This is a genomic window from Gelidibacter gilvus (assembly GCF_004115975.1).
Taxonomy (GTDB): domain Bacteria; phylum Bacteroidota; class Bacteroidia; order Flavobacteriales; family Flavobacteriaceae; genus Gelidibacter; species Gelidibacter gilvus.
This window is the reverse complement of the sequence record NZ_SDDZ01000005.1, coordinates 1-57,671: the sequence shown is the minus strand read 5'-3', so window position 1 is coordinate 57,671 and position 57,671 is coordinate 1. Positions and strand designations below refer to the sequence as shown.

The window sequence follows — 57,671 nt, the reverse complement described above, 5'->3', positions numbered from 1 at the left end:
TGTCTCTAAAATACTCTAAAACACCGTCAAAATTACTAAGACCGCCCATTAGTCCATGAAGAATTATAATGGGTTGACCTTCACCTACTTCAACATAGCTGTATTTTTTTTCTTTTTTTAAGAGATGTCTCATTAATGGTTGGTAGTTATCATAAAAAACAAATATAGTTATTTCATTCAAATTTTATTTCTTTTTAGCCAGTTTCGCCACAATACTTCTACAATATTTGTTTACAACGCCGAAATGTTTTTATCCCACTTTTTAATATTCTAAAAAACAGCCACTTATTTATTCTTCGTTTCTTCCGTTTATCGAAAATACACCTCAAAATCAAAAACTTATCAACAAAAGTGGTAAATTGTGGTAAATGGTGGTAATATTTTCAATATATTTGAATCTTAGTCGTTAGATAAACAAACAATAGCTTTTGAACTCATTAATAGGAACATACGAATGTAAAGTTGATGCCAAAGGTAGGCTTATGCTACCTGCTGCCATCAAAAAACAGTTGTTGCCTTCGCTTCAAAACGGATTTGTTTTAAAAAGAGCGGTTTTTCAACCTTGTTTAGAGCTGTACCCGATGACCGAATGGGAGTCTTTGATGCAAAAAATGAACAAACTTAACCGCTTCAAAAAGAAAAACAATGATTTCATCCGAAGGTTTACAGCAGGTGTGAAAGTGGTGGAAGTAGATGCTACTGGAAGATTGTTGATTCCGAAGGACTTGATGGTTTTTTCTGGGATTTCTAAGGACATCGTAGTGTCTTCAGCAATAAATATTGTTGAGATCTGGGATAAAGATAAATATGAACAAGCTATAGACGATGCGGCGGACGATTTTGCAGATTTAGCCGAGGAAGTCATGGGACAAGATGATGACGAAAATGGACTATCATAATCCGGTTTTACTTACTGAAGCGGTGGATGGATTGAATATCAAACCTGATGGCGTGTATGTAGATGTGACATTTGGTGGAGGAGGCCATAGTCGGGAGATTTTAAATCGCTTGGGGCCAAAAGGGAAGTTATTCGCCTTTGACCAAGATAAAGACGCTCTTTTAAATACCATTGACGATCCGCGTTTTACCTTGATCAATGAGAATTTCAGGTATTTGAAACGTTTTTTGCGATTTTATGGAGCTAAGGAAGCCGATGGGATCTTAGCAGATTTTGGAGTGTCTTCGCATCAGTTTGATGTTGCCGAGCGTGGGTTTTCAACACGTTTTGAAGCAGATTTAGATATGCGGATGAATCAGGACAGTAAGCTGTCTGCCTTTCATGTCATTAACAAGTACGACGAAGAGCAAATTAAAGAAGTGTTCTTTCAGTACGGTGAGTTGCGTCAGGCTCCGGCAATGGCAAGGGCTATTGTGGAAGAGCGTGCTACAAATGAAATCAAGTCCAGTGAACAATTGAAAGAGGTCTTAAAGAAATTTGTAAAACATAAAAATGAACATAAAGTATTGGCGCAAATTTATCAGGCCATTCGGATAGAGGTCAACCAAGAAATTGAAGCCTTAAAGGAATTGTTGCTTCAGTCGCCTGAAGTTTTAACAAAAGGAGGGCGTTTAAGTTGTATTTCATACCATTCGTTAGAAGATAGATTGGTGAAGCGTTTTATAAGAAACGGCATGTTTGAAGGAGAACCTGAACGTGATGTTTATGGGAATTTTGAAGTGCCCATGAAAAAAGTTGGCGGATTGATTGTGCCATCAAAAGCTGAAGTGAAAGAAAATAGCAGAGCACGAAGTGCAAAACTTCGAGTTGCGGAAAAATTATAAATAATCTGCCAGGTTAGATAAGTCAGCCTGCAAGTTGAGATTGATCAACCTGCAAGGTTTTCAAAACCTTGTAGGTTTAAAAAATAGTCTAATTAAAATTAAAATAGGAGATTCCTGCTTTAGCAGAAACGAATTCAGGTTAAATAAAAATAATTCTTCCTTTTGGGAAGATGTCCGAAGGACAGATGGGATTATGAAAAGCAATATTTATCACATATTAAGAGGTAAGTTTTTGGTCAGTGATGATTCCTTCAAGAATTGGAGAATCATCATTTTTATTTCTGTTTTGGCAATTGTCATGATTGCAAGTTCACACAGTGCTGATCAAAAAGTACATGATATAGCACGATTGAATAACGAAGTCAAAGAATGGCGTTCAGCTTTTGTAGATGGCAGATCAAAGTTGATGCGTCTTAAAATGGAATCTGGAATCGTTCAAAAAATGGCAGAAAAGGGGATTGCACCATCTCCAAACCCGCCAAAGAAAATAAAAGTTAAATCGCAAGAAAATTAAGTGGCAGTTACTGAAAAGCACATATTGAACCGATTGTATTTTGTAGCAAGCATCATGTTTGTCTTTGCATTGGCCGTGGTATTTAAGTTGTTTACCATTCAGATGGTGCATGGCGATAAATATCGTGACTTGGCTGAAAAGCGAACCGTTAAGAATGATACCATTCCTGCCAATCGCGGAAATGTGTATGCGTCTGATGGAAGTTTATTGGCAACCTCCATCCCAAAATATGACATTCGTTTTGATGCCTTAACGCCAACAAGTAAAACTTTTGAGAGCCTCATAAAGCCCTTGAGTGATTCTTTATCCAAATATTCCGGAAAATCTTCAGGGTATTATGAAAAGGAGTTACGAAAAGCAAGAGCTAACAGAAACAGGTATTTTATACTGGCAAGAAATATTAATTATACCGATTATGCGCGCATTCGGAATTTTCCATTATTAAATCTTGGCGCTATTAGAGGTGGGCTCATTGTGGAACAAACCACAAAACGTGAACATCCGATGGGTGGCATTGCGCAAAGATCCATTGGTTATGAGCGTAAAGATAAAGACGGCCATTATGTGAGAGCGGGTATTGACGGTGCTTTTGGCGAAATGTATTTAAGAGGAACGGATGGCCATCGCATGAAACAAAAAATTGGTAAAGGCCAATGGAAACCCATTACCGATTATAATGAAATTGAGCCAAGAGATGGTTATGATGTGTACACGACAATAGATGTCAATATCCAGGACATTGCGCATCATGCCTTATTGGAGCAACTAGAGAAATATAAAGCAGATCATGGTTCGGTCATTGTCATGGAGACCAAAACTGGTGAAATCAAAGCCATTTCCAATCTGGGTAGAAATTCTGATGGACATTATTATGAGCGTTTAAATTATGCCGTTGGCGAAAGCAGTGAACCTGGCTCTACGTTTAAAATCATGGCCATAACCGCAGCTTTAGAAGATAAGGTGATTGATACCAGTGATGTTGTCGATACGCAAAAAGGCGTATTGAGTTATTATGGTAAAAAAGTAAGAGATTCCAAGCATGGCGGCTATGGTAAAATAACCATTGCAAAAGCTATTGAGGTGTCCTCAAATACGGCAATCGTGGCGGCTATTGATAAGGCTTATAAAGATCAGCCTAGTAAGTTCATCGACCGGTTGTACGCCATGAATTTGAATACCCGTTTGGATTTGCCAATTGTTGGCGAGCCAGAACCTATTATTCCGGATCCAAGAATTAAGAACGGACGCTGGAGTGGTATTGCATTGCAATGGATGGCCTATGGTTATGGGGTTTCATTTACGCCTCTGCAAACTTTGACGTTTTATAACGCCATTGCCAATAACGGCGAGATGGTAAAACCACAATTTCTGCGTGAAGTCAGAGAATTTGATAAAACGATTGTGCCTTTCAAAAAAGAAGTCATCAATCCGAGAATCTGCTCACAGGAAACCGTTGATAAAGTTAAAAAACTATTGGAAAACGTTGTGGAGCGTGGCACGGGAAGCAAGTTGTATTCGCCTAATTTTTCTATGGCAGGAAAAACGGGAACCTGTCAAAAGGATTATGCCAATAAAGATAAATTGAGTTATATCTCATCATTTGCTGGATTTTTCCCTGCCGACAATCCAAAATACTCCTGTATTGTCGTCATCCATGAACCAGACAAGAGTGTTGGTTATTATGGTGCGGATGTTTCTGGACCTGTCTTTAAGAAAATTGCACAAAAAATATTTACCGATACACCTATTACCGATGAGGTCGAAACTTTGAATTTTCAAAACACGGTGGTCAATAAGGATTTTGAAAATTATTATAACGTCGCGCAAACGCACAAAACCATCATGCCAGATGTTAGAGGAATGCCAACTATGGATGCCCTGGCGCTTTTGGAAAATATGGGATTGAAAGTAAAGATTCAAGGTGTTGGCGTGGTTAAGAAGCAATCCATTGAACAAGGTGTAAAAATAACACGCGATCAAGAAGTCTATTTAAATATATAATGGCACAATTAAAAGACATATTATATAAGGTCACCATCAACTCTGTTGTTGGCAGTACGAGTGTGCCCGTCAATGCCATTGATTTCGATTCTCGAAACATTGTTCAAGATGATGTTTTTGTCGCCATAAAAGGCACGATTACAGATGGCCATCAATACATCGATTTGGCAGTTGAAAATGGAGCCGTTGCCATTATTTGCGAAGCCTTGCCAGATACTTTACATAATGGTATTACCTATATAGAAGTTGAAAGCGCAAGTAGAGCCTTGGCGTTTATGGCGGCCAATTTTTACGACAATCCGTCGCAGAATTTAAAGTTGATAGGCGTAACCGGAACTAATGGAAAGACCACTGTTGCCACTTTATTATATCATTTATTTAAGAAGGCCGGATTTAAAGTGGGTTTATTGTCCACGGTTAAAGTGATGGTAGATACCCAAGAGTATCCCGCCACACATACCACTCCAGATTCCTTGACCATCAATAAATACTTGAGTTTGATGAGTGTTGCCGGAGTTGAGTTTTGCTTTATGGAGGTCAGTTCGCATGGCATCCATCAGAACAGGACGGAAGGACTTCATTTTGAAGGTGGCATTTTTACTAATCTGTCGCACGATCACTTAGACTATCACAGCACTTTTGCAGAATATAGGGATGTTAAAAAATCATTTTTTGACAATTTATCCAAAGATGCTTTTGCTTTGGTCAATATTGATGATAGGAATGGTTTGGTCATGCTTCAAAATACCAAAGCAAAAAAATACACTTACGCTTTAAAAACTTACGCCGATTATAAGGCGCACATATTAGAAAATCAATTTACTGGTCTCTTGCTTAAAATCAATGAGAATGAGGTGTGGACGCGCTTGATAGGAAATTTCAATGCCTATAATATTTTAGCTATTTACGCTGCCGCAGATGTGTTAGGTCTTGAAAAGGTGGAAAATCTGCGATTGATAAGCGAATTGGAAAGCGTATCAGGACGATTTCAGTATTTAATTTCTGAAGATAAAATAACCGCTATTATTGATTATGCGCATACGCCCGATGCTTTGCAAAATGTATTGGAAACCATCAACAGCATTCGCACTAAAAACGAAGAATTGATTACCGTGGTTGGTTGCGGAGGTGATAGAGATAAAACGAAACGTCCTAAAATGGGGCATATCGCATCAGCTTTAAGCACAAAAGTGATTTTCACCAGTGATAATCCAAGAAGTGAAGTCCCTGAAAAAATCATAGAGGATATTGAAAAGGGCGTAGAGCCACAGAATTATAAAAAAACGGTTTCTATTGCCGATAGAAGACAAGCGATTAAAACCGCCTGTCAAATGGCACAACCCAATGATATCATTCTCATTGCGGGAAAAGGGCACGAAACCTATCAGGAAGTTAAAGGCGTCAAAAGCGATTTTGATGATTATAAAATAGTCAAAGAGTTTTTGAAACAGCTCGGGAAATAGAATGGAGTTTGAAGCACGAAGCGCGAAGAAAAGAAAATGATAAATAAAATAATTAAATAACGAATAACGAATAACGAAGTTCAGTTTAATCAACAATCAACAATCAACAATAATCTAGATGCTCTATTACCTCTTTGAATATTTAAAACAACACTTTGATTTTCCCGGATCTTCCCTCTTCGGATTCATCACGTTTAGGGCGGCTATGACGATTATTGTGTCGTTGTTGATATCAACAATATATGGTAAACGGATTATTAAGTTTTTGCAAAAACAGCAAGTAGGAGAAACCATTAGAGACTTGGGATTGGATGGTCAAGTAGAAAAAGCGGGAACACCAACAATGGGTGGGATCATCATCATTATTGCAACCTTGATTCCGGTGATTCTGTTTGCTAAAATCGATAATATCTATATCATTTTACTGGTGGTAACCACGCTTTGGATGGGAGCTATCGGATTTTTGGATGATTATATTAAAAAATTCAAGAATGATAAAGAAGGGCTCAAAGGGCGTTTTAAAGTTTTAGGACAAGTCGGATTGGGGATTATTGTGGGGACAACACTTTATTTTCATGATGATGTTACCATTCGGGAGAAGTTGCCAACGGTTCAACAAAAGGAAATCTTGGCTTCTAGCCCTAATGTAGAAGCAGCAAAGCTATTTAAAGCGGAAGAGAAATCAACAAAAACGACCATTCCATTTGTCAAGGAAAATGAATTTGATTATGCCCGATTAGTGACGTGGATTAGCCCAGGTCTTGAAAAGTACACATGGATTATTTTCATTTTAGCGACGATTTTTATTATTACCGCAGTGTCCAACGGAGCGAATTTAACCGATGGAATAGATGGGCTGGCAGCGGGGACATCGGCTATCATTGTGCTCACCCTCGGCATTTTTGCCTGGGTTTCTGGAAACATCATTTTTTCAGATTATCTCAACATCATGTATATCCCAAGGGTGGAAGAAATCACTATTTATATCGCTGCATTTGTAGGAGCGCTTATTGGTTTTCTGTGGTATAATGCTTATCCAGCGCAGGTATTTATGGGAGATACAGGAAGTTTGACCATAGGAGGCGTGATTGCCGTGATTGCGATTGCAGTGCGTAAAGAATGGTTGATTCCAGTGTTATGCGGAATATTTTTAGTTGAAAATTTATCGGTTGTGATGCAAGTGAGTTGGTTTAAGTATACTAAAAACAAATATGGCGAAGGACGACGGATTTTTAAGATGGCGCCTTTGCACCATCACTATCAGAAATCTGGTTACCATGAAAGTAAAATAGTCACGCGTTTTTGGATTGTCGGAATTTTGCTTGCTATTGTGTCGATTGTAACGTTAAAATTAAGATAAACAAAAATCCCATTTCTTAACCTCTTTCTAAAGGGAAGAGAAATGATTGTGAATATGATGGAAGATATAAGAAGTGAAGCTATGAAAAAGCCCTCCTTTGGAGGGTTTGGGAGGATTGTGATTTTGGGAGGTGGAGAAAGCGGTGTTGGAACAGCGCTTTTAGCAAAGGCAAAGGGTTACAAAGTATTCCTTTCAGATAAAGGAAAAATTAAAGAAAAGTACAAAGACGTTCTTATACATAATGAGATTGAATTTGAAGATGAACAGCATACAGAGTCCAAGATTCTTGATGCAGACATCGTGATGAAAAGTCCAGGAATACCTGATAAAGTGGCTTTGGTGAAGCAAATAAGAGCGCAAGGGATTCAAGTGGTTTCTGAAATTGAATTTGCATCAAAATTTACCAATGCAACAATCGTGGGTGTTACAGGGAGTAATGGTAAAACCACCACGGTAAGCTTAATCTACCATATTCTGAAACAAGAATTGGAGGTGGGCTTGTCCGGTAACATTGGTAAAAGTTTTGCACAGCAGATTTTGGAACATGATTATCCAAATTATGTACTGGAAATCAGCAGTTTTCAATTGGACGATATCGTCGATTTTAAACCGCATATCGCCGTTTTGCTGAACATCACACCAGATCATTTGGATCGGTATGATTATAAGTTTGAAAACTATATCGATTCAAAGTTCAGAATTGTCATGAATCAAACTAAAGATGATTACCTGATTTATGATGCCGATGATGAAGTAATTACTGAATGGCTTAAATCACATGAAATTCAATCCACATTAGTGCCGTTTTCACTGACGAAAATTATTGAAAATGGTGCGTATTTAAACAAAGAAGAGATAAAAATAACGATAGATAATAATCAAATAATTATGTCAACAAAAAATTTAGCTTTAGAAGGCAAACACAATATTAAAAACCAAATGGCTGCATCAACCGTAGCGCATTTGTTGAAAATAAGAAAACAGACCATTCGTGAAAGCTTAGAAAATTTTCAAGGTGTTGAACATCGTTTGGAGCACGTATTGAAAATCAATAAGGTCCGATACATCAATGATTCGAAAGCAACCAATGTCAATGCAACTTATTTTGCTTTAGACAGCATGGAATCGCCGACAATTTGGATTGTTGGAGGTGTCGATAAGGGAAATGATTACAGAGAATTGTTTCCGTTTATTAATGAAAAGGTAAAAGCAATCATCTGTCTTGGCGTAGACAATGAAAAACTGCTGAATACTTTCGGAAAAATGGTGGATACTATCGTAGAAACGCAACATATGAGCGAAGCGGTTAAAATCGCCTATAAACTAGCTGAAACAGGTGACTCAGTATTGTTATCGCCAGCGTGCGCAAGCTTTGATTTATTTGAGAATTACGAAGATAGAGGGCGACAATTTAAAGACGCCGTAAGAAATTTATAAACCCATCTTAAATCTTTGGAGTTTGGCTTTGGAGCATTAAAGTCTGAAAAAAACATAAAAGTTAAGATTTAGGATAGACAAATTAAAAGCACATAAAGTTTTCCAATAAGGAAAGTGTCAGAATGACCATGGACGCCATATATAAAAACATAAAAGGAGATCGATTGATTTGGGCAATTGTCGCATTGTTGGCAATTTTCTCATTCCTTCCTGTGTACAGTTCTTCCAGTAATTTGGCATATACTGCGAGTTCAGGGAGTACGTTTTCGTTTTTTGTAAAGCATTTTATGCATCTGTTCTTAGGCTTTGTCATTATGTATGGGGTTCATCGGGTGCCTTATCGTTATTTTAGGGGCTTATCCCTGGTTATGATGCCCATCGTATTGATTTTGTTGGTGTTGACCATGTTTCAAGGAAATACTATTGATGGTGCTAATGCGAGTAGGTGGATTCAAATCCCAATCGTGGGGATGTCATTTCAAACCTCCACATTTGCGGCAGTGGTGTTGATGGTATATGTGGCGCGCTATTTATCAAAAATCCAAGACAAGGACATAAAATTTAAAGAGACGATTTTACCGTTATGGATGCCCGTTTTTTTGGTGCTGATTTTGATACTTCCCGCTAACTTTTCAACGGCAGCAATTATGTTTGCCATGGTTATGATGTTGACATTTATCGGAGGCTATCCAATTCGTTATTTGGTGATTATTATTGGTACTGGTATCCTGGTTTTGGGATTGTTTGTTTTGACTGCGAAAGCATTTCCCGAGGCGATGCCAAATCGTATTGATACGTGGATGAGCCGAATTGAGAACTTTTCAAATGGTGAAGACACAGAAGCCGATTATCAAATTGAAAAAGCAAAGATTGCCATTGCAACAGGAGAAATAACGGGATTAGGGCCAGGGAAGAGTGTTCAAAAGAACTTTTTGCCACAATCGACATCCGATTTTATTTTCGCCATAATTGTAGAAGAATATGGGATGATAGGCGGTTTGGTTATTTTGGTGGTGTATTGTTGGCTGCTCTTTCGGATTGTGATCATCGCACAAAAATCAGATACTGTTTTCGGGAAATTAGTCGTCCTTGGTGTCGGTTTGCCTATCGTATTTCAGGCGTTTATCAATATGGCGGTGGCAGTAGAATTATTTCCGGTAACGGGACAAACCTTGCCGCTAATCAGTAGTGGTGGAACCTCCATTTGGATGACCTGTATGGCAATTGGCATTGTTTTAAGTGTCAGTGCAGAACGTGAGGAATTAAAAGAACAGGAAGAAGGATTGGATAATCCATTGGAAATATTGAGTGAAGCAATTTGATTAACCTGCAAGGTTTTAAAAACCTTGTAGGTTTAAAAAAGTGAAATAAATTATTATACTCCAGCATTTTAATTAAGCTGTTAGATTTTAAAAAAGAAGTGGCTAAAAAAGAAACATACAAAATCATTCTCTCAGGAGGCGGCACAGGAGGTCATATCTATCCTGCCATTGCCATTGCGAATGAGCTGAAATCTCGTTTTCCTGATGCTGAGTTTCTTTTTGTGGGCGCTTTGGATCGGATGGAGATGGAGAAAGTACCTCAGGCAGGTTATAAGATCGAGGGCCTTTGGATTTCAGGTTTAGAGCGTAAGTTGACTTTGAAAAACATGGCTTTTCCAGCAAAATTGATTGTCAGCTTGTTGCGAGCCCGAAAAATAATTAAAAGTTTCAAACCGGATGTCGCCATTGGAACAGGTGGTTTTGCAAGCGGACCACTTTTACAGGTCGCTGCTGCTAAAGGAATCCCTAGTTTGATCCAGGAACAAAATTCGTTTCCAGGAATTACCAATAAATTATTGGGAAAGAAAGTAGATAGAATATGTGTCGCCTACGATGGGTTGGAACGCTTTTTTCCGAAGGATAAATTGATAAAAACAGGAAACCCGATTCGTCAGGATCTGTTGCAGATTGATAATAAGTCGGTGGAAGCTAAGAGTTTTTTTAAGCAAAAGCACGGGAAACATACCTTGTTGGTTTTGGGAGGAAGTTTAGGTGCCAGACGGATTAATGAGTTGATCGAAAAAGAATTAGAGTTTTTTCAGACCCAAAACGTTCAAGTGATCTGGCAATGCGGAAAGTTGTATCATGAAGTTTATAAAAAGTATAATACTACTGAAAATGTGCAAGTTCATGCTTTTTTAAATACGATGGATATGGCTTATGCCGCTGCCGATTTTATAATCTCGAGAGCAGGAGCGAGTTCCGTTTCGGAGTTGTGTGTGGTTGGGAAACCAGTAATTTTCATTCCGTCACCTAACGTGGCTGAAGACCATCAAACTAAAAACGCCTTGGCTGTTGTTAATAGAGATGCGGCATTGTTAATTAAAGAAGCGGATTTGGATGTTGATTTTGAAAATCGATTTGCACAGTTGGTTGCATCTTTAGAAAAACAACAACTCCTAAGTGAAAATATAAAGAAACTCGCTTTGGTAAACGCGACAAAAGATATTGCGGATGAGGTTGAGAAACTCCTATCCCATATTCCGTCTTCCCAAAGGGAAGAAAATAAATAAGGATGAATAAAAAGGATCTAAATATAGAAAACAATGATAAAGCCCTTTCTTTCGGGAAGGGTTTGGGATGGGCTAATGTCTATTTCATCGGCATCGGAGGTATCGGAATGAGTGCGCTTGCGCGTTATTTTATTGCCGAAGGGAAATCTGTGGCTGGATATGACCGAACCAAAACGGACATCACCGTTGCTTTGGAAGAACTTGGTGCGGACATTCATTTTGAGGATGCCATTGAGAAAATACCATCGGCATTCTTGAGTCCGAGTGATACTTTAGTTGTTTATACACCTGCAATTCCTAAAGGGCATCAGGAGTTTAACTATTTCAAAGATCATAATTTTGAATTGTTAAAACGCTCGGTCGTCCTTGGAGAAATCACAAAAAATACCTTTTGTTTGGCGGTTGCCGGAACTCATGGTAAAACGACCACCACCAGTATTTTAGGACATTTACTCTATGAATGCAATGTACCTGTCACTGCATTTTTAGGTGGCGTGAGTGAGAATTACAATTCCAATTTCATCCTTAAAGGGACGGAGGTTACCGTAGTTGAAGCCGATGAATTTGACCGTTCGTTTCTGACCTTGTCTCCAGATATGGCTGGCTTGACCTCAATGGAGCCTGATCATCTTGACATTTATGGTGAACCGGAGGAACTTGAAAAATCATTCATTGAGTTCACGAAAAAATTAAAACCAAACGGCAAATTGTTCGTCAAGAATGGGTTGCCAGTTGAAGGCATTACTTACGGAGTAGAAGACGATTCGGATTATTCCGCTCAAAACGTAAAAATAATCAATGGCAGTTATGAGTTTGACGTGAAAACGCCAAATGGAATGCTACACAATTTTAAATTTGACCTACCTGGCAGACATAATCTGTCGAATGCACTAATGGCCTTGGCGATGTCTGTCGAATATGGTATCCCTCACCAGCAGCTCGCCAAAGCTTTAGCATCTTACAAAGGGGTAAAAAGACGTTTTACATATCAAATCAAAACGGATGATTTGGTTTTTATTGATGATTACGCACATCATCCTGGAGAAATTAATGCCGTACACCAAGCGGTTAGGGAAATGTATCCCGGGAAAAAGGTCTTGGCTATTTTTCAGCCACATTTGTTTAGTCGGACCCGTGATTTTGCAGACGATTTTGCAAAAAGCCTGTCGCAATTTGACGAGATTTTATTGCTCGATATTTATCCTGCAAGAGAATTGCCAATGGAAGGGATTACCTCAGAATGGTTATTAACAAAAATTGAAAATGACCATAAGAAATTAGTCCAAAAATCGGAGTTGATTTCAGAAGTATTAGCCTCCGATGCTCCGGTTATTTTAACCATTGGAGCTGGAGATATTGGAGAACAAGTAAAATATATAAAACAAGCTTTAGAACTTGAAAATAAATTATAATTATATAAAAATCATTGGATTGCTTTTTTTGGTAATCTTTCTTTTCGCGTTTTCCTCTGTTCGGAATTCGGCAAGAAAAGTGAGTGAACCGAATATTAAATTCTTGGGTGATGAGAATTTATTTGTAACGCATGAGGCTGTTAGTAAGTTGTTAATACAAAACCAAGAAAGTGTTTCCAATAAGCCTAAAGAAACTATAGCTTTGAACGACTTGGAATCTGCCCTGAACGCCAACGTCATGATCAAGCGCGCGCAAGTGTACATCAACGTTGATGGTACATTGACCGCTGAGATAGAACAAAAGAAACCTATAGCAAGAGTCAGTACAAATGCATCTTATTATATTGATGATGAAGGTTCTTATATGCCGTTATCAACAAATTACTCATCAAGAGTGCCTTTAGTGACTGGTTTTGTGACTAAAAATGACTTGTATAATGTGTTTGTTGTTGCTAAAAAAGTTCAAAGTGATGAGTTTTTAATAAACCATGTTACAGAGATTCACCAGAATGAAAATGGAAGTATTGATCTAAAATTTAGATTAAATGATTTTAGAATACAGTTAGGGTCATTGGACCGATTGGATAAAAAGATAAATAATCTTAAGGCTTTCTATCAAAAAGCCATGAAAGATGGTACTTTAAATAGTTATAGTGCCGTTAATCTCAGATTTGATAAACAGGTTATAGGTACCAAAAAGTAAAGGATGGAAAATAATAAAATTTCAGTAGGATTGGATGTAGGTACGACAAAGATCGTCGCTATGATCGGTCGTAAAAATGAATATGGCAAGGCCGAAATTTTAGGAATTGGAAGAGCTAAAAGTTTGGGTGTGCACAGAGGCGTGGTCAATAATATCACGCAAACCATTCAATCAATCCAACAGGCTGTTCAAGAAGCAGAAGCGGAAAGCGGTGTGAAAATTGAAGAAGTAACTGTGGGTATTGCGGGTCAGCATATCAGAAGTTTACAACACAGCGATTATATCACACGCGCCAATTCAGAACTGGTGATTGATGAAGAAGATATTGACCGATTGATTAATCAAGTTCACAAATTGGTCATGCTTCCTGGAGAAGAGATCATCCATGTATTGCCACAGGAATATAAAATTGATGGACAGGCTGAAATCAAGGAACCGATTGGAATGTATGGCGGCCGATTGGAAGCCAATTTCCACGTTGTTGTTGGGCAGGTATCATCCATCCGGAATATTGGGCGTTGTGTAAAGAGTTCAGGCCTCGAATTGGAGGGTATAACCCTGGAACCTTTGGCATCGGCAAACGCTGTTTTGAGTCAGGAAGAAAAAGAAGCTGGTGTAGCTTTGATTGATATAGGAGGTGGTACAACGGATTTGGCTGTTTTTAAAGATGGCATTATTCGTCATACCGCAGTTATTCCTTTTGGAGGTAATGTCATTACTGAAGATATCAAGGAAGGCTGCTCTATTATAGAAAAGCAAGCCGAATTATTAAAAATAAAGTTTGGTTCCGCGTGGCCAGGAGAGAATAAGGACAATGAGATTGTTTCCATTCCTGGATTAAGAGGAAGAGAGCCAAAGGAAATTACACTTAAAAATCTGTCAAAGATAATTCACGCACGTGTGGTGGAAATTGTTGAGCAGGTATATGTTGAAATAAAAAATTACGGACACGAAGAGCAAAAGAAGAAACTCATTGCAGGTATTGTGTTGACTGGTGGCGGCGCACAACTGAAACATTTAAAGCAGTTGGTGGAATATATCACAGGAATGGACACCAGAATTGGGTTTCCAAATGAGCATTTAGCTGGCGACAGTGATGAAGAGATTGCGAGTCCATTGTATGCTACGGCAGTTGGTTTGGTTATGGACGGATTAAAACGTCAGGAACGCAAACGGATTGAAAAAGCAGAAGCAGAAGAAATTAAAGAAGAATTAGAAGCCCCTCCTTTGAAAATAGAAGAAGAACCGATTGTTCCGCCAAGAAAGGAAAGACGATCATTTTTAGATAAATTGACAGAACGCGTCAAAGATTTTTTAGATAATGCCGAGTAGCGACAGGGCATGCCCTGTCGCAACGGCATGCCCTGCTGCAACGGCACGCCCTGTCGCAACGGCACGCCCTGTCGGTACCAATCAAATTTAAAGTAAAAATATTAATTAAGAATCCAGAAAAAACCCAAAACATTATGAGCAATAAAAATGAATTTGGAAACATCGCATTCGATTTGCCAAAAAACCAATCCAACGTCATAAAAGTGATAGGAGTAGGTGGCGGCGGCGGTAATGCCATTAACCATATGTTTCAACAAGGAATAAAAGGCGTTGACTTTGTCATCTGCAACACCGATTCCCAGGCCCTCCATAACAGTGGTGTCCCAAATAAAATTCAGCTAGGTGTTAATTTAACCGAAGGTCTCGGTGCAGGCGCAAACCCAGAAGTGGGCGAGCAAGCAGCCATCGAGAGTTTAGAAGATATCCGCAGAATGTTGGATACCAATACTAAAATGGTATTCATCACCGCAGGTATGGGTGGCGGAACAGGTACCGGAGCAGCTCCTGTGATTGCCAAAATGGCCAAGGAATTGGAAATACTTACCGTAGGTATCGTGACGATGCCATTCCTTTTTGAAGGTAAAATAAGAAATGAACAAGCCCAAAAAGGAATTGAGACTTTAAGAAGTCATTGTGATTCTTTAGTGGTCATCAACAATAATAAACTTCGTGAAGTTTACGGAAACTTAGGCTTTAAAGCAGGTTTCTCAAAGGCTGATGAGGTATTGTCAACCGCTTCCAGAGGTATCGCTGAAGTGATCACGCATCACTACACACAAAATATCGATTTACGGGATGCTAAAACCGTTTTATCCAATAGCGGAACTGCCATTATGGGTTCTGCAACCGCATCTGGTAAAACACGTGCGCAAGATGCTATTATGAGAGCTCTTGATTCGCCACTATTAAATGACAATAAAATTACTGGAGCCAAAAACGTATTGTTGCTCATCGTTTCAGGTGTTCAAGAAATTACTATTGATGAAATAGGAGAGATCAACGACCATATTCAAAATGAAGCTGGTCATGGTGCAAACATCATCATGGGTGTTGGTGAAGATGAAAATCTAGAAGAATCTATTTCAGTGACGATTATCGCCACGGGTTTTGATATTGAACAACAGGATGAGATCTCAAACACAGAGACCAAAAAGGTTATTCACGCTTTAGAAGATGAGAATGATGTTAAAGTTAAAGATCGCGGTCCAGCAATTATCACACCTGATATCGTTCTTGAAAAAGAAGTAGAAAAAGTTGTAGTGCATACCTTAGTGGAAGAGGAAGAGAAAAAACAGGATAACAAGATGGGTTTGATTCCAACCACAGAATTCATCAAAAATCTTAGTGTTGTTTATGATGAAGTTTTGGACAGTGTTGACGAAGATGATTTTATCATAACTCCAATTGAACCATTTAAGGCCGAAGCTCCAAAAGAGATTTTTGAGGAAGATGAACAGATCACACTCACTTTTGATTTGCCATTATTCAATCAAAAAACTGAAGAAGCTCCAAAAAAGCAAAACCGCATTATGTTTGAGCTGGATGACGATACAAAGAATATGAAGGTTCATGATCATGTTGAAATCATTTCAGTGACTCAAGCAGATGAAACAGGTGAAAAGCGCTACGCTCTTGATGATTTTATGACTTATGAATCATCAATCAACAAGACAAAAGCCAAGCAGCAACCTGCAGTTGAAGAGGATATTGTATTTGAAAGGAAATCGATTCCAGTGCAACAAGAAACTGCTGCACCAGAAGAGGTTGATCCAATGACCAGTCCAATTTCAGACATGTTAAAAGAACGTGCAGATGAAAGACGACGTAAAATGAAAGATTTTAATTATAAGTTCAGTTCGGCGAAAGTTGACGAAATTGAAAAAGAACCAGCGTATAAGCGACAAGGCGTAAATTTGGAAGATAATAGATATTCTTCTGATTTGAAGTCTTCAAGAACCTCGGTGGGTCTAGATGATAACGACGATATTCAGTTGCGAAGTAATAATTCGTTTTTACACGATAACGTAGATTAATAGCAAATTTAAGTTCGGTGTTTCACACTTTTAAAAACCCAGATAGTTTAACTGCTTTCTGGGTTTTTTAATTCCTGCGTCATACATTGAGCTTGTCGAAATGAAGTCAGGAATCTAAGAATTGAATTATGAATTGATGGAATTATAAACCTGTTCAAAATAATTTGCAATTATCCTATGATTCCCTCATCGAACACTCCCTTCTTTTTATTATCTTCGCAGCATCAAAAAAATAAACGATGAGTTTACAAGAAGATTTGATGACTGCCTTAAAAGCAGCAATGAAGAATAAAGATCAAGAAGCTTTGGCGGCCTTAAGAGCCATTAAAGCCGAAATCCTTCTTGCTCAGACAGAAACTGGCTCCAAAGAAGAAATTACTGAGGAACAAGAGATAAAAATCTTGTCAAAGTTGGTGAAACAGCGTAAGGACAGTGCAGCAATTTATGCCGAACAAAATAGAAATGATTTGGCAGAACCAGAGTTGGCGCAAGCCGAAATCATCAGTCAGTTTTTGCCAGCACAGTTAAGCGAAGCAGAAATAGAGAAAGTGGTTGTTGAAACGATCCAAACTACGGGTGCAGAAGGCATGAAAGATATGGGTAAGGTGATGGGGATTGTCAATCAACAATTGGCAGGACAGGCAGATGGGAAAACGATTTCCAATATTGTGAAGAGTAAATTAGCTTAAAAATATTGGTTCTTTTAAATGGCATTTTAAGGAATGTGTATTATAAAGAAAAATAACTAATTATAGTACAGGTTAGATTAACCTAAAAAGAGATCCCTGCTTTCGCAGGGATGAAATGGCCACGTAGCTCAGCTGAATAGAGCACTGGATTTCGGCTCCAGCGGTCGGGGGTTTGAATCCCTTCGTGGTCACTTTTAGCATCTTCAAAGGATGTCAAAACCAAGCAATCTGTAGGATTCGCTTGGTTTTTAGGTTTCTATGGGTTCATTTAATTTGATATGATTTGATTTAAAATGGTAGCTAAAAGGAGACCTTTTATTTAAAAGAGACCTGAGGTCTCTTTTAAATAAAATTCCCTAAATTGTATTGATGTAGTTGATTTGACTTTCGTCTTAAAAGATTGTTTCATTTAAAGACGACAACTATGCGTACTTCAAAAACATTTTCCATCCGCTTTTGGGTAAATCCCAAGAAATCACAAAACAACAGTGCCTTACTTTATGCTAGGATAACTGTCAATCAGCAAAGAATTGAAATCAGCTTAAAAAGAAAAGTGCCCCTCGACTTGTGGGACAATAAGAACAAAAAGGTTTTAGGTAACTCTTCTGAAGCAAAACAAATTAATCAATATTTGGAGGAATCACGAGTATTACTCTTTCAAATATTTCAGGATTTAAAATTTCAAGGAGAACTTATTACGGCTAAAAGAATTAAGACTATTTTTCTTGGCGAGGATGAAAGTTCCAAAACCTTACTGGAACTTATTGATTACCATTCAAAGAAAATAGAGAACACACATGCAACTGGTTCGATTAGAAATTATGGGGTCACTGAAGACTACATTAAGAAGTTTCTTCTAAAGGATAGAAAAATTAAGGATATTGTGCTAAAACAATTGGATTATAAATTTATTTGTGATTTTGAGCGGTTTCTTAACGCATACTATCCAAATGGACACGATAGGGAGATGGGGCATAATACGGTCATGAAACACATTCAGAGGCTTCGTAAAATGGTGACGCTTTCCTATCATTTGGAATGGTTGGACAAAGATCCATTCATGCGCTGGAAAATGAGTTATGAAAAGAAGGAACGTGATTTTTTGACTGCAAATGAATTGTCTAATCTTGAAACTTATGATTTTCCAATTGGACGACTAGAAAGAGTACGGGATGTTTTTCTTTTCAGCTGCTATACCGGGATCAGTTATGCTGATATTAAAACTCTCAAGCCAAAACATGTTTTAGAAGGAATGGATGGTAATAATTGGATCATTACACATCGTCAAAAAACTAAAACAAAAGTAAAAGTGCCTTTACTAGATAAGGCGAAATTTCTCTTGGAAAAATATGATAATCATCCTATGGCTGTCATCTCAGAAACCTTGTTTCCCGTAGTAAGCAATGTGAAAGTCAATTTGTATCTTAAAGAAATTGCATCAGTGGTTGGTATTAGAAAAAATCTCACCTTTCATATGGCTCGCCATACCTTCGCCACAACCGTTACCCTGAGCAACGGTGTGCCTATAGAGACGGTGTCTAAATTATTAGGTCATTTGAAAGTATCAACAACCCAAATTTATGCTCGTGTTTTGGAGGAGAAGTTGAGTAAGGATATGATTGATTTGCAGAAGATGTTGAATGTTAAAGATGAGTTGAAAAAGGATTGAATTGGGTTTTTGATTTATATTTAATTTAAAAGATCGTTTGTCCGTTTTATCCAATCTAATTCTTTGAATTTTGGTGTATTTTCTAACAATAATGCAACACCTTCTTTTGTGCTTTCGTTGGCGTTGTTACCAATCCATCTGGATATAAACTCGTCCTTGGTATAAGTTATCAAGCCATAAGCAAGATCCGACATGAAGACCATATCATTTTTTATCTTATAAACTGTTATGAAATGATTGTTATTAAAATGTACAATTAAAGGTAAAGGTGCTTCTTTAAGTTTTTTGAAAATCAATTTTAACTCCTATGGTTTTAAAACCTATACTTTCAGCAGCATCACTTAACTTTAACAAACTACCTTCTCTGGTTGTTTCAGATAGATCTCTAATTTCTTGTAAAGTAATAAGTTTGCCAAAGTACTTTGCAGCGATGCGCAAACAGGTGGGGCGCATTCTTTGGAGTCAGGTTGTTTGTAAAATGGAAATTTTGACATCTATTCTTTTAAAAGCTTATCAAGCAACTTCCTTATTTCATCGCCTCCTGGGCCTGGCGCATTTCGGTAAATCAATTTACCTTCTTTATCATATAATAAGTATCGCGGAATTGTTTCTAGTGCCAAATTGCTGTAAAAATCGGCTTTTGGATAGTTCGCAGCTAAAAGATTGTTCTCTAAAGAAAGTAAACCATCTTCTTGTGAGGCCTTTTCCCATTTTTCAAAATCTTTATCTATAGAAACATACATAAAAACCACATTTTTATTTTCATAATCTTTTTTTAACTTTTCGGAAAATGGCATCGCTATGCGGCAAGGTCCACACCAACTCGCCCAGAAATCAAGATAGATCACTTTCCCGTAATTATCACTTATTATGCCTTTCAACGTTTTACTTGTTTTGTTATTTGTTATAAAATGGACATCTTCTATATTTTCTATTGACTCAGAGAGGTTTGTTAAAAACTTACTATTAAGAGAAGAAATTAAAATTGAATCAGTTACCATATCTTGAAATTTTTTAAAATAGGCGTTAAAGTCTTCTTCGGAGAAATTAGAGCCTATTTCGACGAGATTATGATATAATAAATAGGTCTTTACATTTGAAGAGAATTGATTAGACTGGGCTATTGAATCAAAATTTGTCTTAAAATCTAAAATGGATTTATTGGATTGCCTAATAAGTTTGGAATTAAATTTATATCTAGAGTAATTTTGAAGAAACGTTTTGTAAAATGAAAATTTGATCAAATCATCTTTATTTAAATAATTACTTAGTGTGTCGGCTATGGCATAATTCTTAAAATCATTAGGATGAACTGAATTATATAGACTAAATTTTAATCTGTTTTTCTGCAATTGGTATCTAGATTCCGTAATTTGATGTAACGCATACAACGAATCCAACAAAATCGCTTCTTTTTTATTGAGATGGCGTAATTCTTGGAGATAATTTTCTCTCAATTTCTTAAAATCAGTTATGGCATGTCTATTAGATAAATAATAAGAATAAGAGTCGGAAGGTGATGAGGTATTTAAATACGTCATTCTCTTATAATCATAAAGATTACTTTCGTTTAGTTTTTTATCATTCCCAACATAAAATGGAAAACCATCTTTTTCATGGTACCTCACCGAATCTCCTTTTTTCATCTCAAAATAGAGATCATCACTGCGATAGGTATGTTTTATAAAAAAGAAATCTTTTTCTGGAGCATATTCAAATTTATCTCCATCGTGATTAACAATCAACTCTTTTCGAAATCCATTCTCGTTTAAAATTTCAACTACAGAAGGAAACTTAATCTCTCTATTCTGAAAATGAAGCGTATCCTTAGGTTTTGAATGAAAATATATTGAAGTACTGTTGATAGTTTCTGTATCTGTTTTATCAAGCTCCGTTTTCTCGTGAGAAGGGTCATTCTTACAGGAGACAATTAATAAGACGAGCAATAGAATTTTCTTCATGAGTGTTTATTTAAAATTAGGTAGCAGTGAGATTAATTCATCTCACTGCTTTTGTTAAATTATTGAAATTAAATCTACAAGATATTAACAGCCTGCGCAACAATATCCACAATCACTATGGCCGTTTTCTATACAAATAGCATAATCACCTTGAGCATCGCTTAGTGAGTTCCATTTACCCATGATTGGCAGGAACCGCCACCATATCCACCAAATACAGTTTTAAGTTGACTACGCTGAAGCATATCATCTGCTCCTAATTTCAAATTTTTCAAACTTAATTTCGTGATTTTATTTAATGTATAAAATAATGTTGTACCAAGTACGGAAACTTGAATGATACATGGTGTAGGTAACTCATCAAATTTAACTTCTGAAATCCTAATGGCTACATTTTCAATGTCATATTTTGTTAACGTGTCAGCTATAGTTAATAAACTTGGGTGGTCTGGATGAGACAGTACACTATCTTTTATATAAGTGTTAGTGTGCTTTATCTTATGTAATTTAAGAAGTTGCTTCGTTGAGGAGTAACAATTATCCATAGTTTAATCATTATATTTCAAACTGTTTCCATTTTATAAAATTGACAGTTTTAGTTTTGATTAAATCTATAAAGAATTAATTAAAGATCGTTACGGTTCGCCCGTAGAAATAGTAAGGGTGAGCCTTACTAATGTAACTCAAGATTATCAGCAATTAAAAAAAATCAAAAAGAAGCCGTCTCAATAATCATATTGGGACGGTTTTTTTTATTTTCACTACTAATATTTATTTGGCAGTGATTTATTTTTTAGTTTGAAAGTTGCCTTCTCAGGCACTTTTCTTCCTTAGATTATGTGCCAGTGCATGCAATCCGAACTCTAACTCTACCTTTTCTATCCCTCTGTGGGTGAATCGATTGAAGTTCCTATTTGATTTGATCTGGGCAAATACAGGTTCCACATCAGCGGTGCGCTGTCTGCGTTTTATTATTCCCATTTCGCTGAGCAGGTTTTCCCTCACTTTTTCCTTGTACCCTTCCAGAGCGTGGTTACGTTCGACGATTCTATTGCCCTTTGCCTTAAAACAGCCTGTGCGCAGTGGACAGCCCTGACAGTTCTGGGCTTGGTACATACTGCTTTTCTGCAAGTAGCCAGATTTGGTCTTTCCCTTTCGCTCCCCGATGTTCTCCATGGGTTGACCCATCGGGCATATGTAATGGTCCTGTTCTTGGCTGTAGTATAGTTTATCTCTGTGGAAGCCCTCGTTTTTCTTTTTTCGTTTTGATTTTAAGATGCCCTGTTCTTTGTCAAAGGTGCTATACTTAACATAGGTCCCTATCCCTTTTTCTTCCAAAAATTCATAGTTCTCTTCGCTTCCATAGCCCGCATCTGCGGTGAGCTGCTCTGGCAAGAACTCATACAAGGATTCAAAGGTGTCCAGATGTGGCTTTAATGTATTGAGGTCGTTGGTGGTCTGGTGCAGGGTGTAGTGGATGACAAACTGGGATTCAGAACTCAACTGCACGTTATAGCCCGGCTTGAGCTGCCCGTTCTGCATGTGGTCATCTTTCATCCGCATAAAGGTGGCATCGGGATCCGTTTTGCTATAGCTGCCGCGTCCGGCCAAGGTCTTTTCCTGTTCTTCATACCTGTCCAGGTTCTGCGGAAAGTTCTTTTGGATATACCGGAGCTTTGCCTTTGCCCTGCCGCTGGCCCTGGGATTCTTGCTGATGATCTCCGCTATCTTGTTGGCTGTCCTTTCCACCTTCTCACTATCGATCTTTTTAAAGTCCGGTGGTACCGGGTCACTGTCCTCTTCATCGGCAATACTTTGTGCATACTGCCACATCTCTTCGAGCTGCTCTACCATCTTCTCTTTCCGGGTCTTGATGGCATTCCCCCAAACGAAGGTATACCGTCCGGCGACCGACTCGATCTTCGTGCCGTCCGTAAAGACTTCCTTTAAAGTGATCAGTCCCTCTTCGGCCAACAGCAGTACTACCTGCTTGAAGATGTCTTTAAAAATGGATTTGAGTTTTTTGCTCCTGAAGCGCGCAATGGTATTGTGGTCTGCCACCTGTTGCGCGGCCAGCCACATGAAGTTAATGTTCTCGCGCATGGCCCTTTCGATCTTACGGCTGGAGTAAGTATTGTCCATGTACGCATAGACCATTACCTTGAGCATCATTTTGGGATGATAGCTCGGCTTGCCCTCTTTGCTATATTCCTCGATAAGCAGGTTCAGATCGAGCTGCTCGATTATTCCATTGACAACGCGCACGGGATGTTCAATGGGAACAAGTTCTTCAATGGAGGGAGGGAAAAGCCAATTTTGTTGCTGGTTATAAGACTGGAAATTAGTATTCATATCGTTGATTATCAATGCTTAAAGATACATAACAATCCACTTTTTAACAAGTAATTTAATGCAAAAAGCCGCCTCAGGTATTGAGACGGCTTCTTTTTCGTTATTTTGCATTATTAAACAATTAATAGCATCTACATCAAAACTCGCTCCCAAATAAAGGTTATTTTTTTATTTATCATTTTACTGAGTTGTAGTTACGGTAAACCAGATGAATCCGAACAACCTTCGACTTCTCATAATGATAGTGTTTCTTCTTGGATTACTTTTTCAAAAGACAATTCACTGTCATTGGATGAGCGAAGATCATATTTAGATAGAGCGTATGCAGTCATAAATTCAAGTAAAATTGACACGTTGGCAACCAGAAAACTTAGCCTGATGACATATCAATATCTTTTATTGAAAGACACTATCAATTTTAGAAAGCTAAACAATGAAGTTTACGCACATGCCTTAAAACTAAGAGATACCTTTTCTATTGCCGATACTCATTGGAGCACGGCCAACCTCTATAAAGGACTGCAAGTATATGATTCCGCTTATTACCATTATAACATCGCCTATAATTATTTTGAGAGCATTGACCACCAATATTACGCCGCTAAAATGCTCTATGGCATGTCGTTTATAAAAGGAAGATTTCGAGATTATTCAGGGAGTGAAATACTTATGGTAAAAGCTATTGAGAAATACAAAATATTGAATGATTATAAAGCTTTATTTGGTGCTTATGAACATCTAGGTATTTTGTACAGTGGAATGAAAGAATATGACAGAGCTTTATTTTACTATAAAAAAGCCTTAGAGTATCAAACTAAACTTGAAAAAGATAAATTACCTAAAAATTCTGGACTCAATAATATGGCCTTAATATATCAAGATATGGGAGAATATGACATAGCCTTGGGGTATTTTGACAGGATTTTGAATGATGATAATCTAAAAACACGTGACATTGACCATTATGGCCGAGTACTGGAAAACAGAGCTTATACTCATCTTTTAAATGGAGATACAACAAATGTAAAACAAGATTTTTATCGTTCTTTAACTATTAGAGATAGTTTGCGTAATAAGGAAGGAATTGTGACCAGTAAGATCCATTTATCGGAATATTACGCTTTAATCAAGGACTCATTAAAAGCTATCCAATATGCTGAAGAAGCCAATGTATTATCCAAGGAAATAAAAAATAGTCGAGATTATTTGACATCGCTTCATTTATTATCCAAACTGGATGCTGAAAATGCAACCGATTATCTTAACAAGTACATCAGTTTTAGTGATAGCTTGCAAAATGCAGACCGCAAGGTCCAAAATAAATTTACCCGGATAGCCTACGAAACCGATGAGTATATTGAGGAAACCAAACGGCTGTCACAACAACAAACGCTCCTATTAATTGGCTCTTTGGTTCTTATTCTGATTATATCGTTAATATATTATATCATAGTTCAAAAATCGAGGACAAAAAGGCTCGTTTTAGAAACCGAACAACAAAAAGCCAATGAGCAAATCTATATTTTAACACTCAAGCAACAGATTAAATTAGAAGAAGAAAAAACAAGAGAGCGCAACAGGATTTCGCAGGAGTTGCATGACGGTATCTTAGGGAAACTGTTCGGGGTGCGGGTCGATTTGGGATTTTTGGATATCAAGGGAGATGACGGCACCTTAAAGCAGCATGAGGTGTTTTTAGATGAATTGCAGCTTATAGAAAAGGAAATCAGGGAAGTTTCACATAGGCTAAATATTAATTTCAATAGCTACGAAATTGATTTTAGCTCCATATTAAAGCAACTTCTCGAAAATAAAAGCCGCTTGGGCAATTTCACCTATCAACTGGATATTGACGAAAATATTGGATGGAGCGAAATAGATGAAATTATTAAAGTCAACTTATATAGAATATTACAGGAATCTTTACAGAATATCGTTAAATACGCAAGAGCAGAAAAAGTAAGTTTAAGTTTTTCTATTGAAAAAAACAATTTAATTGTAATTCTGAACGATGATGGAACAGGCTTCCAAATAAAAAAGCAAAAGCAAGGCATCGGTATTAAAAACATGAAATCCCGAATAGAAAAATTAAAAGGCGTATTTGGTATTCAATCAGAAATAGACAAAGGAACTACAATACATTTTACAATTCCAATTCAGTAAAAAACTATGGAACATAAATTATACACAGTATTAATCATTGATGACCACCCTTTAATAACTTCTGCTTATAAAAGTGCATTTAATTATATTGAAAAACAGAATGATTCCCTATCCTTTGATATTGAGGAGGCCCATGATTGTGATAGCGCTTTAGAAAAGATAATGCATTTTTCATCACAGAATAAAAACCCCGATATTATATTGTTGGACATCAGTTTGCCGTCTTCAAAAGATGGGTATATACTTTCTGGTGAAGATTTAGGTTTAAAAATCAATGAATTGATGCCTAGTACAAGGATTATAGTGTCAACAACTTTCAATGACAATTATAGAGTTCATAGCCTTTTTAAAAATCTTAATCCTGATGGGTTTTTAGTTAAAAATGATATCAATCCTATGGGACTGGTTGCAGCAATTAACACAGTACTTACAGACCCTCCGTATTACAGTAAAACGGTCATTAAATTGTTGAGAAACGAGGTTGCTTCTGACTTTATTGTAGATGCTATTGATAGAAAGCTACTGTATGAGCTTTCTATTGGTACCATGATGAAGGATCTGCCAGAACTTTTACAGCTCTCGCTCCCGGCTTTAGAAAAAAGAAAACGCCACTTAAAACAAATTTTTGATGCAGTAAGTCCCTATGATAAAGAATTGTTGCAAAAAGCAAAGGAAAAGGGATTTATATAAAACCGTTTTAAACATATATTCAATACCATGAAAAAGTAAGGGCTGCCCTTACTTTTTTTATGGGCGAGCCTTGCCGTTGTTTTGTGATTTCGATATATATTGCCAATCAATAACAGCAGGATTTTTTTACTCTATTTTTTTGGTATCATTTTTTGCTCAAGATTGCAATAGCTATGCTCCAAAGATGAAGAATACTTTTCTCTTATTTTATAATGACAATTATCAAATGAAAATAGGAATTTGATAATACAAAACTGAAAAATTACAACGGTTGTAAAAGAGGGTGACCACCCAGAGTGACAGTATAAAAAAAACTCAAGGATTATTGCCATTCATAATTCATGAGTTTTAAGCTAATTGAATGGCATAACTTAAACTTATATTATTATGAAAAATTTTAGTTTCAATTCAGTAAAATCCTTTTTATCAAGAGAAGAGAAGTATTAGCGGAGGGCAAACGCAATTTAGCTGTAATTGCGGTTTTGAAGGTGGTGGACATGAACACCTCAAGATTTATGTGGAAGCCGATAACGTAGGCGACACATTAAACTCAATGAATTGCGGTGGTTTGGGTGCAACCTGCAATGGTGCGTAATAATTTCCTAACTTTAAACGGTCATTAGTTTATGAAATGACCATTTTTCAATTAAACATTTAAACAAAGTTTTGCAATGCCTAATAAAAAAGTATTTTCCTTGTTTTTTTTGATTTTTAATGTTGCGGTTTTTGCACAAAAAAAAATCAAAACAGACTTTAAGTATAAAGTCACTTATAGTTTACAATACACCTTAGATTCAACCCAATTAGATAGTGGAAAATCAGAATATATGGTGCTCTTTTTGGGAGATGATTTTTCTTCATTTTCAAGTAGAGCCAAGCTCTTTAAAAACAGCGTTGTAGTTAAAGGAAATACTGCTTCTACTTCTAATGAAAGTATAACGGCTTTTCCCGCTGTAATATTAAAAAATCCTAAGGAAAACTATTTGGCATATACCTTACAAATCGTGGATGATTATTTTTATTATGAGCAACCTTCAAATTTATTTGATTGGAAAATTCATGATGAAATTAAGGACATTAAGGGATACGCGGCTCAAAAAGCAACCACCACATATTCTGGCAGAGATTATATAGCTTGGTTCACTACAGACATACCAATTTCAGATGGGCCTTTTAAGTTTAATGGTCTTCCAGGGTTGATCATTGAGATTTCGGACACTCAAAATCACTATAGCTTTACGCTTTATGCATTTGAAAAATTGGAGCCACCTGTCTCTTTTACAATCAATCTGAAACAGTATGTTTTAACTACTAAAGAAAAACTTCTCGAAGTCCAATATAGATACAGACAAGACCCTTTTACGTACGCAAATAACCCAAATGTAAAAATAACTCCAGAAGTACATCAGGCTTACATCAAAGCCTTTACTGAGATGTTGGAGAAAGAAAATAATCCTATTGAAAAAGACTAAGTTTTTAGTGCTTCTTGTCCTATTGATGTTTGGTCTGAAAGGCTTTTCGCAAAATAAAATTACGGGCACTGTTAAGGACACTGCCGGAAATATATTGGCAGGCGCAGTGGTTACCATAAAAAGCGAACATTCAAATGCAATTTTAAGCTATGGCACAGCAGATATTGATGGCCATTTTTCTGTTGCTATTAGCACCGACGCTTTAAATTTGGTTATTAGTGTTTTGCACTTAGGCTATAAAACGTTTGATAAAAAGATCACAAACACATCCCAAAATATATCCATAACCTTAGAGGAATCTATTGAAGCGCTAAAAGAAGTTGTTGTCACCTCTTATAATATTGAAAAAAAGGGCGATACTTTAAGTTATTCCGTTTCTGCATTTAAAGACCAAAAAGACAGGACTATTGCAGATGTTCTAAAAAAAATGCCTGGTATTGAGGTCCTGAGCAACGGTCAAATATTATATATGGGAAACGCGATCGAGAAATACTACATTGAAGGTATGGATTTGCTAGAAGGTCGTTATAATTTGGCTAATGATAATATATCGGCTGATGATGTAAGCAAGGTTCAGATTTTGGAAAACCATCAGCCTATTAAAGTGTTGGATAGTTTAGTTTTTTCAGATAAGACATCCTTGAATATTAAGTTGAAAAACAATGTTTCTGTAACCGGTTCTGCTGAGATTGGCGGTGGATTTAGCCCTGTTTTATTTAAGACGAATATTACGCCGTTAGTATTCACAAAAAGAAGTCAGGCTTTAGTAAGTTATCAATATAATAATACTGGTAATGACCTTTCACGTAGCAATAACGATTTTTCTACTTCAGATAATTTAACGACCGGTTTTGATGCTGTAAGAAAAAACATTTTGTCTTTACGGCAACTTTCCCAGCCTCCATTTTTAGGTGCAAGATGGTTGGATAACAATGACCACCTTGCCAATATCAATTATCTGTATCGCATAAAAAATGCCACAGACCTTAAAATAAACCTGTCTTATCTAAATGGTTCCCGTATGGATCATGGCAGTAGGAACACAACTTATATAACTCAAAATGACACCATAAATTATGGCGAAAACATAGATAACATACTATTTTTGAATTCGTTAAATTCTAAGTTTACCATTGAAAGAAACCAGTCAAAAAGTTATTTGCTAAATACATTTGTTGCTAATACATTTTGGGATAGTCAAAGAGGAACCATCATCAATGATAATTTAGATGTTTCTCAGCAACTCTCAAACCCATACCTATTGCTGACCAATAAACTTAAAATAATAAAACCCATAGGCAAGCAATTAATAACATTTGACTCCAGTAGTGGCTATACCGATACTGAGCAAGAGCTGACCGTTTTGCCAGGACAGTTTGAAGAAATACTAAACGATGGGCAGGACTATGAAAGCAATAGGCAAGGCACAAGATTATCTACTTTTTTTACAGAGAATACCGTCGGTTTTACAAAAAAACTCGGTGCTTTTACCATATCGCCAAAGGCTGGACTGGCATATAAACATCAAAAATTGACATCAGATTTACAAAAAACTTTCGATGGCAATCAAACACAAATTGATGGAGATTACCAAAATGACCTGCAATTAGCCAACCCAAACCTGTTTATTACCAATCATTTAAATTTTAAGAAAGACAGATGGACAATTGTTTTAAAATCTCCTTTGTACCTGCGTTATTTTAAAACAGACCATAAAATTTCGAGCCAGCAACAAACGCTAAGGCGATTAAATTTTGAGCCAGATTTAACGATTACAAAAAAACTATCGCCCTATTGGGAAGCAAGTGTCAGAGGTAATATTGAAAACAGATATGGCGAGATTGACAATTTGTTTGATGGCTACATGCTGAAAAACTATTTAAGTTTAGTGCGATATAATTCTACTTTGGGCGAGCAAACCAATTATGCGTCTTCTCTAAGTATTAAATACAGAAACGCATTAAAGGCTTTATTTGCTACCGCAACATTTGGTCTTACCAAAAATGAGAACAACCTACTTTATAATAGTTCTATTGCAGATAATGGCTCATTAATAATAGAGAGCATTGAAAGAGATAATGAAGTTACGGCTCAAAGTGTCAATTTTAATGTCAGCAAATATTTTAGCAAGACCAAAACAACTTTAACACTAAATAGCAGGTTCTCGTTTTCTGAAAGACCTCAGATTGTTAACGGTACATTTGGATCATTTAAAAGCACAGACCAGCGTTATGACGTCGATGTAAAATCTGAAATCGCAAAATGGTTTGGTATCGGCGCAAGTTCGAGGCTTACCGTTGCAAGATTACAATCTACAAACGATCAGTTTAGCGCAATAAAGAATTTGGAAAGTTCGATAGCAACATTTTTTTACTTAAGCGACCATCAGTTTTTGAATATTGATGCCGAGCATTATTACAATAACATCGGGACAAGCAAGAATAACAACTATTTTTTAAATTTCAGCTACCAATTTACCGTTAACAAATACAACCTTGATACTAAGATTGCTTGGAATAATGTACTTAATACAAAAAACTATATAAGTGCTTTTAACGGTCAATTTTTTAGTAGCGAAAATTTTTATAAGTTAAGGCCATCTCAATTTTTAATTACTTTTAAGTTTTCATTATAAGCTAAGTATTTGTGATTAACTGTTATTTGTGAAGAATGTTAATTGTTCGACTTCAAACAAGCCGATGTTACAGACTACAATCTTATTATGTTATCAATTATAATAAAATGAGTTCTCCTGGAAAGTCTTGGATCCAGCTCCAAAGTCTATGATTTCCATTCCACTTGTCCACTTCCCGAAAAAAGTCGGGAAGCGATCAAACCCCATTGCAACCTCCAACTTTGAGGTAGCGTCCGCTTAACTTAGGCAAAACGAGATGAATCCGTTAAAATAACACAGGAAGCACATTCTCCTACATTCCGCGCCAGTCTGCCAAAAGGGGCAGGAAAAGCTTCATTCCGAGAAAAGAGCTTCCCTAAAAAGTCATAGACACAATTCCCGATTTCCATTCCTTTTGTCTTCTCCGTGCTGGGAAGATCAGGAAGCAAGCCAACGGCATTTCCATCTTTTAAGTTCCCTCTACTTTAATCCCGCTAAGAAATCGTTTAAGTAGTCAAAAGCCTAAGTAGAACTTCGGCTATCAGTTAAGATTAGTTTACGAAAAAAGTTTGAAAAATATAAGGGAAACCTTTAAAGTGGCGCCTTGTAGTCGCGTTTTTATGTTAATGATAGGTGTGTTTACAACGAATAACTATATTTTCGCCTTTTAAATGAAATTTAAATCTTATGAAAGAACTTATTGAAAACATGCAAAACACTTTTGAGTCATTTGAAAATGATGCTAAATTGCAACTAGAAAGTGGAAACAAAGCAGCAGGAACAAGAGCAAGACAATCGTCATTAGCCTTGGAAAAATTATTAAAGGAATTCCGTAAAGTCTCGATTGCTGAATCCAAGAAATAAACAAAGAAATCATCTCATTAACTAAAAATGAGATGATTTCTTTTTTTTGCGATTATGTATTGAGGGGTGATCTTAAAAAGTGGGATAGTAAATATAGCTCTTAATCTGAGTCGAGCGTAAGCAGATATGTCACTCAGCCCATTGCCGCTCCATTCCGCGAAAAGCTCCATTACGGGCAAAGCGCTTCATTAAAAAATCTTGGACCCAATTCCAAAGTTTACGGATTTACCGTATAAATAGGTCTTAATAATATGTGCATTATTTCTCGAGATTAACCATTTGGTCAACTTTGGAATAGCGTCCGCTTGGCCAAGAGCTCACTATTCCATTTTCTCAACAAAGTTTAAAATTTAGCTCGAGACGGACTGCATAACCGATCGTGCCTCCCTTTTATAAGTCCTTACTCGATCTAAATTTTGGTTTATGTAGTCGAAAGGTAACAGCGATAGGCACTATGGGAAGTATGAAGAAATGTTGACGGACAACTATGTTTCTCTTGTTGTTTTTAATAGGTGGTTACGACCAAAGTTAAACTCTAATTTAGCGATAAAAAAAAGGAAAACGCTCAGGATATAATAAGTAAATCACTTGAAAAGTAGGGTTTGAAACCAATCATAACAGTAGAAACTCGATGTTTATTTAAACTTCATCTTTTTCTTTTCCATGATATTTTGTGATAGTTTAAAAAAACAAGTTTATACAAACTAATAGTTTGTATATTTGAAGTAAATTAAACTTTTTATTTGCTTTCATTGGTTTATAAAATATTGAAAATAGAAACTAATAGTTTGGAAAAAGAACAAAAAATAAACCGTTTACTTAATTCTCAGCCTTCAGGGGTTGTCTATCTCAGCTCGTGGTTAACTGAAAATGGGTTTTCCACACAATTACTCAATCGCTATAAGAAAAGTAATTGGCTTTATTCCATCGGAACAGGGGCCTGGATGCGAGTGGGAGAAGAACCCGGATACGAAGGCGCAATATATGCATTGCAACAACAATGTGATCAGAGTATCCATTTGGGAGGCAAAACAGCCCTTTCTTTATTAGGGAAAGCACATTATTTAGAATTATCAGCACAGCAAGTTATAGTGTTCGGTGGCAGTAAAGAAAAACTCCCTGCGTGGTTCACTAATTACGATTGGGGTGTAAAAGTGAATTACTTTAGTACATCCTTTTTGCCAGCAAAAGTAGGATTACAGGATTTAGAGCGTGGCAACTTTAGTTTGAAAATATCGAACCCTATAAGAGCGTTAATGGAATGTTTGTATCTGGCGCCAAAAAAACAAGACCTTGTAGAGTGTTATGAAATTATGCAGGGACTTAATAACCTTAGACCAAATCAGGTTTACGATCTTTTAAAGCAATGCACCTCTATAAAAGTGAAACGACTTTTTTTATATATGGGCGAAAAATCAAATCACGATTGGTTCAAGTATATGGATGCAGAAAAAATAGATATAGGAAAAGGGAAGCGGTCTTTAGTAAAAGATGGCGTTTATATAGCCAAATACGCTATCACTGTTCCCAAAGCACTGGCAGAATATGAATAGCTATAATAATCAAGTTGCCTTATTATTACAAGTGTTGCCAGAGGTAGCCAAAGAGACATGCTTTGCACTTCACGGAGGCACTGCAATTAATCTCTTTATTAGGGATATGCCTCGATTGTCGGTAGATATTGACTTAACCTATATCCCAATAGAAGATCGGGAAACATCACTTCGAAAAATCGTAACAGCTTTGTCAAGCATTAAAGTAAATCTTGAAAAAATCTTACCTAATGCAGAAATTACAGTAATGGAGAAGATTTTAAAATTGCAGGTTACAACAGCTAGGGCACAGATAAAATTGGAAGTAAGTCAAATAAATAGAGGTTTATTGGATGGAGTTGTTGAATTGAAATTATGCAATAAAGCTCAAGAAGAATTTGATGCGTTTTGTGTAATTCAGGTAGTGTCAATGGGACAATTATATGGTGGTAAAATTTGTGCTGCTCTTGATCGTCAACATCCAAGAGATATCTTTGATGTAAAATATTTATTGGAAAACGAAGGATTTACGGAAGATATTAAGAAAGGCTTCATATTGCTTCTTTTGAGTAGCAGCAGACCCTTAAATGAAATGTTTGAACCCAACTTAATTGACCAAAAAGCGGCAATGGTCAATCAGTTTGAAGGTATGAGCTCCGAATCTTTTACCTATAATGATTTTGAGAATGTTAGGAAGGAATTGATTGAGACCGTTCGTCAAAATTTAACAGCTAAGGACAAGAGCTTTTTATTGGGTTTTAACAACTTGACTCCTGATTGGAGTATCTACGATTTTGAGAGATTTCCTGCTGTACAATGGAAAATTCAGAATCTCACAAAGCTTAGGTCAAGTAATTTGGAAAAGTTTAACGCATATAATACTACCTTAAAAAAAATATTAAACTAAACGCAGTTTCATTTTTATCTTTTAACTTTACTTGGATCAATTACTTGAATTTCAAACCTGATTCAGCCCTTTCCCATCAATACTCCATTATAAAAAAAATACTTCCTTAAAAGATTTGGGCTATATCCAATACCAAAGTTTAGGGTTTTAAGTATAAGGCGCAGGAACTAGTTGTTTTCCAACATTGGCAAGCCAGCTTTTAAATGTTTGACAGTGTTTTAGAATTAATTTATTCAGTTTGGTGAAAATAATGTATCTTTATTTCGCTGACTTTCAGCATACATAATTTTATATAGTTATCCATTATTGACTTTCGCTGATAACTGTATCCATCTTAATTTTGCATTTTGGAAATTATAAATTTCCTTATGGGCAATTGGCTTTTAAAGCCAGATTGTATGAAGTTTTGTCCCGAGGTATCGGGACGAAAAGGAATAGCAAGAGGGTAACGGGCAGAGCCACGTTACATATTCCTTTTCGCGTATAAATCATTGAATATGAGTCTATTGGGATTTAATGGTTTATATAAGCTTCTTCGATTTGCGTCAAATGCCCCCAAACAGTCTGTAAATAGGGATGGATTTACGTCAAACACACAAAAAAGCGAAATAAAATGGATTCATTCATAACCATCAGGTTCAAAAGGAAAACTGCCAAACGTTTTCAGGAATTTTCAAAAAAAAACTTCAAGACCCATACGGAAACTATGGAAGCTATTCTTGATTTTTTCTTTTATAATGAAATCTCACCAAAGGAAAAATTGGGCCCCACCGGGAGGACCATAGAAGCCAATTTAAAGAAACGGATGAACGCAATTATAGCAATAATTAGAGCCATCGAAAAAGGTCAGACTTTGCCTACCGTTGCAATGTTGTCATCACTATTTGAACAGACTGAGCCTGTCGAAAAGAAACTGATCCTAGAAAAAAATAGGAACGAGGCGATGGGGCAGGTCCGTTACCGCGAAAAAGATTCAGTAATCAATAACACCCGGAAATAATGGAAAAAGTAAATTACATCACCCAACTCAACCAAGCCCTTGAGCACTTCAATAATGATCCTCGGATAAAACAGGGACACATCACTTTGTACCTGGCATTCTTTTATATCTGGAATCGGGAGTTTTTTAAGAACACGATTACCATCAATAGGGAATTGACCATGGAAAGGGCAAAAATCAAATCAAAAACAACCTATCATAATATCCTGAGAGATTTACATGAATGGGGGTATTTACAATATTATCCTTCCTATGATCCCAGGAGAGGATCGGTAATCAGGATGGCCATTTTTTATACCCAACCACGCCAAAAATTGGCTAAGAGGGTTCCAGAACCAGTCCAAAATATGGTACCTTCTTATAAACAAAAAACATATATAAACAAAAACAAACTGGCAGGGCAGGCAAAGCCATTTAATATTTTGGAAGTTTTACTTTTTTTTAAAACAAATAACTGGACTGCTGATGAAGGAAAAAAATATTATGAGTATTACCAAGAGAGGGATTGGACATTAAGTAGGGGCCTTAAAATTAAAGATTGGAAACTGGCCGCGCGAAATTTTGTTGAGAAAGGTCGTGAATTAGAGCGTAAAAGGACCAAGCCAATTTCTGGCTATGTGAGTAATCTTCATACAACAAAAAAGAAGCATTATGGTCAGCCTCTTTAAATTGCAACGATACCTTTTTGTCTTGATTAATATGTATTAAATTTAAAAAAATATTTAGGCACACTTGCTTTATATGGTTCGGACAATTGAAATTTAAACTGCTATTAAGCCAGTCCTTTGGAGTCAGTTTATAAGTTTTAACTTTGTTTTTAGAAGATTGAATGATATCTTTACATTAAGATTGAAGTCAAATAATAGTAAGTGCGATTAAGGAAAAAGGTAGCTATTCGGTTAGTAATCAGAGAACATAATCGTAAAGATCAATAAAATCAAGGCTTGGCACAAAGGGTTTGAATCCCTTCGTGGTCACTAGGTGTTATTGCAAATAACATCAAAAGCCTGTAAAACCTATGGTTTTATAGGCTTTTTCATTATACTTGATATATTTGGTGAACAATTCGGTCAACAAAAAAACGTGGTAACACTGTTGACCGAATTGTTAAAATTAAAGCATAGTTGATTTGACTCTTGTCTAGCAAAGTTTAATCGTTAAGACATACAACTATGGCAATTTCAAAAACATTTTCTATCCTATTTTGGATAAACTCTTCCCGTGCAGAAAATGATCAAGCCGAACTTTATGTTCGTATTTCCGTAAATGGCAAACGCGTCAACTTAAGTCTAAAACGAAAAGCTCCTATGGATCAATGGGATGCGAGAACTAAACACTTAAAAAGTAATAGTCCCTGGTTGCGATTGGCATTGAACAATAAAGTAAGCGGAGGCAAGGTACTGTCCAGCAAAGTGCCCAAAGGTAGCAACCGGTTAAAGATTGCTTTACGCAATGCCGCCAATGCCATAGGCAACTTAACAGACTCAACCCCGTTGCGCGACTTCTTCCATCGTGTCAACTTTAGAAAGGGTCGCGTATCGGCCATTAGTGCAACAGCACGAAAGTTTGCGGTGATCATTTGGAACATGGTTGTCAAGGGCGTGCCCTATATAAATCCCGAAGGATACTTGTTCTTGGACCAAAAAAGAAAAATGGGATTGCTAAAGCGTATTCAGAAACAAATCGATAAATTTGGTTTGACTAATAAGGATATAGGCTTTTTAAATACCTAATAAACTATCAAATAGAATACGTTAGTCAGAAACTAATAAATGATAAAAAAAGAAGAAATAATAATTATTGGAGGTGGACTAAGCGGATTAACGTTAGCATATTTATTATCAAAAAAGAACATTGAATCAACAATTTTAGAAGCGTCATCACGTCTAGGCGGCAGAATACAAACGGTTCCAGGAAGATTAGGCACCCCCATGGAGTTAGGAGCTACATGGTTTTCAGGCTTGCACACCAACCTAAATGCTTTATTAGATGAATTGGGACTGACAAAATACCCACAATACTCCAAAGGCAAATCATTATTTCAAACAACCTCATTCGAACCGCCACAAGTATTCAATGTTCCTGAATCTCAAGAACCATCATACAGGATATCGGGTGGGTCACAAGCATTAATTGACTCTCTAAATTTAAACGCAGACCTAACAAACATCAAACTAAATACCAGAGTTAAGATAATTAGAAAATTTGGAAAGGGGTTGTTATTAGAAACTGCTAATGAACAAAAACTATATGCTGACAAAGTGATTTTATGCTTACCACCACAATTGGTAAGTTCTCAACTTACGTTTGAACCTAAATTACCTGATAATGTTTTACAGATTTTACCAACCGTTCAAACATGGATGGCTGGTAGTGTTAAATTTGTATTAGAATATGCAGTGCCTTTTTGGCGAAATAAAGGCTATTCTGGAATGTTGTTTAGCCATTCAGGTATTGTTACTGAAATGCATGACCACACAAATTACGAAAAAAATAAATTTGGTTTTACAGGATTCTTAAGTAGTGGTTCAACATCTTATTCTAAGGAAGTTAGAAAAGAACTTGTCTTAAAACAATTAGAAAAACTTTTAGGCGCTGAAGCCTCAAATCCCATTTCTTATTTCGATAAAGTTTGGACAGATGAATTTGTCTCAGGCGAAAATCAAATAATTCACCGTCCACATCAAAATAATGGCCATCCAATATTTATGAAAAGTTATCTGGATAACACTATTTTTTTCTCAGGCACAGAATCATCATCAGAATATTCTGGATATATGGAAGGAGCCATAATTTCAGCCAAGACTATATGCAATAAAATATCAATTTAACTATAGTTTTTAAAAAAGGCAGTAGTTAGCACTGTATAAAAAAACATAGAGCATTTTTGCTAAACTGAAAGGTCTATACATAGTAACAAAGTCCGTTAAATATAAAACTTAACATTTATCGAAGAAAAAATAAAAGCAAAATATTTATATTTAGCTAAGCAATAAACTGAAACGATAACGCTTATTTTCTACCCTCCGTTTTTTATACTAAATATTATCCAGCATTTTACTAACAATAAAAAGCCCTAATCACACCTTAACTTTTCAGCGTTAGCAATAATTTATAACCTGTGCCAACAGCCCACTGCACCACCAACCTCAACGCCGCAGAAATCCCGGAACGTTACGGTGAGCGTGTCCATTCACGAATGAGGGGAGCTCTTTAATTTTGTGGGATTTGAGGCGTCTAGTGTGGATAAGAGGGGGTAAGACTAGCGTGATTGATTTTTCAAATATGAATTGTAGGGAAATCTATTGCCAATGAATATGATTCCTATAGTAATAAATAAAACAATCATGCTCTATTGGACAAAATTGTCAGCGAATCTAATCAGAAGATGCAAATTCAAAAAAGTCATTAAAGAATAATAATTGATATTTAATGGCATTTGGCCAGTAATTCCAATTGTGTTTTCCGGGGCGTTCAATATAATCATGCGGAATATTTCTTTCGAGCAATTTTTTATGAAATCTTTTATTTCCATCGTAAAAGAAATCGTCAACCCCACAATCCATTATTAATTTCAAGTGATCATCTGTCAATAAATACACCATATTCATTACTGTGTGTTCTTCCCAATTATCTTTATTCTCAGAATAGTTCCCTAAGCGCTTAGACAATTCCCACTTATGGGGAAAAGGGCGGAAATCCAATCCTCCACTCATGCTCCCTGCTGCTCCGTAAATATCCTGATGTTTAAAACTGAGGTAAAATGCGCCATGGCCACCCATACTTAATCCTGAAATGGCACGTTTTGATCTTTCTTTAACTGTATTGTATTTTGTATCTACAGCTTCAATAAGCTCTTTGGAAATATAAGTTTCGTATTTCATGGTTTGATCAATCGGACTGTCTATATACCAGCTCGTGGAACCGCCATCAGGACACACGATAATCATGTTGAATCTGTCCGCATATTCTTCAAGTTCCGGTACCTTTGTGAGCCAGTTTTTATAATCTCCACCGGCGCCATGAAGCAGGTATACCACAGGGAAACCTTCTTGTTGCGTTGAGTAATTAGTGGGCAAAATGACGATATTAGGAATAGACTTGCTCATCGATTTGCTGTTGATTATAAGCGTGTCTACCTGAATTGCAAATAGGTTGGCACTGCTTAAAAATAATAAAAGAGCTATTATATTAATTTTCATTGCTTGGGAATTTAAACTTCTGGACATTTCTTAGTTTACTACTTTTAACTTCTTGAATTTCCTCGATCTTCAATTTTATGTTTTAAGGATGCAATCGCACCCATTTTTCTGAAAAAGATTACCGATAGAGTATGTGCTTCTGATTAATATTTAAAGTCATTTATAATTAATGTGATGGTAGCGCTATTGTTTCGATATGTTCCGATTGAATGCCATTGTTTTGATTATGCAATCGTCACTTTTATTCCTTTTTTTTCAATTTTCTTCTTAATAATTGCCGATATGCCATTATCCGTAATGAGTTCATGAATTTGATCAAAATCGCATATTTTCGCGAAGCTTTTTTTTCCGATTTTGGAAGAATCGGCCAAAACAATTATTTTTTGTGCAGAGGCCAGCATTTTCCGATTCAATTGGGCTTCCTCCAAATTTGTGGTGGACAGACCATAGTCTAAATGAATGCCGTCTACACCAATAAAAAGTTTGCTACAGGAAATATTTCCCAATATATATTCGGCATAGGAACCTATAACGGAACCGGAACTGTGCCTAACGTAGCCTCCAAGTTGGAGAATTTCAATGTTTTTATCGTTTATGAGCTGCATCACCACATAAAGCGAAGAGGTAATAACAGTAAGTTTGTTTTTAGGTTTTATAAATTTTGATAATGCCTGAACCGTGGTGCCAGAGGCTATCATTATAGAATCGTTTTCATCAATGAGTTGAGCTGCACACTGCGCAATGCCGTTTTTTTCTTCTACAGATATTTTTTCCTTGACTACTATAGCCCGCTCGTTGATGTAGGGGTTCTCTAGTGAAGCTCCGCCGTGCGTTCTAAACAATAGCCCTTTTTTTTCTAATAATCTTAAATCCTTTCGGATGGTGACTGCTGAAACATTTAATATGTCACATAGATCCAATACCTCAAGGTGCTTCTCCTTGGTCAATTTTTCTAATATGGTCTGATGTCTTTTCATTGGATTCAAGTATTTTTCTACAGGCTCTATCATTTTTTATACAATTAAAGATCACGACTTAAACTAATAATTATTATTAAACGGATGATCCTCATAAATGTAGGGATAATACGTTGAGGTTTTAAAAAAAATAAGGTAGAGATTTTTAAAACCTTTTATAAATTCTAAATAATTTAAACTAGGAAAAAAACATTTCTTTCGCTTTCATATATAATTATAACTTTCTGAACATAACAATACTAATACGGCTTTTTCCGAAGTAAATATAATGTAAATAAAACATTCTGATGGTTACATATTCTTTTTTTTAGTTTCATTTGCTTGTGAGATTAATGATTTTTGTCTATTATTGAACTATAAAACACAAAACGAAACCTTTTGATACATGCCAATACGTTTTTAAAGTTGTGTTTATTTATTAAATAAAAAGTAAAAACACATTTATAAATGAGAAGAAATATTTTAACACCATCAAAATGTTACAGTCCGAGACATAATGTTTGTTTAACATTGAAACCACTTTAACCCTCTATTTTTGAATTTTAATAATTAAAAAACGTATGAAAAAAATTACTCAATTGTGTAGTATAGTAATGTTATTTCTTTGGGTGTCGCACATGCAAGGTCAAAACATAACCGGTACTGTTTACGGAGACGGAAGTCCGCTATTAGGAGCTACCGTCATGATTAAGGGGACAACCCAAGGTGTTGTTTCTGATTTTGACGGCAAGTTCAGTTTGAAAACCGCTAAAGGCGAAGTTGTCTTAGTATTTTCTTATATAGGATTTGTGACCCAAGAAGTCATCGCTAAATCCGGCTCTTTTTTAGAGATTGTTATGCAAGAGGACGCCAGTGCTTTAGATGAAGTTGTGGTAACTGCCTTAAACATTTCTCGAGAGGAAAAATCTTTAGGGTATTCCATTTCAAAAGTAGAAGGAGAAGACCTTACAAAATCTGTATCGGGCAACTGGTTAAACGGGATGTCTGGTAAGGTGGCTGGATTGAATATGGATCAGGCCGGAACAGGTCCGAGTGGATCGATTAGAGTGACTCTAAGGGGGGATCAGTCCTTAAATTACGGCAATAATGAAGCCCTTTTTGTAGTGGACGGGGTTCCGATAACCTCTGGCGCCACTGCGACAAGGGGCGTAAGTAATTACGCCCAGGGAGATGCGCCCATCGATTTCGGGAATGGGGTTAGTGATATTAACCCTAACGATATCGCTTCGGTGTCCGTGTTGAAAGGGCCAGCAGCGGCTGCGCTTTATGGCTCTAGGGCTGCCAACGGTGCTATTTTGATCACCACGAAATCTGGTCTTAAAAATAAAGGTCTTGGCGTAACCATTAGCTCTTCGGTAACTTTCGAAAAGGCAGGCTACTTTCCCGATTTTCAAACAGAATATGGAAATGGATCTGACTTGGGTGAAAATGAATTTTCATTGTGGGAACTTAGGCCTGAAATGACCCAAGACGGTGTTGGCGTTCCTAGACGTTATTCAAGGTATACTTTTGGTGAAAAATTTGATCCTGAAAAAATGCGTTATTTATATGCCTCAAAAAACTGGGATACAGGAGAGTTTACGAAATTACCTTTTGTTTACCAGGATGATTGGTATACCGGTTTATTTAAGACAGGACTTACCACCAGTAATACCGTAAGTTTAAGTGGTAGCAACGGAAAAGGCACATCTACCAGGTTCTCCATTACCGATTTCAAAAATGAATGGATATTGCCAAATACCGGCTTTAATAGAAAATCTGTTTCTCTATCGTTCAATACCGCGGTGACTGAAAAAATAAAATTGAACGCCAAAGTTAACTATTACATAAAAGAAAGTGATAACATGCCTGGTGGAGGATACAATGAAAATAACCCGATGTATGCCCTCACTTGGGGATTTAATGTGAACAGCATCAATGATTGGAAGGAAGAGTATTTTCAAGGACGGTATAATTATACCAATTGGTTTGCACAGGGAGAAAATGGTCAAGGTTTGGTATATCCATCTACAAGCGGATTCAACCCCTATCGAACCCTTTATGAAGAGTTAAATGCCCAGAAAAAGAACCGTGTTTTTGGAAATATCGATTTCACCTTTGACTTGATGAAAGGTCTGGAATTACAAGTGGGCTCTGGATTGGATTGGTCCGACGAATTTAGGACCCAACAACGACCATATTATACGGCAGATTATCAAAATGGGTTTTATAGAGAGCAAACGGTACGGGTTATCGAGAACAACAACTCCATGATGTTGAAATACACTAACAATGAGCTTGCCGAGGGACGCTTTGGACTTTTAACAATGGTAGGTGCCAACAATAGAATTAACGAGTATTACAATAGCAAGATTACATTGAATCAAATAGGGGAAGAAAACATTTACCATACCACCAACCTTCCTACTGGCGTTATTCCGGACCCTTATAATTATAGAAGCAACAAAATTGTCAATAGTATTTATGGCTTAGCTTCATTAAGCTGGGACAATACGTATTATTTGGATATTACTGGCCGTAACGATTGGTCCAGTACATTATCTAAGGATAACTGGTCGTTCTTTTACCCGTCTGTTGCTGCCAGTGTTTTGGCTAATGAAATCTTCGATTTTAAAGCGAATGTGCCGTGGGTTGATTTTACAAAATTACGCGTGTCCTGGGCTAATGTGGGTAATGATACCTCTCCATATTCATTGGATCAATATTACGGGAATTCTTCTTATCCTGGGGGCTATACTTTACCCGGTACAATCCCAGATCCATTGATTCAGCCAGAAAACGTAGAAAGTTGGGAGTTTGGTGTGGAAGCAAAACTTTTCAAAAATCGAATCGGTTTTGATATCACCAAATATTATTCATCTACAACAAATCAAATTGTTTCTGTAGATGTTGACCAAATCACTGGCGCTACAGGATTGAAAATAAATGCCGGAGAGATTACAAACGAAGGTCTTGAAATCTCCCTTAATTTGGTTCCTATCCGAACTCAAAATTTTGAATGGTCATTTGATGTGAATTGGTCAACCAACAAAAACAGACTTGTGAGTTTGCAAGAGGGTTGGGACCCACAAGAACCACTTCAAACTGATATGGGAACGACCGTTGGGGGTAGAGTATATGTTTATTCTTATTTAGGCCAAGAGATGCACCAAATTTATGGTCGCGGCTTTCAAAGGGCGCCAGAAGGTTCAACTTATACCGATGAAAATGGTTTAGAGATTGACGCTTCAGGCATGCATTTGGTCAATGCTGATGGCTATCCAATGTTAGATGAAGCACCAGATAGAAAACTAGGCAGTGTAAATCCTGATTGGAGAGGGGGAATGGTGCAACGTTTTAGGTACAAAAACCTGACCTTGTCGGCGGCGTTTGCCGGACAAATGGGGGGCAATACCTTTTCCGTAACCAATTTCGCACTTTCTTACCAAGGTAAGTTGAAAAATTCATTGGAGGGCAGGAATGACGGTCTTGTTCATGATGGTGTGAACGTCGTTAAAAATGCCGACGGTACTACCACTTATCAAAAGAATACAAACGTGACCAAGGACATTCAAACCTATTATAATTCTTATATATGGAACCGAAATAACGCGGAATCCAATACCTTCAGTAACTCCTATCTGAAATTGAAAGAATTACGTTTGAATTATAAAATGCCACAGAAAATCATGGATAAATCTGGTTTTCTTACCGATATGACTTTTGGGGTCTATGCTACCAATGTATTTACGATTACTGATTTTCCACAGTATGACCCAGAAACCGGTATGCTCAATGGATCTGATATCTATAAAGGTATAGAATCAATGTCTTTCCCAATGACCCGAACCTTTGGTTTTGATGTTAACTTTTCATTCTAATAATTTAAAAAAATTGTGATATGAACAAAATAAATATTTTAATAATTGCATTTTTTACAGTTATTACAGCGTGCACAAATGATTTTGAAGAAACAAATACAAATCCAAATACCACCAATGTTGGTCAGATCAAAGCGAGTGGAATGTTTGAACCCTTATTGTATAATGGCGCTAATTTTTGGCTTAATTATACCTGGTACTGGAATAATGAACTTGTCCAGTTTACAGCATTTACCGGAGGGACCACGCGTCAAGAACATCGCTACTTTATAAGTGATGCCAACTGGCAAAGTGTTTGGAATGCCTACAGCCGTTATGGAAATAATGTTACTCATATGTACGATTTGAGTATCGATCAAAAGGACCGCTCTTTGGAGGCTATAAGTATGACCTTAAAGGTTCTATATATGTCCAATCTCACAGACATGTTTGGTGATGTTCCTTATTCAGAAGCTTTTACGGCGAGAAAACCGAATGGAACCACAAAACCCCAGTTTGAATCGCAGAAAGAAGTTTATGAACAGATGTTTGCCGATTTAAATACCGCTAATGACATTTATGCCACCAATCCTGTATTTGTGAAACCCGCATTGGATGGTATGTACGGAGGATCTATGGACAAATGGCGAAAATTTAATAATTCCCTGTACTTACGTTTGCTGATGCGCGTTAGTGGACGTCCTGAAATGAATGCCCAAGCAAAAATAAGTGAGGTCATAAACAGTCCTTCAGTATACCCGATTTTCACCTCAAATGCTGATAATGCCACGGTCATATTTTCAGGTAATGATCCTTATCGAAGTCAATTTGCGGATACCAATGAAGGTACTTTTACCAGCTCTGGTAGAAAACTGACGGAACAACTAATAAAAATGACGGTATTAAAGGGGATCAACGATGAGCAAGTATTTGTTGATCCGAGATTACCAATTATTGGCAAGAAAAACCCAAGTTTAAGCACAAATCCAAACAATCTGTGGAAAGGCACGATCGCAGGCGTTTCTGAGCAAAATCAGAGTGATGCCGATCGTGGAAGCTCTTGGTTAAATACTGCCGTTCTGGCAAGAGTGGATGCTCCGGGAACCTTTATGGATTTTGCAGAAATACAATTTATTTTGGCAGAAGCGGCTTTAAAAGGATGGATTGCTGGAGGTGATACACAGGCAAAACAGTTTTATGAAAACGCTGTCAAGGCATCCGTTGAAAAATGGGGAGCATATGGACAGTTCAGTGAAACTGCTGTGGTGATTAGTGAAGCGGATATCACTGAGTTATTGCAGTCAGATTTGGCATCGTGGGACAAGGCAACCAATAAGGCAGAATTGATAGGCAACCAAAAGTACCTCGCCTTATTTTGGATTGGCATGGAGGCTTATCATGAATACCGTCGCACTGGTTTTCCAGAATTAACAATCGGTGATGGGGCAATATACAATGATTATATATTGCCGACCAGATTTGCCTATCCAACCACAACATTGGCTACAAACTCCAATAATGTGCAGGAAGCAATCGGTAGAATGGGCCCAAATACCATGAAAACTCCTGTGTGGTGGAGTAAGCAAGCAATTGCAGGCAACTAAAACAACTGTAAAAAAAATCTAAAGATTATGATCACAAGAAATATTTTAAATAGTAAATCACTGGGACGTCTATGTACTACGCTCCTTGTGCTGGTGGCACTGGTGTCCGTATCGTGTAGTGATGATGACGATAGCGGAATGCAAGGCGCAGCTTATTTCAAAATCGAGGACAATCCTACAGGAATTGTGACTGGCGTTAAGGGAGTTTCAAAAACCTATACGGTCCGGTCTAACCGCCCATGGCAAATTGTTGCGAAGGAAAATGTCGATTGGGTGAAAGCATTTCCTGCAGAAGGTGAGGATGATGGGATTTTTAAATTCACCGTTAAGGAAAATAACACTTTTGATACGAGGAGTGTGAATTTTGCTTTTATCGTTGATGGTAAAGAAGAACCTGTGTTATTTCGCGTCGATCAGGAGGCCAACGTGCCTTTTATCCTTCTTCCAAATGCTGAAGATGGTATTGCAATAGCTTCAGCAGGTGGTAATGTTGATATCGCCATAAAAGCGAATGTGGATTGGAATTATACGGTAGAAAACGCAGATTGGTTAAGTGAAATCGAAGTGACAGAAACCAAGATCACCCTTCTGGCTTCCAAAAATACTGGAGAAGAGCGTATTGCTAAATTAATCGTTAGTGCTCCAGGTTATCCTGATTTAACTAAAGAGGTCAGCATTACACAGTCTTCAGGAAATGTGATATTAGAAGAAAAATTTGATTGGTTAAATTACGGTAGCACTATATTTTACACCACTACAGGAGAAACCAGAATGGATTCTTGGACACCTGATGAAATGGCAAGAGGATGGAACAGTACGGTTAGTGAAGAAGCAGGCGGTCAAAAAGTAGTGTATGCACGGACGGGATTCCTAAAATTAGGCAAAACAGGTTATGGCGGCGATTTAATTTCACCGGCGCTCTCAGCACTGACAGAACCTACAAATGTTAGGGTCACATTTAAAGCAGTGCCTTATAAAACAAAAGGCGGAGCAGAAGATGATAACATTTTAAAAGTGAATGTAATAGGACCTGGAGTGACCAGTGTTAATTCCCTTACAATTGATAATTGGCCAGATTATGATGCAGATCATGAGTGTACGGCTATTTGGTTAAAAGAAGAGAGTACTTATGAGTTTATAATTACAGGTGCTACAGCTGAAACCCAATTAAGATTTTTAGGAGGAGATTTTAATCTTGTTGGCGTTGGAAAAGGTAAGAATCGTATTTTCCTTGATGATATTACAGTTAAAATAATAGATTAATAAATAGATATTATAAATGGAGAATAGTAGAAGGAAATTTCTTAAGGTCGGCGGTCTCACTACATTTGCGGGAATAAGTGGATTGGCATTTACCAATTGTAGTAAAAATGACCTAGATAACACGGTCCCCAATAATGGCTTAAAAATATCAGAAGTTTCAATTCCTTCATCCATAGATGTTGTTGAAGGAGGCGCTGTCGTTTTTAGTGGAAGAGGCTTTCATATAGGAGATACTTTTAAGTTTGTCTCAACTTCTGATGCCAGTATTGCGTATTCAAGTAACGCAACAGCCATTTCAGATAAAGATGTGAGTTTAATTTTACCTTCAAACTTTACCACGGGTCATTATAAAATTACAGTCACCAGAGGTACCGAAAGTTTAGTGTTAGGAAGCACGTTATTCAATCTCATTGCCGACAATAGTATTCCAGATATCAACGGAATGACTGTAAAAGGGGTGGTGTTCTCTGATGGCGTAGGTATTCCGGGGGTTGTTGTTTCAGACGGTTATGAGGTGACAGTTACAGATGAGAAAGGAGTATATTATTTGCCTTCACTCAAAAAAAATGGCTTTGTTTTTATTTCCATTCCTGGGAATTTTGAAACGTCAAAAATTGGTAATATTCCTCAATTTTTTAAACGCTTAAGTAATAGTGTCAGCACTGTTGAACAAAAGGATTTTTCCCTAATTAAAGTCAATAATCAAAACCATGTAGTTATTCCCATGGCAGACTGGCACTTGGCCAAACGCAATAATGATATCGACCAATACACTGGCAAAGTCCTGCCAGATGTCAATGCTACAATTGATAAATACGCTGCCGATGGCACAAAAGTGTACGTTCTGACACTGGGAGATATGACCTGGGACACCTATTGGTATGATAATAATTTCGGGCTGCAGGAATATGTGCCTTATATGAATATGTTAAACTGCCCTGTTTTTAACCTCATTGGCAACCATGATTACGATCCCTATTTTGCCAATGATTGGGAAGCAGAAAAAAAATATAGAGAAGTGCTCGGACCAACCTACTATTCATTCAACTTAGGAGATATCCACTATGTTGTATTAGATGATGTGGAATATATAAATACAGGGGGCTCTCAAGGTACAGTTGGAAATCGTAATTACAATTATGTTGTTGACGCTGTACAGATGCAGTGGCTAAAGAAGGACCTGGCTGCAGTTGCAGATAAAGGCACCCCAATAGTATTGGCCATGCACACGCCTTTATATCGCAAACCAACACTGGATGAGAATGGGAATCAAGTTAATAAAATTTCTCTAAATAATGGAAGTGAATTGATTGAAGCGCTTCGGGATTTCTCCACGGTTCATGTTTTAACTGGCCATGCCCATGTGAATTATAGAGTAGAAGAAGAGCCAAATCTTATGGAACACAATACGGGTGCCATATGTGCCACGTGGTGGTGGACCGGTAGAAGCGGCTATGCCAACAATCATATCTGTAAGGACGGAAGTCCGGGGGGCTATAGTATATGGAGAATGAATGGGAGAAATATGGACTGGCGCTATAAAGGTATTGGACACCCAGAGGATTATCAGTTTAGAACCTACGATTTAAATTCTATCCATATTACGGCGGCCAATTTTGCCCCTAAATCAACGGATGCCGATTTAGCTCCTTATGCAGAACCTTATGGGCAACAGAACATGAACAATGAGGTGTTGATCAATATTTGGTCATATGAAAAGGATTGGAAAATAGAAGTTAAAGAAAACGGAAACACATTGGCCGCAAAACGTATTAGTGCCAAAGACCCACTACATATTATATCCTATGATGCGCTGCGTTTAAATGCAGGTGCTGTTCCAACAGATGCTTTCGCCACAAATACGACGCCACATATTTTTAAGGTGATCGCTTCATCGCCCACGTCCACCTTGGAAATTAGAGTAACGGATCGTTTTGGAAATGTGTATAGTGAAAATATGGTACGTCCAAAAGCTTTTACGTATGACATGGTCTGAGTTCAGGATGCTTCATAGCTTGTTGAGTTGCCTATTCTAGATCAAACAAATTCTATTTATTGAATAATAATATTAATAAAGTATTTATGATACAAAAAATTATATCTCTTAAAACCTATTCGCAAATGGCCCTGTTACTCGGTTTTTTGGTAATACTTGGCAGTTGTAAAAGCGTCAATAATCCAGTGATCGCACATCGCGGCGCATGGAAAACTTCCGGATTGCCACAAAACTCCATAGCCTCTCTTAAGGAAGCGATTGCCTTAGGATGTTATGGATCTGAATTTGATATTCATCTTTCAAAAGATGATATCATGGTGGTGAATCACGATAAGGATTTTATGGGGATTGATATTGAAACCTCTACTTATAAAGAGCTGTTGGCTAAGGAACATCCAAACGGAGAAAAAATTCCCACCGTTAACGCGTATTTGGAAGAAGGGCTTAAGCAGAAAAAGACCAAATTAATTATAGAAATTAAAACGGCTCCTTCTGGATTGGAGAGAACATTGAAATTAACGGAAATGACTGTAGATCTGGTTAAAAGTTTAAAAGCGCAGACTATGGTAGAATATATTTGCTTTAGTTATGAGGTTGGACAATTGATAAAAAAGTTAGACCCAAAAGCTAAAGTAGCTTACCTCAATGGTGATAAAACTCCGGCGGAAGCGTTTTCAGTAGGTTATACAGGTATCGATTACAATTTTAAAACGTTCTTAAAAAATCCTAATTGGGTCAAGGAAGCGCATGATTTAGGCATGACTGTCAATTATTGGACTGTGAACAAGGAATCGGATATGAAGACTTTGTTGGATAACAAAGTAGATTATATTACCACCGACGAACCAGAATTGCTTTTTAAAGTTTTAAAAGACAACTAAACTGGCCCTATGCCATTTTTGATCAAGTATAACCAATTACTAGTCCCAACGTATTCAAAATCTTATAAGCAAATTGATAGTTGGTCACTAGAACCAGTCAAAGTTTCAGAAACTTTTTTTGTGCGAGCCTTTTAATCAAAGAGTGAAAAGTTGTGCTTTGAAATTAAAAAACACCACTCATATTTTATAAGCTAATATTCTGAATTCAGAATGAACGGTTAGAATCAAAAGTCAGGACACCAAAAAAATAAGAAAAAAATAGGTCTTTATATACATGTAGGTTTGAATAAGAAAGAAGTAACAGTACTAAATACAAAAAAGGTGTTCAGTAGAGAAGTATTAGTGCAACAAGTAGTTGACAACCAAAATTGGGATGTCATAGTTATAGGAGGTGGTGCAACTGGATTAGGTGTCGCATTGGATAGTGTAACGAGGGGCTTCAAAACCCTACTTTTGGAGCAATCCGATTTCGCAAAAGGAACGTCTAGCAGAAGTACAAAACTGGTTCATGGCGGTGTGCGTTATTTGGCACAGGGCAATATTGATTTGGTCAAAGAAGCACTTTATGAGAGGGGATTAATGCTTAAAAACGCATCTCACCTCATTAAAAATCAATCATTCATTATTCCAAACTACAGTTGGTGGGACACTATTCTTTATACTGTAGGTTTGAAGGTTTATGATTTATTGGCGGGCAAATTAAGTTTCGGAGCCTCAATTCGTATTTCTAAGAAGAAAACTTCAAAAAGACTTTCTACCATTCAAACCAAGCATCTTAAGGGTGGCGTAGTTTATCACGATGGTCAATTTGATGATGCGCGCTTAGCGGTTAACATTGCCCAAACCTGCATCGAGCAAGGCGCGACGGCTTTAAATCATTTTAAGGTTTGCAAATTGCTAAAAACTAAAGAAGGCAAAGTGAGTGGGGTCATGGCTAAAGATGCAGAAGGTGGTGTAGAATATCAACTCAATGCCAAAGTAGTTATTAATGCAACTGGCGTATTTACCGATGAAATTTTACAAATGGATAAATTTGATGCAAAAAATACGGTAAGGCCAAGCCAAGGCATCCATTTGGTATTGGATCGTTCCTTTTTGCCTGGGGATGACGCCATAATGATTCCTAAAACTACAGATGGACGAGTGCTCTTTTTAGTACCATGGCATAATCGCGTCGTGGTAGGAACAACAGATACCTTATTGGATAGCCATAGTTTGGAGCCAAAACCGTTGGAAAAGGAGATTGATTTTATTTTGGAAACGGCAAATGCCTATCTGAATAAAACGGTTTCAAGAAGTGATGTGTTGAGTATTTTTGCAGGATTGCGCCCTTTGGCAGCTCCAAAGGATGCTTCAGAAAAAACTAAAGAGATCTCAAGAAGCCACAAGATTATTGTTTCAGAATCTGGTTTAATGACGATTACTGGAGGAAAGTGGACGACTTATAGAAGAATGGCCCAAGATACTATAAATAAGGCCATAGCATTAGGGAAATTATCGCACAAGAATTGTCGGACTAAAGATCTCCGAATTCATGGCGCCGATGGTTCGGCGGAGGCTACAAATCATCTCTATATTTATGGTACCGATCAAAAAGCCATCGAACTCCTGATTGCTGACACTCCTGAATTGGCTGAAAAATTACACCCTCGGTTAGAATTCCTAAAGGCCGAAGTGGTTTGGGCGGTTACAAATGAAATGGCGCGTACCGTTGAAGATGTTTTGGCGCGACGTGTGCGAATTCTATTTTTAGACGCCAAGGCGGCTCAAGAAGTCGCTCCGTATGTCGCACATGTTTTAGCACAGTACTTAAATAAACCTCAGACTTGGGAGTCAGCACAAATAAAAGAATTTACACAATTGGCAAATCAATATATAATATAATTGAAATCAGTCTTAAGCATTTAAGAAAATTTTAAATCTAAGTATAAGTTTAAAAATAATTTAATATGGCGAAATACATACTTTCTTTAGATCAGGGAACAACGAGTTCAAGAGCGATCGTCTTTGATAAAAATGGGTCTATAATTACAATTGCACAAAAGGAGTTTACCCAATATTTTCCCAAGCCGGGATGGGTTGAACACGATCCATTGGAAATCTGGTCCACTCAAACAGGGGTTGCAGCAGAGGCTATTGCAAAAAAAGGATTAAATATAGAAAATATTGCAGCCATAGGAATTACCAACCAGCGTGAGACCGTTGTGGTATGGAATAAAAAAACCGGAAAACCTGTTTATAATGCCATCGTTTGGCAGGATAAGAGAACCTCTGATTTTTGCGATGAACTGAAAAAGCAAGGTAAAAACGACCTGATTAGAGAGAAGACTGGACTTGTCATCGATTCTTATTTTTCTGGTACTAAAGTGAAGTGGATCTTGGATAATGTAAAAGGTGCAAGAGAAGATGCCGAAGCCGGAGATCTCATTTTAGGAACCATTGATACTTGGTTGGTGTGGAATTTCACCAAAGGAGAAAAACATATTACAGATGTTACCAATGCCTCTAGGACCATGCTTTTCAATATTAACACCATGGAATGGGATGATGAGCTGCTAGAGTTATTAACAGTTCCAAAAAGCATGCTGCCAATGGTAAAAGCATCAAGTGAAGTTTATGGGCATACCAATTCTACATTTTATGATGCTAAAATTCCAATAGCAGGCATTGCGGGAGACCAGCAATCGGCATTATTTGGACAAATGTGCACCAAACCAGGAATGGTGAAAACTACGTATGGCACTGGTTGTTTTATGCTTATGAATATTGGAGAAAAGCCTGTGGTATCAAAAAATAATCTTCTAACCACCGTGGCATGGAAAATTAACGGCAAAACAACATATGCATTTGAAGGGAGTATTTTTATTGCAGGAGCTGTGGTGCAATGGCTTCGTGATAGTTTGAAAATCATCAGAACCTCTGCTGATGTCGAAAAATTGGCCAGTTCAGTGGAGAGCTCTGACGGGGTTTATTTTGTACCCGCATTTGCAGGACTTGGCGCACCACATTGGAACCAACATGCGCAAGGTACAATTTTCGGCTTGACCAGAGGAAGCACAGATGCACATATTGCACGAGCAGCTTTGGAATCTATTGCCTATCAAGTTATGGACATCCTAAAGGCTATGGAGGCTGATTCTGGTATATCCATTGAGGAACTCCGGGTTGATGGCGGAGCGACAATCAATGACATGTTAATGCAGTTTCAGGCAGATGTGTTGGACACAGAAACTGTCCGACCAAAAATAGTGGAAACTACTGCCATGGGTGCGGCTTTCTTAGCAGGATTGGCAGTAGGTTATTGGAAGAATCCAGAAGAAATTCAAGAAATCTGGCAAACTGACCAACGGTTTAAACCTAATAATGAGAGGGAAAATATTGAAAAAGAGATTAAGGGTTGGTATAGAGCCATTGATGCTTTAGAATATTGGACAAGAGAAAAATAATCATAAATTGGCCCTTGGGAAAATTATAACGCTGTTGCTCATCATAACCTTTCCCTTAGATAATATTAATAATCAATAACAAGTACTAAAAGGAATGACTCCATTTATATCAGAAATTATCGGAACCGCTTTATTAATCCTTTTAGGTGGAGGCGTCGTGGCAAATGTTGTGTTAAGTAAAACCATAGGAAACAACAGTGGATGGATTGTTATAACCACGGGTTGGGCATTGGCTGTTTATGTGGCGGTGGTATTTGCATCACCATACAGTGGCGCCCATTTAAACCCTGCTGTGAGTGTAGGATTGGCGGTTTCAGGTGCGTTTCCCTGGGCAGACGTTCCATTTTATGTGCTAGCGCAAATGCTCGGTGCCATGATAGGTTCTGGAACAGTCTGGTTGATATACAGACCGCATTTTATGGTTACTGACGATGGCGGTGCAAAAAAAGCTGTTTTCTGTACGGCACCAGCAATTAAAAATCTCTTTTCAAATTTCCTTAGTGAGGCTGTTGGTACATTCGTGTTGATATTTTCAGTTCTTTATTTTACGGATGCCTCAATCGCAGATTCGGAAACGGTAATTGGGCTGGGCTCATTAGGCGCTTTGCCAGTTGCACTTGTGGTTTGGTCCATAGGTCTTTCATTAGGTGGTACAACGGGCTATGCTATAAATCCTGCACGCGACTTAGGCCCGAGAATCATGCACGCTATTTTACCAATCAAAGATAAAGTTTCAAGTGATTGGGCTTACTCTTGGATTCCTGTTTTAGGACCTATTGTGGGTGCTTGTTTGGCCGCAATCTTAATGCTTGCATTGTCTTAAATGAGAAGTGGCTAGGATATAATGGGATTAAAACACCAACCCCCATACTTCACAGGATCGCTAATCCCCGGAACATTCCCCATATAGTCCTTACCTCTCAATTTCGAAACCGTATGAGCTTCCAATTCTTCCTGAGGATATTCTTGAATAAGCTCCTCAATAAACTTCTGGTCTTTATCGCCTTCTAATTTGGTCAACCATTTATCTGCTAATTCCTCATGCAGAATCACAGGCATTCTCGCTTCTTTAAGTTTCGGGTTATAGTACCACATTCCAATGACTGCCTGATGAGTCGGTATAGGAATGTATGATTTCATAGCCCACTTTTGATGTGCTTTTAAAGAACGTATATTACTGGAAGCTATTTCCGTAATAGAAAATTCGTAGTGCTCAGAAAAAGAGGTTTTATAGTGTTGGAATAATCCTTCAATCAATCCTTGTCCACGATAATCCTTATGTACACAGGTTTGACCTACAACCATATAATTAAAATCAGCAATTGTTTTACCGCGAAAGGGAATCCTTTTAAATTCATTAAACATCGGAGCGATTAAAGGAATATCAAATCTTGATTTTTTGGTCATAGCCAATACATATCCAACTACTTTTCCATTGTCCTTGGCCACAGCATGCGGCTCAATATTCGTTAATCCAATAAGCGATTCCCAATCGTGATCTACCGTAACAAAGCCATCCTTTTCCGCGTCTTCTTTGGAAAGGTTCTTCTTTAAATTGGCTTTTTGCAAGTTGAGAATCTCTTGTAAATCCTCTTTTTTGTCTGTTGTTTCGAAAGTAATCATAATTTATATAAATGAAATCATTGGTGTCCGATTATAACTTGCATTACTTCGCGTACGGTTTTACACATGGCGATTTTTAAAGTTTTCTTCTAAAATGCGCTTCATTCAATTTTGTTAGAAACGCTTATAAAAAATGTGGATTTAGTCCGAGTGCTAAATTACATGCCCAATGCTTTCAATGCTTTACGATATGAGTCTAAATTCTAGGTTCTATCAACGATCTGTGCTGAGCGCAGTCGAAGTAAGTGGTCTTGGATCTTTTATTGTACAATAGTGATATGAAATAAGGTTCTAGTGCCCATCTTATTTTGTTCAATATTATGATATTTTATAACCCTAGCCAACTTTCTTTCAAAGCCTTTCAAGGATCTATTCTTTTGTCAGGATAAACTCTCTTTCACGTTACTGTTTTTAGTTCAATGCGTACAAATCGAAACAATTTCTAAACTAAATAAAAATATTCAGAATGATTGTTTATGTCCAATTTTCATGCTATCTATAAAATAGTAATCATTTTTCATGAGAAGTAATTGTTTTTCACGCTATATTTGTAAGTGTATTTCATAAATAAACGCTATGAGTAATTGCTTTTCACGACAAATAACCGTTTTTCATAATAGAAACACTCCAGAAGCTGGCACCTTGGCTGGCTATGCGCTTTTAATAGAGTTTCTATTGGAAGAGACAAATAAAGTAGCGCCCTTACCCAGAAGATTGACGCTGGTTACCGACAAACATCAGCGGTATGATACCGAGCAATGGCAAGTCTTCACCAAGCGTCATAAACCTAAAGATGATCTTATAAGTCACATCATATTTGCGCTTAAGTATGAAGGCATCGACCTGTTTATTTTAAAACAAGTGTTCCTTAATTTAAGTGAGGACACCATTAAAGAATACATACTATCAGAACCAACAGGACAGTATGCAAGACGGATATGGTTTTTGTATGAATGGCTCTTCGAAAAGAAATTAGATATACCCGACCTAAAAATAGGCTCATATGTGGAGGTTGTAAATGCAAAGCTACAGTTCCCAGGGCCAACCGTTAATTCAACCAGGCATCGCGTAAAAAACAATTTACCAGGAACGCGCGATTTTTGTCCAATGATCAATAGAACAGATAAAATTGAAGCCTATCAAGAAAAAGATTTTTCTAATAAAATGGAGTTCGATTTAAAAGGGAAGGATAGAAATTTAATTAGAAGAACAGCGGCTTTTTTATTGCTAAAGGATTCTAAAGCATCTTTTGCTATTGAAGGGGAGAAGCCAGAAAATCTAAGAGCGCGCAACTGGGGTAAGGCTATCGGTCAAGCTGGAAAGAAAGAATTAAACCTTCAAGAGTTAGAACGTTTACAGGACATTGTAATTGGTCAGAATAAACTCAAACAAATGGGGTTGAGAACGGAAGAAGGGTTTATCGGCGAACATGACCGCGAAACCTTTGCGCCAATACCTGACCATGTATCTGCTAAGGCAAAAGATCTGCCACTACTTATCAACGGACTTTTGGAAACCAATAAGATACTTAATGACAGTCCATATGACCCAATTCTAATGGCTACACATATCGCATTCGGTTTTGTGTTTATCCATCCTTTTTCTGATGGTAATGGTCGTTTACACAGATATCTGATGCATCATACTCTGATAAGTAAGAAGTATACCAGCAGGGATATGATTTTCCCAATATCTGCTGCAATTTTAAATAATATCAGCAAGTATCAGGACGTATTGGAGGCGTTTTCAGAAACGCGGTTAGAATGGATTGATTGGGTAATAACGGCAGACTATAATGTTGAAATTTTAAATGAAACCATCGATTTGTACCGCTATGCAGATCTAACGGTTCAAGCCGAATTTTTATATGAATGTGTTGAAGAAACTATAGAGGAAATAATACCTAACGAAATAAAGTTTTTGGAGCGACATGATCATATGGTGGAATTTATCAATAGGGTAGTGACCCTTCCAGATACAAACATCGATCTATTAATTAAATTCCTAATTCAGAATAATGGCAAATTATCTCAAGTCAAAAAAGCGAAGTTCTTTGATGAGATCCCGCAAGAAGTCATAGTTAAAATTGAAAATGAATTTGCTGAATTATTTTAAACCTTAATCCCTGCTCAGGTAAAAATTCCAGCGCAGGCAGGGTCTCCCATTCTCGATAACGCTCCTTGCTAACGAGTGCCCGCAACAATTTGCATTTGATAAAATTTAATCTTAAACATTATTGAATAACAAATAGGACAACCCGTAATTTTAGAAAGGGCAGGTCATAAGGAGTTCGTTAGTCCTTCCATCAAAATCCCTGCGCAGGCAGGGATCTCCGTCTTCAACCGCTAACCTTATTTACAATTTAATACCCCTTCAAACCTAATTTATTCTATTTTAAGAAAGAGGATAAGTAAGAAGGAGTTCATCAGCATCCCTGCGCAGGCAGGGATCTCGTATATAAAAGCTTATTTCAATAACGAATTTAAAAACTCATTAAATAATAAAGATGAAGTAGGGATGAAGTAGGGATGAAGTAGGGATGAAGTACGGATGATGTATGGATAAAGCATGGATAGTGTATCAAATGAAGCTAAGAAGAATTTGTATTTACCCAAAGGAAATCCAGCGCATCACCGGAAGAAGTGAGCGGCACAGTCGTAGGCTTCTCAAGGAGATAAAGGTCCATTTGGGCAAGTCGTCTAACCAGTTGGTGACTACAGGAGAATTCGCTCAATACACCGGTATTGACGAGGATCTCGTCAACGAATATCTTCAGGAAGCCACATAGTATTTCCTAGTATTTAAGTAGGTTTGAAACCCTTTGTTTTGTAACTTAGTCATAGACTAAAAGTAGTCAATCAACCCGAAATGCTATTACAACAATTCGGTCAACATAATTTTTACAGGCTTCGCTAACCCCGATAAACACTCTGATTTAACATTGGGTTTGAATCCCTTCGTGGTCACGAATAAATAGTTCAATAAGAAAAAACGCCAAGCTTCCTTGAGCGTTTTTCCGTTTGAACTATTTTCATCGTTAATTATTGTTAGGAGCTTTGTGGGATCTTCAATCCCTTTTGCCAGGCTTGCTTGAGCGTTTTTTCGTTTGAACTATTTTCATCGTTAATTATTGTTAGGAGCTTTGTGGGATCTTCAATCCCTTTTGCCAGGCTTCCTTGAGCGTTTTTCCGTTTGAACTATTTTCATCGTTAATTATTGTTAGGAGCTTTGTGGGATCTTCAATCCCTTTTGCCAGGCTTGCTTGAGCGTTTTTTCGTTTGAACTATTTTCATCCTTAATTATTGTTAGGAGCTTTGTGGGATCTTCAATCCCTTT

General features: G+C 37.2%; 45 protein-coding genes and 1 tRNA gene (1 of these 46 running past the window's edge). 37 read left to right on the top strand and 9 right to left on the bottom strand.

Going from position 1 to position 57,671, the window contains the following annotated elements; translation table 11 throughout:
- Positions 1 to 133: the beginning of an alpha/beta fold hydrolase gene (locus ESZ48_RS10200; protein WP_129017319.1), read on the bottom strand. The gene continues 632 nt to the left of window position 1, outside the view; the window shows 133 of its 765 coding nt (coding positions 1-133); it begins with the start codon at positions 131 to 133; its stop codon lies off the left edge, out of view.
- Between the two features lie 295 nt (positions 134 to 428).
- Between ESZ48_RS10200 and mraZ the strand changes: the two genes are divergently transcribed.
- The 16 genes from mraZ (at position 429) to ESZ48_RS10120 (ending at position 18,949) form a co-directional block, all read left to right on the top strand.
- Positions 429 to 899: a division/cell wall cluster transcriptional repressor MraZ gene (mraZ, locus tag ESZ48_RS10195; RefSeq protein ID WP_129017318.1), complete on the top strand. Its 471-nt coding sequence runs from the start codon at positions 429 to 431 to the stop codon at positions 897 to 899.
- Positions 886 to 1,782 (top strand): 16S rRNA (cytosine(1402)-N(4))-methyltransferase RsmH, encoded by an 897-nt coding sequence (gene rsmH, locus ESZ48_RS10190; RefSeq protein ID WP_129017317.1) that lies wholly within the window; start codon positions 886 to 888, stop codon positions 1,780 to 1,782. Before mraZ ends, rsmH begins: the two co-directional genes overlap by 14 nt.
- 193 nt (positions 1,783 to 1,975) lie before the next feature.
- Entirely contained in the window at positions 1,976 to 2,296 is a 321-nt protein-coding gene (locus tag ESZ48_RS10185) for an FtsL-like putative cell division protein (protein ID WP_129017316.1), read from the top strand.
- Positions 2,297 to 2,350: 54 nt separating this feature from the next.
- Positions 2,351 to 4,297: a penicillin-binding protein gene (locus ESZ48_RS10180; protein ID WP_129017548.1), complete on the top strand. Its 1,947-nt coding sequence runs from the start codon at positions 2,351 to 2,353 to the stop codon at positions 4,295 to 4,297.
- Positions 4,297 to 5,760 carry a UDP-N-acetylmuramoyl-L-alanyl-D-glutamate--2,6-diaminopimelate ligase gene (locus ESZ48_RS10175; RefSeq protein WP_129017315.1) on the top strand — a complete coding sequence of 488 codons (1,464 nt, stop codon included), beginning with the start codon at positions 4,297 to 4,299 and terminating at the stop codon, positions 5,758 to 5,760. Before ESZ48_RS10180 ends, ESZ48_RS10175 begins: the two co-directional genes overlap by 1 nt.
- A 118-nt stretch (positions 5,761 to 5,878) precedes the next feature.
- Entirely contained in the window at positions 5,879 to 7,120 is a 1,242-nt protein-coding gene (gene mraY, locus ESZ48_RS10170) for a phospho-N-acetylmuramoyl-pentapeptide-transferase (RefSeq protein ID WP_129017314.1), read from the top strand.
- 81 nt (positions 7,121 to 7,201) lie between these two features.
- Positions 7,202 to 8,557, top strand: coding sequence for a UDP-N-acetylmuramoyl-L-alanine--D-glutamate ligase (murD, locus tag ESZ48_RS10165; RefSeq protein WP_129017547.1), 1,356 nt, complete (start codon positions 7,202 to 7,204; stop codon positions 8,555 to 8,557).
- Positions 8,558 to 8,685: 128 nt separating this feature from the next.
- A complete protein-coding gene (locus ESZ48_RS10160) occupies positions 8,686 to 9,879 on the top strand; it encodes an FtsW/RodA/SpoVE family cell cycle protein (protein WP_129017313.1) in 1,194 nt (397 codons plus the stop codon).
- A 98-nt stretch (positions 9,880 to 9,977) separates the two neighbouring features.
- Positions 9,978 to 11,111, top strand: coding sequence for an undecaprenyldiphospho-muramoylpentapeptide beta-N-acetylglucosaminyltransferase (gene murG / locus ESZ48_RS10155; protein ID WP_129017312.1), 1,134 nt, complete (start codon positions 9,978 to 9,980; stop codon positions 11,109 to 11,111).
- A 2-nt stretch (positions 11,112 to 11,113) separates the two neighbouring features.
- Complete coding sequence (murC, locus tag ESZ48_RS10150) at positions 11,114 to 12,523, top strand: UDP-N-acetylmuramate--L-alanine ligase (protein ID WP_129017311.1); 1,410 nt, start codon at positions 11,114 to 11,116, stop codon at positions 12,521 to 12,523.
- Complete coding sequence (locus tag ESZ48_RS10145) at positions 12,507 to 13,226, top strand: cell division protein FtsQ/DivIB (RefSeq protein ID WP_129017310.1); 720 nt, start codon at positions 12,507 to 12,509, stop codon at positions 13,224 to 13,226. The genes murC and ESZ48_RS10145 overlap by 17 nt, the downstream gene beginning before the upstream one ends.
- A gap of 3 nt (positions 13,227 to 13,229) precedes the next feature.
- Positions 13,230 to 14,558, top strand: a complete 1,329-nt coding sequence (gene ftsA / locus ESZ48_RS10140) for a cell division protein FtsA (RefSeq protein WP_129017309.1) — start codon at positions 13,230 to 13,232, stop codon at positions 14,556 to 14,558.
- A gap of 134 nt (positions 14,559 to 14,692) precedes the next feature.
- Positions 14,693 to 16,591, top strand: coding sequence for a cell division protein FtsZ (gene ftsZ, locus ESZ48_RS10135; RefSeq protein ID WP_129017308.1), 1,899 nt, complete (start codon positions 14,693 to 14,695; stop codon positions 16,589 to 16,591).
- A gap of 239 nt (positions 16,592 to 16,830) precedes the next feature.
- A complete protein-coding gene (locus ESZ48_RS10130) occupies positions 16,831 to 17,280 on the top strand; it encodes a GatB/YqeY domain-containing protein (RefSeq protein WP_129017307.1) in 450 nt (149 codons plus the stop codon).
- A 117-nt stretch (positions 17,281 to 17,397) separates the two neighbouring features.
- Positions 17,398 to 17,471 (top strand) — tRNA-Arg (locus ESZ48_RS10125).
- Between the two features lie 233 nt (positions 17,472 to 17,704).
- Positions 17,705 to 18,949 carry a site-specific integrase gene (locus tag ESZ48_RS10120; RefSeq protein ID WP_129017306.1) on the top strand — a complete coding sequence of 415 codons (1,245 nt, stop codon included), beginning with the start codon at positions 17,705 to 17,707 and terminating at the stop codon, positions 18,947 to 18,949.
- Positions 18,950 to 18,969: 20 nt separating this feature from the next.
- On the opposite strand, the gene ESZ48_RS19670 is transcribed toward ESZ48_RS10120, so the two are convergent.
- The 5 genes from ESZ48_RS19670 to ESZ48_RS10100 all read right to left on the bottom strand — a co-directional run bounded on the left by ESZ48_RS19670 (position 18,970) and on the right by ESZ48_RS10100 (position 23,271).
- Positions 18,970 to 19,245: a cysteine peptidase family C39 domain-containing protein gene (locus ESZ48_RS19670; RefSeq protein WP_262707976.1), complete on the bottom strand. Its 276-nt coding sequence runs from the start codon at positions 19,243 to 19,245 to the stop codon at positions 18,970 to 18,972.
- Positions 19,226 to 19,402: a cysteine peptidase family C39 domain-containing protein gene (locus ESZ48_RS19665; RefSeq protein WP_262707975.1), complete on the bottom strand. Its 177-nt coding sequence runs from the start codon at positions 19,400 to 19,402 to the stop codon at positions 19,226 to 19,228. The genes ESZ48_RS19670 and ESZ48_RS19665 overlap by 20 nt, the downstream gene beginning before the upstream one ends.
- A 41-nt stretch (positions 19,403 to 19,443) precedes the next feature.
- Entirely contained in the window at positions 19,444 to 20,910 is a 1,467-nt protein-coding gene (locus ESZ48_RS10110; protein ID WP_129017305.1) for a TlpA family protein disulfide reductase, read from the bottom strand.
- A gap of 161 nt (positions 20,911 to 21,071) precedes the next feature.
- Entirely contained in the window at positions 21,072 to 21,455 is a 384-nt protein-coding gene (locus tag ESZ48_RS10105) for a hypothetical protein (protein WP_129017304.1), read from the bottom strand.
- Positions 21,456 to 21,723: 268 nt separating this feature from the next.
- Entirely contained in the window at positions 21,724 to 23,271 is a 1,548-nt protein-coding gene (locus ESZ48_RS10100; RefSeq protein ID WP_394345726.1) for an IS1182 family transposase, read from the bottom strand.
- A gap of 369 nt (positions 23,272 to 23,640) precedes the next feature.
- On the opposite strand from ESZ48_RS10100, the gene ESZ48_RS10095 reads away from it, so the two are divergent.
- From ESZ48_RS10095 to ESZ48_RS10045, 11 genes are all read left to right on the top strand, one after another.
- On the top strand, positions 23,641 to 25,425 hold the full coding sequence (locus ESZ48_RS10095) for a tetratricopeptide repeat-containing sensor histidine kinase (protein ID WP_129017302.1): 1,785 nt from the start codon (positions 23,641 to 23,643) through the stop codon (positions 25,423 to 25,425).
- Between the two features lie 6 nt (positions 25,426 to 25,431).
- On the top strand, positions 25,432 to 26,115 hold the full coding sequence (locus ESZ48_RS10090) for a response regulator (protein ID WP_129017301.1): 684 nt from the start codon (positions 25,432 to 25,434) through the stop codon (positions 26,113 to 26,115).
- A 671-nt stretch (positions 26,116 to 26,786) separates the two neighbouring features.
- Positions 26,787 to 27,587 carry a GLPGLI family protein gene (locus tag ESZ48_RS10085; protein WP_129017300.1) on the top strand — a complete coding sequence of 267 codons (801 nt, stop codon included), beginning with the start codon at positions 26,787 to 26,789 and terminating at the stop codon, positions 27,585 to 27,587.
- Entirely contained in the window at positions 27,574 to 30,222 is a 2,649-nt protein-coding gene (locus ESZ48_RS10080) for a carboxypeptidase-like regulatory domain-containing protein (protein WP_129017299.1), read from the top strand. Before ESZ48_RS10085 ends, ESZ48_RS10080 begins: the two co-directional genes overlap by 14 nt.
- Before the next feature lie 666 nt (positions 30,223 to 30,888).
- On the top strand, positions 30,889 to 31,065 hold the full coding sequence (locus tag ESZ48_RS10075) for a histone H1 (RefSeq protein WP_129017298.1): 177 nt from the start codon (positions 30,889 to 30,891) through the stop codon (positions 31,063 to 31,065).
- A gap of 767 nt (positions 31,066 to 31,832) precedes the next feature.
- Positions 31,833 to 32,618 (top strand): type IV toxin-antitoxin system AbiEi family antitoxin, encoded by a 786-nt coding sequence (locus tag ESZ48_RS10070; RefSeq protein ID WP_223266417.1) that lies wholly within the window; start codon positions 31,833 to 31,835, stop codon positions 32,616 to 32,618.
- Positions 32,611 to 33,504, top strand: coding sequence for a nucleotidyl transferase AbiEii/AbiGii toxin family protein (locus ESZ48_RS10065; RefSeq protein ID WP_129017297.1), 894 nt, complete (start codon positions 32,611 to 32,613; stop codon positions 33,502 to 33,504). The genes ESZ48_RS10070 and ESZ48_RS10065 overlap by 8 nt, the downstream gene beginning before the upstream one ends.
- 613 nt (positions 33,505 to 34,117) lie before the next feature.
- Complete coding sequence (locus ESZ48_RS10060; RefSeq protein ID WP_190246234.1) at positions 34,118 to 34,504, top strand: BfmA/BtgA family mobilization protein; 387 nt, start codon at positions 34,118 to 34,120, stop codon at positions 34,502 to 34,504.
- Entirely contained in the window at positions 34,504 to 35,172 is a 669-nt protein-coding gene (locus tag ESZ48_RS10055; RefSeq protein ID WP_129017295.1) for a hypothetical protein, read from the top strand. Before ESZ48_RS10060 ends, ESZ48_RS10055 begins: the two co-directional genes overlap by 1 nt.
- A 504-nt stretch (positions 35,173 to 35,676) precedes the next feature.
- Complete coding sequence (locus ESZ48_RS10050) at positions 35,677 to 36,237, top strand: Arm DNA-binding domain-containing protein (RefSeq protein WP_129017294.1); 561 nt, start codon at positions 35,677 to 35,679, stop codon at positions 36,235 to 36,237.
- Positions 36,238 to 36,276: 39 nt separating this feature from the next.
- Positions 36,277 to 37,335 carry a flavin monoamine oxidase family protein gene (locus ESZ48_RS10045; protein ID WP_129017293.1) on the top strand — a complete coding sequence of 353 codons (1,059 nt, stop codon included), beginning with the start codon at positions 36,277 to 36,279 and terminating at the stop codon, positions 37,333 to 37,335.
- Between the two features lie 546 nt (positions 37,336 to 37,881).
- On the opposite strand, the gene ESZ48_RS10035 is transcribed toward ESZ48_RS10045, so the two are convergent.
- Both ESZ48_RS10035 and ESZ48_RS10030 read right to left on the bottom strand, forming a co-directional pair.
- Positions 37,882 to 38,706 carry an alpha/beta hydrolase gene (locus tag ESZ48_RS10035; RefSeq protein ID WP_129017292.1) on the bottom strand — a complete coding sequence of 275 codons (825 nt, stop codon included), beginning with the start codon at positions 38,704 to 38,706 and terminating at the stop codon, positions 37,882 to 37,884.
- Between the two features lie 224 nt (positions 38,707 to 38,930).
- A complete protein-coding gene (locus tag ESZ48_RS10030; protein WP_223266416.1) occupies positions 38,931 to 39,716 on the bottom strand; it encodes a DeoR/GlpR family DNA-binding transcription regulator in 786 nt (261 codons plus the stop codon).
- A gap of 527 nt (positions 39,717 to 40,243) precedes the next feature.
- On the opposite strand from ESZ48_RS10030, the gene ESZ48_RS10025 reads away from it, so the two are divergent.
- The 8 genes from ESZ48_RS10025 to ESZ48_RS09990 all read left to right on the top strand — a co-directional run bounded on the left by ESZ48_RS10025 (position 40,244) and on the right by ESZ48_RS09990 (position 53,535).
- Positions 40,244 to 43,543 (top strand): SusC/RagA family TonB-linked outer membrane protein, encoded by a 3,300-nt coding sequence (locus tag ESZ48_RS10025; protein WP_129017291.1) that lies wholly within the window; start codon positions 40,244 to 40,246, stop codon positions 43,541 to 43,543.
- 20 nt (positions 43,544 to 43,563) lie between these two features.
- Positions 43,564 to 45,126, top strand: coding sequence for a SusD/RagB family nutrient-binding outer membrane lipoprotein (locus ESZ48_RS10020; protein WP_129017290.1), 1,563 nt, complete (start codon positions 43,564 to 43,566; stop codon positions 45,124 to 45,126).
- Between the two features lie 27 nt (positions 45,127 to 45,153).
- The gene (locus ESZ48_RS10015; RefSeq protein WP_129017289.1) at positions 45,154 to 46,389 is read left to right on the top strand and encodes a BACON domain-containing protein; all 1,236 of its coding nucleotides are present in this window, start codon (positions 45,154 to 45,156) and stop codon (positions 46,387 to 46,389) included.
- A 16-nt stretch (positions 46,390 to 46,405) separates the two neighbouring features.
- A complete protein-coding gene (locus ESZ48_RS10010; RefSeq protein ID WP_129017288.1) occupies positions 46,406 to 48,385 on the top strand; it encodes a calcineurin-like phosphoesterase C-terminal domain-containing protein in 1,980 nt (659 codons plus the stop codon).
- An 86-nt stretch (positions 48,386 to 48,471) separates the two neighbouring features.
- Positions 48,472 to 49,266 carry a glycerophosphodiester phosphodiesterase gene (locus ESZ48_RS10005; protein ID WP_223266415.1) on the top strand — a complete coding sequence of 265 codons (795 nt, stop codon included), beginning with the start codon at positions 48,472 to 48,474 and terminating at the stop codon, positions 49,264 to 49,266.
- 282 nt (positions 49,267 to 49,548) lie between these two features.
- Positions 49,549 to 51,150 (top strand): glycerol-3-phosphate dehydrogenase/oxidase, encoded by a 1,602-nt coding sequence (locus tag ESZ48_RS10000; protein ID WP_223266414.1) that lies wholly within the window; start codon positions 49,549 to 49,551, stop codon positions 51,148 to 51,150.
- Positions 51,151 to 51,215: 65 nt separating this feature from the next.
- Entirely contained in the window at positions 51,216 to 52,712 is a 1,497-nt protein-coding gene (glpK, locus tag ESZ48_RS09995) for a glycerol kinase GlpK (RefSeq protein WP_129017287.1), read from the top strand.
- A gap of 94 nt (positions 52,713 to 52,806) precedes the next feature.
- Positions 52,807 to 53,535: an MIP/aquaporin family protein gene (locus tag ESZ48_RS09990; protein WP_129017286.1), complete on the top strand. Its 729-nt coding sequence runs from the start codon at positions 52,807 to 52,809 to the stop codon at positions 53,533 to 53,535.
- An 11-nt stretch (positions 53,536 to 53,546) separates the two neighbouring features.
- Here ESZ48_RS09990 and ESZ48_RS09985 read toward each other — a convergent pair whose 3' ends face one another.
- Positions 53,547 to 54,335, bottom strand: a complete 789-nt coding sequence (locus ESZ48_RS09985; RefSeq protein WP_129017285.1) for a GNAT family N-acetyltransferase — start codon at positions 54,333 to 54,335, stop codon at positions 53,547 to 53,549.
- A 576-nt stretch (positions 54,336 to 54,911) separates the two neighbouring features.
- On the opposite strand from ESZ48_RS09985, the gene ESZ48_RS09980 reads away from it, so the two are divergent.
- Entirely contained in the window at positions 54,912 to 56,450 is a 1,539-nt protein-coding gene (locus tag ESZ48_RS09980) for a Fic family protein (protein WP_129017284.1), read from the top strand.
- A gap of 469 nt (positions 56,451 to 56,919) precedes the next feature.
- Positions 56,920 to 57,123: a hypothetical protein gene (locus ESZ48_RS09975; RefSeq protein WP_129017283.1), complete on the top strand. Its 204-nt coding sequence runs from the start codon at positions 56,920 to 56,922 to the stop codon at positions 57,121 to 57,123.
- Positions 57,124 to 57,671 lie beyond the last annotated feature (548 nt).

Excerpts from the sequence above, each read along its gene's own strand:
- rsmH (WP_129017317.1), top strand. The coding sequence starts at position 886 with ATGGACTATCATAATCCGGTTTTACTTACTGAAGCGGTGGATGGATTG.
- ESZ48_RS10185 (WP_129017316.1), top strand. The coding sequence starts at position 1,976 with ATGAAAAGCAATATTTATCACATATTAAGAGGTAAGTTTTTGGTCAGT.
- ESZ48_RS10180 (WP_129017548.1), top strand. The coding sequence starts at position 2,351 with ATGTTTGTCTTTGCATTGGCCGTGGTATTTAAGTTGTTTACCATTCAG.
- ESZ48_RS10175 (WP_129017315.1), top strand. The coding sequence starts at position 4,297 with ATGGCACAATTAAAAGACATATTATATAAGGTCACCATCAACTCTGTT.
- mraY (WP_129017314.1), top strand. The coding sequence starts at position 5,879 with ATGCTCTATTACCTCTTTGAATATTTAAAACAACACTTTGATTTTCCC.
- murD (WP_129017547.1), top strand. The coding sequence starts at position 7,202 with ATGAAAAAGCCCTCCTTTGGAGGGTTTGGGAGGATTGTGATTTTGGGA.
- ESZ48_RS10160 (WP_129017313.1), top strand. The coding sequence starts at position 8,686 with ATGGACGCCATATATAAAAACATAAAAGGAGATCGATTGATTTGGGCA.
- murC (WP_129017311.1), top strand. The coding sequence starts at position 11,114 with ATGAATAAAAAGGATCTAAATATAGAAAACAATGATAAAGCCCTTTCT.
- ftsA (WP_129017309.1), top strand. The coding sequence starts at position 13,230 with ATGGAAAATAATAAAATTTCAGTAGGATTGGATGTAGGTACGACAAAG.
- ftsZ (WP_129017308.1), top strand. The coding sequence starts at position 14,693 with ATGAGCAATAAAAATGAATTTGGAAACATCGCATTCGATTTGCCAAAA.
- ESZ48_RS10130 (WP_129017307.1), top strand. The coding sequence starts at position 16,831 with ATGAGTTTACAAGAAGATTTGATGACTGCCTTAAAAGCAGCAATGAAG.
- ESZ48_RS10120 (WP_129017306.1), top strand. The coding sequence starts at position 17,705 with ATGCGTACTTCAAAAACATTTTCCATCCGCTTTTGGGTAAATCCCAAG.
- ESZ48_RS19665 (WP_262707975.1), bottom strand. The coding sequence starts at position 19,402 with ATGCGCCCCACCTGTTTGCGCATCGCTGCAAAGTACTTTGGCAAACTT.
- ESZ48_RS10110 (WP_129017305.1), bottom strand. The coding sequence starts at position 20,910 with ATGAAGAAAATTCTATTGCTCGTCTTATTAATTGTCTCCTGTAAGAAT.
- ESZ48_RS10105 (WP_129017304.1), bottom strand. The coding sequence starts at position 21,455 with ATGGATAATTGTTACTCCTCAACGAAGCAACTTCTTAAATTACATAAG.
- ESZ48_RS10095 (WP_129017302.1), top strand. The coding sequence starts at position 23,641 with ATGACATATCAATATCTTTTATTGAAAGACACTATCAATTTTAGAAAG.
- ESZ48_RS10090 (WP_129017301.1), top strand. The coding sequence starts at position 25,432 with ATGGAACATAAATTATACACAGTATTAATCATTGATGACCACCCTTTA.
- ESZ48_RS10085 (WP_129017300.1), top strand. The coding sequence starts at position 26,787 with ATGCCTAATAAAAAAGTATTTTCCTTGTTTTTTTTGATTTTTAATGTT.
- ESZ48_RS10075 (WP_129017298.1), top strand. The coding sequence starts at position 30,889 with ATGAAAGAACTTATTGAAAACATGCAAAACACTTTTGAGTCATTTGAA.
- ESZ48_RS10065 (WP_129017297.1), top strand. The coding sequence starts at position 32,611 with ATGAATAGCTATAATAATCAAGTTGCCTTATTATTACAAGTGTTGCCA.
- ESZ48_RS10060 (WP_190246234.1), top strand. The coding sequence starts at position 34,118 with ATGGATTCATTCATAACCATCAGGTTCAAAAGGAAAACTGCCAAACGT.
- ESZ48_RS10055 (WP_129017295.1), top strand. The coding sequence starts at position 34,504 with ATGGAAAAAGTAAATTACATCACCCAACTCAACCAAGCCCTTGAGCAC.
- ESZ48_RS10050 (WP_129017294.1), top strand. The coding sequence starts at position 35,677 with ATGGCAATTTCAAAAACATTTTCTATCCTATTTTGGATAAACTCTTCC.
- ESZ48_RS10045 (WP_129017293.1), top strand. The coding sequence starts at position 36,277 with ATGATAAAAAAAGAAGAAATAATAATTATTGGAGGTGGACTAAGCGGA.
- ESZ48_RS10035 (WP_129017292.1), bottom strand. The coding sequence starts at position 38,706 with ATGAAAATTAATATAATAGCTCTTTTATTATTTTTAAGCAGTGCCAAC.
- ESZ48_RS10030 (WP_223266416.1), bottom strand. The coding sequence starts at position 39,716 with ATGATAGAGCCTGTAGAAAAATACTTGAATCCAATGAAAAGACATCAG.
- ESZ48_RS10025 (WP_129017291.1), top strand. The coding sequence starts at position 40,244 with ATGAAAAAAATTACTCAATTGTGTAGTATAGTAATGTTATTTCTTTGG.
- ESZ48_RS10020 (WP_129017290.1), top strand. The coding sequence starts at position 43,564 with ATGAACAAAATAAATATTTTAATAATTGCATTTTTTACAGTTATTACA.
- ESZ48_RS10015 (WP_129017289.1), top strand. The coding sequence starts at position 45,154 with ATGATCACAAGAAATATTTTAAATAGTAAATCACTGGGACGTCTATGT.
- ESZ48_RS10010 (WP_129017288.1), top strand. The coding sequence starts at position 46,406 with ATGGAGAATAGTAGAAGGAAATTTCTTAAGGTCGGCGGTCTCACTACA.
- ESZ48_RS10005 (WP_223266415.1), top strand. The coding sequence starts at position 48,472 with ATGATACAAAAAATTATATCTCTTAAAACCTATTCGCAAATGGCCCTG.
- glpK (WP_129017287.1), top strand. The coding sequence starts at position 51,216 with ATGGCGAAATACATACTTTCTTTAGATCAGGGAACAACGAGTTCAAGA.
- ESZ48_RS09990 (WP_129017286.1), top strand. The coding sequence starts at position 52,807 with ATGACTCCATTTATATCAGAAATTATCGGAACCGCTTTATTAATCCTT.
- ESZ48_RS09985 (WP_129017285.1), bottom strand. The coding sequence starts at position 54,335 with ATGATTACTTTCGAAACAACAGACAAAAAAGAGGATTTACAAGAGATT.
- ESZ48_RS09980 (WP_129017284.1), top strand. The coding sequence starts at position 54,912 with ATGAGTAATTGCTTTTCACGACAAATAACCGTTTTTCATAATAGAAAC.
- ESZ48_RS09975 (WP_129017283.1), top strand. The coding sequence starts at position 56,920 with ATGAAGCTAAGAAGAATTTGTATTTACCCAAAGGAAATCCAGCGCATC.